58 protein-coding genes and 1 pseudogene (2 of these 59 only partly in view) are annotated in these 54,605 nt (G+C 63.9%); 22 read left to right on the top strand and 37 right to left on the bottom strand.

What is annotated here, in order from left to right; translation table 11 throughout:
• On the bottom strand, positions 1–32 hold the start of the coding sequence (locus LB513_RS06350) for a sensor domain-containing diguanylate cyclase (RefSeq protein ID WP_224662618.1). It extends 1,165 nt beyond the left edge of the window; 32 of the gene's 1,197 nt are visible here — the first part of the coding sequence; it begins with the start codon at positions 30–32; its stop codon lies off the left edge, out of view.
• Positions 33–200: 168 nt separating this feature from the next.
• On the opposite strand from LB513_RS06350, the gene LB513_RS06345 reads away from it, so the two are divergent.
• Entirely contained in the window at positions 201–515 is a 315-nt protein-coding gene (locus tag LB513_RS06345) for a hypothetical protein (protein WP_224662617.1), read from the top strand.
• 42 nt (positions 516–557) lie between these two features.
• Here LB513_RS06345 and leuC read toward each other — a convergent pair whose 3' ends face one another.
• The 7 genes from leuC to rplS all read right to left on the bottom strand — a co-directional run bounded on the left by leuC (position 558) and on the right by rplS (position 6,926).
• A complete protein-coding gene (gene leuC / locus LB513_RS06340) occupies positions 558–1,967 on the bottom strand; it encodes a 3-isopropylmalate dehydratase large subunit (protein ID WP_224662616.1) in 1,410 nt (469 codons plus the stop codon).
• A 526-nt stretch (positions 1,968–2,493) separates the two neighbouring features.
• Entirely contained in the window at positions 2,494–3,129 is a 636-nt protein-coding gene (locus LB513_RS06335; protein ID WP_224662615.1) for a class I SAM-dependent DNA methyltransferase, read from the bottom strand.
• Positions 3,130–3,183: 54 nt separating this feature from the next.
• Positions 3,184–3,996: an amino acid ABC transporter permease gene (locus LB513_RS06330; protein WP_224662614.1), complete on the bottom strand. Its 813-nt coding sequence runs from the start codon at positions 3,994–3,996 to the stop codon at positions 3,184–3,186.
• Between the two features lie 304 nt (positions 3,997–4,300).
• Complete coding sequence (locus tag LB513_RS06325; RefSeq protein WP_224662613.1) at positions 4,301–5,098, bottom strand: basic amino acid ABC transporter substrate-binding protein; 798 nt, start codon at positions 5,096–5,098, stop codon at positions 4,301–4,303.
• A 145-nt stretch (positions 5,099–5,243) separates the two neighbouring features.
• Positions 5,244–5,804: a MarR family winged helix-turn-helix transcriptional regulator gene (locus LB513_RS06320; RefSeq protein WP_224662612.1), complete on the bottom strand. Its 561-nt coding sequence runs from the start codon at positions 5,802–5,804 to the stop codon at positions 5,244–5,246.
• Positions 5,801–6,214 carry an organic hydroperoxide resistance protein gene (locus LB513_RS06315; RefSeq protein WP_318011175.1) on the bottom strand — a complete coding sequence of 138 codons (414 nt, stop codon included), beginning with the start codon at positions 6,212–6,214 and terminating at the stop codon, positions 5,801–5,803. Before LB513_RS06315 ends, LB513_RS06320 begins: the two co-directional genes overlap by 4 nt.
• A 157-nt stretch (positions 6,215–6,371) precedes the next feature.
• Positions 6,372–6,926, bottom strand: a complete 555-nt coding sequence (gene rplS, locus LB513_RS06310) for a 50S ribosomal protein L19 (protein ID WP_224662610.1) — start codon at positions 6,924–6,926, stop codon at positions 6,372–6,374.
• Positions 6,927–7,251: 325 nt separating this feature from the next.
• Between rplS and LB513_RS06305 the strand changes: the two genes are divergently transcribed.
• The gene (locus LB513_RS06305) at positions 7,252–8,004 is read left to right on the top strand and encodes a sulfite exporter TauE/SafE family protein (protein WP_224662609.1); all 753 of its coding nucleotides are present in this window, start codon (positions 7,252–7,254) and stop codon (positions 8,002–8,004) included.
• Here the strand turns inward: LB513_RS06305 and LB513_RS06300 are convergent.
• Genes LB513_RS06300 through rimM form a run of 3 tightly spaced genes read right to left on the bottom strand, consistent with a single transcriptional unit; the run spans position 7,986 to position 9,749 of the window.
• Complete coding sequence (locus tag LB513_RS06300; protein WP_224662608.1) at positions 7,986–8,459, bottom strand: DUF4279 domain-containing protein; 474 nt, start codon at positions 8,457–8,459, stop codon at positions 7,986–7,988. The two genes, LB513_RS06305 and LB513_RS06300, sit on opposite strands and share 19 nt — an antisense overlap.
• Entirely contained in the window at positions 8,452–9,153 is a 702-nt protein-coding gene (gene trmD / locus LB513_RS06295; protein ID WP_224662607.1) for a tRNA (guanosine(37)-N1)-methyltransferase TrmD, read from the bottom strand. Before trmD ends, LB513_RS06300 begins: the two co-directional genes overlap by 8 nt.
• Positions 9,150–9,749, bottom strand: a complete 600-nt coding sequence (rimM, locus tag LB513_RS06290) for a ribosome maturation factor RimM (RefSeq protein ID WP_224662606.1) — start codon at positions 9,747–9,749, stop codon at positions 9,150–9,152. Before rimM ends, trmD begins: the two co-directional genes overlap by 4 nt.
• A gap of 137 nt (positions 9,750–9,886) precedes the next feature.
• Between rimM and LB513_RS06285 the strand changes: the two genes are divergently transcribed.
• Both LB513_RS06285 and LB513_RS06280 read left to right on the top strand, forming a co-directional pair.
• Complete coding sequence (locus LB513_RS06285) at positions 9,887–10,825, top strand: tyrosine recombinase XerC (protein ID WP_224662605.1); 939 nt, start codon at positions 9,887–9,889, stop codon at positions 10,823–10,825.
• Between the two features lie 122 nt (positions 10,826–10,947).
• Positions 10,948–12,015 carry a TraB/GumN family protein gene (locus tag LB513_RS06280; protein WP_224662604.1) on the top strand — a complete coding sequence of 356 codons (1,068 nt, stop codon included), beginning with the start codon at positions 10,948–10,950 and terminating at the stop codon, positions 12,013–12,015.
• Positions 12,016–12,621: 606 nt separating this feature from the next.
• On the opposite strand, the gene lpdA is transcribed toward LB513_RS06280, so the two are convergent.
• The 13 genes from lpdA to LB513_RS06215 all read right to left on the bottom strand — a co-directional run bounded on the left by lpdA (position 12,622) and on the right by LB513_RS06215 (position 26,701).
• Positions 12,622–14,028 carry a dihydrolipoyl dehydrogenase gene (lpdA, locus tag LB513_RS06275; protein ID WP_224662603.1) on the bottom strand — a complete coding sequence of 469 codons (1,407 nt, stop codon included), beginning with the start codon at positions 14,026–14,028 and terminating at the stop codon, positions 12,622–12,624.
• A 23-nt stretch (positions 14,029–14,051) separates the two neighbouring features.
• Positions 14,052–14,807 carry an SDR family oxidoreductase gene (locus tag LB513_RS06270; RefSeq protein WP_224662602.1) on the bottom strand — a complete coding sequence of 252 codons (756 nt, stop codon included), beginning with the start codon at positions 14,805–14,807 and terminating at the stop codon, positions 14,052–14,054.
• Positions 14,804–15,304, bottom strand: a complete 501-nt coding sequence (locus LB513_RS06265) for a hypothetical protein (protein WP_224662601.1) — start codon at positions 15,302–15,304, stop codon at positions 14,804–14,806. Before LB513_RS06265 ends, LB513_RS06270 begins: the two co-directional genes overlap by 4 nt.
• Before the next feature lie 21 nt (positions 15,305–15,325).
• Positions 15,326–16,027, bottom strand: a complete 702-nt coding sequence (locus LB513_RS06260) for a DUF4241 domain-containing protein (RefSeq protein ID WP_224662887.1) — start codon at positions 16,025–16,027, stop codon at positions 15,326–15,328.
• A gap of 73 nt (positions 16,028–16,100) precedes the next feature.
• A complete protein-coding gene (odhB, locus tag LB513_RS06255) occupies positions 16,101–17,423 on the bottom strand; it encodes a 2-oxoglutarate dehydrogenase complex dihydrolipoyllysine-residue succinyltransferase (protein ID WP_224662600.1) in 1,323 nt (440 codons plus the stop codon).
• A 61-nt stretch (positions 17,424–17,484) separates the two neighbouring features.
• Positions 17,485–20,472 (bottom strand): 2-oxoglutarate dehydrogenase E1 component, encoded by a 2,988-nt coding sequence (locus tag LB513_RS06250; RefSeq protein WP_224662599.1) that lies wholly within the window; start codon positions 20,470–20,472, stop codon positions 17,485–17,487.
• A gap of 128 nt (positions 20,473–20,600) precedes the next feature.
• Positions 20,601–21,503: a succinate--CoA ligase subunit alpha gene (gene sucD, locus LB513_RS06245; protein WP_224662598.1), complete on the bottom strand. Its 903-nt coding sequence runs from the start codon at positions 21,501–21,503 to the stop codon at positions 20,601–20,603.
• A 12-nt stretch (positions 21,504–21,515) separates the two neighbouring features.
• Positions 21,516–22,013: a DUF1579 family protein gene (locus LB513_RS06240; RefSeq protein ID WP_224662597.1), complete on the bottom strand. Its 498-nt coding sequence runs from the start codon at positions 22,011–22,013 to the stop codon at positions 21,516–21,518.
• Between the two features lie 2 nt (positions 22,014–22,015).
• Positions 22,016–22,387: a cupin domain-containing protein gene (locus LB513_RS06235; protein ID WP_224662596.1), complete on the bottom strand. Its 372-nt coding sequence runs from the start codon at positions 22,385–22,387 to the stop codon at positions 22,016–22,018.
• Positions 22,388–22,391: 4 nt separating this feature from the next.
• A complete protein-coding gene (gene sucC / locus LB513_RS06230) occupies positions 22,392–23,585 on the bottom strand; it encodes an ADP-forming succinate--CoA ligase subunit beta (protein WP_224662595.1) in 1,194 nt (397 codons plus the stop codon).
• A 16-nt stretch (positions 23,586–23,601) separates the two neighbouring features.
• Positions 23,602–24,570 carry a malate dehydrogenase gene (gene mdh, locus LB513_RS06225; protein WP_224662594.1) on the bottom strand — a complete coding sequence of 323 codons (969 nt, stop codon included), beginning with the start codon at positions 24,568–24,570 and terminating at the stop codon, positions 23,602–23,604.
• A gap of 304 nt (positions 24,571–24,874) precedes the next feature.
• Positions 24,875–26,074 carry a cell division protein ZapE gene (gene zapE / locus LB513_RS06220; RefSeq protein WP_224662593.1) on the bottom strand — a complete coding sequence of 400 codons (1,200 nt, stop codon included), beginning with the start codon at positions 26,072–26,074 and terminating at the stop codon, positions 24,875–24,877.
• An 87-nt stretch (positions 26,075–26,161) separates the two neighbouring features.
• Positions 26,162–26,701, bottom strand: coding sequence for a protease inhibitor Inh/omp19 family protein (locus LB513_RS06215; protein ID WP_224662592.1), 540 nt, complete (start codon positions 26,699–26,701; stop codon positions 26,162–26,164).
• Positions 26,702–26,980: 279 nt separating this feature from the next.
• On the opposite strand from LB513_RS06215, the gene LB513_RS06210 reads away from it, so the two are divergent.
• The 8 genes from LB513_RS06210 (at position 26,981) to LB513_RS06175 (ending at position 34,300) form a co-directional block, all read left to right on the top strand.
• The gene (locus tag LB513_RS06210; protein WP_224662591.1) at positions 26,981–28,000 is read left to right on the top strand and encodes an MBL fold metallo-hydrolase; all 1,020 of its coding nucleotides are present in this window, start codon (positions 26,981–26,983) and stop codon (positions 27,998–28,000) included.
• An 84-nt stretch (positions 28,001–28,084) separates the two neighbouring features.
• Positions 28,085–28,246: a DUF1328 family protein gene (locus LB513_RS06205; RefSeq protein ID WP_082525393.1), complete on the top strand. Its 162-nt coding sequence runs from the start codon at positions 28,085–28,087 to the stop codon at positions 28,244–28,246.
• Positions 28,247–28,317: 71 nt separating this feature from the next.
• Entirely contained in the window at positions 28,318–29,202 is an 885-nt protein-coding gene (dapF, locus tag LB513_RS06200) for a diaminopimelate epimerase (protein ID WP_224662590.1), read from the top strand.
• A complete protein-coding gene (mtaB, locus tag LB513_RS06195; RefSeq protein ID WP_224662589.1) occupies positions 29,202–30,533 on the top strand; it encodes a tRNA (N(6)-L-threonylcarbamoyladenosine(37)-C(2))-methylthiotransferase MtaB in 1,332 nt (443 codons plus the stop codon). Before dapF ends, mtaB begins: the two co-directional genes overlap by 1 nt.
• Before the next feature lie 12 nt (positions 30,534–30,545).
• A complete protein-coding gene (ftsY, locus tag LB513_RS06190) occupies positions 30,546–32,345 on the top strand; it encodes a signal recognition particle-docking protein FtsY (protein ID WP_224662588.1) in 1,800 nt (599 codons plus the stop codon).
• A 4-nt stretch (positions 32,346–32,349) separates the two neighbouring features.
• Positions 32,350–33,024 (top strand): septation protein A, encoded by a 675-nt coding sequence (locus LB513_RS06185; protein ID WP_224662587.1) that lies wholly within the window; start codon positions 32,350–32,352, stop codon positions 33,022–33,024.
• 70 nt (positions 33,025–33,094) lie between these two features.
• Positions 33,095–33,715, top strand: coding sequence for a pyridoxamine 5'-phosphate oxidase family protein (locus LB513_RS06180; protein ID WP_224662586.1), 621 nt, complete (start codon positions 33,095–33,097; stop codon positions 33,713–33,715).
• Between the two features lie 36 nt (positions 33,716–33,751).
• Complete coding sequence (locus tag LB513_RS06175; protein WP_224662585.1) at positions 33,752–34,300, top strand: NADPH-dependent FMN reductase; 549 nt, start codon at positions 33,752–33,754, stop codon at positions 34,298–34,300.
• Positions 34,301–34,397: 97 nt separating this feature from the next.
• Here LB513_RS06175 and LB513_RS06170 read toward each other — a convergent pair whose 3' ends face one another.
• Both LB513_RS06170 and LB513_RS06165 read right to left on the bottom strand, forming a co-directional pair.
• Positions 34,398–34,604, bottom strand: coding sequence for a tautomerase family protein (locus tag LB513_RS06170; RefSeq protein ID WP_013528835.1), 207 nt, complete (start codon positions 34,602–34,604; stop codon positions 34,398–34,400).
• Between the two features lie 153 nt (positions 34,605–34,757).
• Positions 34,758–35,678 (bottom strand): SMP-30/gluconolactonase/LRE family protein, encoded by a 921-nt coding sequence (locus tag LB513_RS06165; RefSeq protein WP_224662584.1) that lies wholly within the window; start codon positions 35,676–35,678, stop codon positions 34,758–34,760.
• Between the two features lie 289 nt (positions 35,679–35,967).
• Between LB513_RS06165 and LB513_RS06160 the strand changes: the two genes are divergently transcribed.
• Positions 35,968–36,129, top strand: coding sequence for a hypothetical protein (locus LB513_RS06160; protein WP_224662583.1), 162 nt, complete (start codon positions 35,968–35,970; stop codon positions 36,127–36,129).
• A gap of 168 nt (positions 36,130–36,297) precedes the next feature.
• Here the strand turns inward: LB513_RS06160 and LB513_RS06155 are convergent, their stop codons facing one another.
• The 4 genes from LB513_RS06155 to ccmA form a co-directional block, all read right to left on the bottom strand.
• On the bottom strand, positions 36,298–36,879 hold the full coding sequence (locus LB513_RS06155) for a DsbE family thiol:disulfide interchange protein (protein ID WP_224662582.1): 582 nt from the start codon (positions 36,877–36,879) through the stop codon (positions 36,298–36,300).
• Positions 36,876–37,049, bottom strand: coding sequence for a heme exporter protein CcmD (gene ccmD / locus LB513_RS06150; protein WP_224662581.1), 174 nt, complete (start codon positions 37,047–37,049; stop codon positions 36,876–36,878). Before ccmD ends, LB513_RS06155 begins: the two co-directional genes overlap by 4 nt.
• Positions 37,050–37,221: 172 nt before the next feature.
• Positions 37,222–37,887 (bottom strand): heme exporter protein CcmB, encoded by a 666-nt coding sequence (ccmB, locus tag LB513_RS06145; RefSeq protein WP_224662886.1) that lies wholly within the window; start codon positions 37,885–37,887, stop codon positions 37,222–37,224.
• A gap of 193 nt (positions 37,888–38,080) precedes the next feature.
• Positions 38,081–38,689: a heme ABC exporter ATP-binding protein CcmA gene (ccmA, locus tag LB513_RS06140; protein ID WP_224662580.1), complete on the bottom strand. Its 609-nt coding sequence runs from the start codon at positions 38,687–38,689 to the stop codon at positions 38,081–38,083.
• Positions 38,690–38,973: 284 nt separating this feature from the next.
• Here ccmA and acnA point away from each other — a divergent pair, with 284 nt between their 5' ends.
• Positions 38,974–41,664, top strand: a complete 2,691-nt coding sequence (gene acnA, locus LB513_RS06135) for an aconitate hydratase AcnA (RefSeq protein WP_224662579.1) — start codon at positions 38,974–38,976, stop codon at positions 41,662–41,664.
• Positions 41,665–41,746: 82 nt separating this feature from the next.
• On the opposite strand, the gene LB513_RS06130 is transcribed toward acnA, so the two are convergent.
• Positions 41,747–42,424 (bottom strand): ceramidase domain-containing protein, encoded by a 678-nt coding sequence (locus LB513_RS06130; RefSeq protein WP_224662578.1) that lies wholly within the window; start codon positions 42,422–42,424, stop codon positions 41,747–41,749.
• A gap of 177 nt (positions 42,425–42,601) precedes the next feature.
• On the opposite strand from LB513_RS06130, the gene LB513_RS06125 reads away from it, so the two are divergent.
• Together LB513_RS06125 and LB513_RS06120 are read left to right on the top strand one after the other, a co-directional pair.
• Positions 42,602–43,387 carry a DUF1223 domain-containing protein gene (locus tag LB513_RS06125; RefSeq protein WP_224662577.1) on the top strand — a complete coding sequence of 262 codons (786 nt, stop codon included), beginning with the start codon at positions 42,602–42,604 and terminating at the stop codon, positions 43,385–43,387.
• 417 nt (positions 43,388–43,804) lie between these two features.
• Complete coding sequence (locus LB513_RS06120) at positions 43,805–44,191, top strand: DUF2794 domain-containing protein (protein WP_224662576.1); 387 nt, start codon at positions 43,805–43,807, stop codon at positions 44,189–44,191.
• A 126-nt stretch (positions 44,192–44,317) separates the two neighbouring features.
• Here LB513_RS06120 and LB513_RS06115 read toward each other — a convergent pair whose 3' ends face one another.
• The 4 genes from LB513_RS06115 to LB513_RS06100 all read right to left on the bottom strand — a co-directional run bounded on the left by LB513_RS06115 (position 44,318) and on the right by LB513_RS06100 (position 49,268).
• Entirely contained in the window at positions 44,318–44,896 is a 579-nt protein-coding gene (locus LB513_RS06115) for a GNAT family N-acetyltransferase (RefSeq protein WP_224662575.1), read from the bottom strand.
• A gap of 111 nt (positions 44,897–45,007) precedes the next feature.
• On the bottom strand, positions 45,008–45,781 hold the full coding sequence (locus LB513_RS06110) for a Bax inhibitor-1/YccA family protein (RefSeq protein WP_224662574.1): 774 nt from the start codon (positions 45,779–45,781) through the stop codon (positions 45,008–45,010).
• 242 nt (positions 45,782–46,023) lie between these two features.
• Positions 46,024–48,573 (bottom strand): ABC transporter permease, encoded by a 2,550-nt coding sequence (locus LB513_RS06105; RefSeq protein ID WP_224662573.1) that lies wholly within the window; start codon positions 48,571–48,573, stop codon positions 46,024–46,026.
• The gene (locus LB513_RS06100) at positions 48,573–49,268 is read right to left on the bottom strand and encodes an ABC transporter ATP-binding protein (RefSeq protein WP_224662572.1); all 696 of its coding nucleotides are present in this window, start codon (positions 49,266–49,268) and stop codon (positions 48,573–48,575) included. Before LB513_RS06100 ends, LB513_RS06105 begins: the two co-directional genes overlap by 1 nt.
• An 86-nt stretch (positions 49,269–49,354) precedes the next feature.
• On the opposite strand from LB513_RS06100, the gene LB513_RS06095 reads away from it, so the two are divergent.
• Entirely contained in the window at positions 49,355–49,999 is a 645-nt protein-coding gene (locus LB513_RS06095; protein WP_224662571.1) for an arylesterase, read from the top strand.
• 149 nt (positions 50,000–50,148) lie between these two features.
• Complete coding sequence (thpR, locus tag LB513_RS06090) at positions 50,149–50,745, top strand: RNA 2',3'-cyclic phosphodiesterase (RefSeq protein ID WP_224662570.1); 597 nt, start codon at positions 50,149–50,151, stop codon at positions 50,743–50,745.
• Here thpR and LB513_RS06085 read toward each other — a convergent pair.
• Positions 50,649–51,185 (bottom strand): annotated as a pseudogene (locus LB513_RS06085) (low molecular weight protein-tyrosine-phosphatase). The gene thpR and the pseudogene LB513_RS06085 overlap by 97 nt on opposite strands.
• Before the next feature lie 80 nt (positions 51,186–51,265).
• Here LB513_RS06085 and LB513_RS06080 point away from each other — a divergent pair.
• The 3 genes from LB513_RS06080 (at position 51,266) to LB513_RS06070 (ending at position 52,835) form a co-directional block, all read left to right on the top strand.
• A complete protein-coding gene (locus tag LB513_RS06080) occupies positions 51,266–51,562 on the top strand; it encodes a 4a-hydroxytetrahydrobiopterin dehydratase (RefSeq protein ID WP_224662569.1) in 297 nt (98 codons plus the stop codon).
• A 132-nt stretch (positions 51,563–51,694) separates the two neighbouring features.
• Complete coding sequence (locus tag LB513_RS06075) at positions 51,695–52,057, top strand: YkvA family protein (protein ID WP_224662568.1); 363 nt, start codon at positions 51,695–51,697, stop codon at positions 52,055–52,057.
• 274 nt (positions 52,058–52,331) lie between these two features.
• Complete coding sequence (locus tag LB513_RS06070) at positions 52,332–52,835, top strand: invasion associated locus B family protein (RefSeq protein WP_224662567.1); 504 nt, start codon at positions 52,332–52,334, stop codon at positions 52,833–52,835.
• A gap of 50 nt (positions 52,836–52,885) precedes the next feature.
• Here LB513_RS06070 and LB513_RS06065 read toward each other — a convergent pair whose 3' ends face one another.
• Complete coding sequence (locus LB513_RS06065) at positions 52,886–54,235, bottom strand: chloride channel protein (protein WP_224662566.1); 1,350 nt, start codon at positions 54,233–54,235, stop codon at positions 52,886–52,888.
• A gap of 191 nt (positions 54,236–54,426) precedes the next feature.
• On the opposite strand from LB513_RS06065, the gene rlmN reads away from it, so the two are divergent.
• Positions 54,427–54,605, top strand: partial view of a 23S rRNA (adenine(2503)-C(2))-methyltransferase RlmN gene (gene rlmN, locus LB513_RS06060; RefSeq protein ID WP_224662565.1) — the 5' portion only. The gene runs 1,054 nt beyond the window's last position; 179 of the gene's 1,233 nt are visible here — the first part of the coding sequence; its start codon is at positions 54,427–54,429; the stop codon falls past the right edge of the window.

The following is a 54,605-nucleotide window of genomic DNA, read 5'->3' as shown; positions in this document are numbered from 1 at the left end:
TTGAGCAGCGCTATGAACAGATCAGTGTCCAAAGGACTTTTGACTTCCCCTCCCATACCCCGGTGAACACCTTATCGGACAAGCCCCAACAAGCAGTTAAGCGCTAGCGAATATTTCAAAGCCGCAGCCTCTGAAAGCCGACGCGAGGAACATGCAATCGCAGTCCGCGTTTTGCCCCTAAGCAATCAAGGAGAGCAATTATGGCCGAAACGATCACGCTGACCGATCACGACGCTATCCGGTCATGGGCCGCCGCACGCGCGGGATTTCCTGCAATAGTCGACGTGTCGCCTGAATCGGGGACGCAAGCCATGCTGCGGCTCGTCTTTGACCAGCAAGCCTACCAGGATCAGGATCAGGCGGCGGACAGGCCGCCCAATGCGGGCGGCTATGAACTGGTCGAATGGGACGAATGGTTCAAGCTGTTCGACGAACGCCAGATGGCGCTCGTGGTTGCCGAGGATCAGCCCGGCCTTCGTGAGAATTTCCACGAATTGATCCGCCGCGCTGACTGACGCCAGGAAGCCCCGACCGCGAGGCGGTCGGGGCCAGGATCGCTATTTCCACTCGCGAATGTCGACGAAGTGGCCGGCGATCGCCGCCGCCGCCGCCATCGCAGGTGACACCAGATGGGTGCGGCCCTTGAAGCCTTGCCGTCCCTCGAAATTGCGGTTCGAGGTCGAGGCGCAGCGCTCATGCGGCTTTAGCCGGTCGTCGTTCATGGCAAGGCACATCGAGCAGCCCGGCTCGCGCCAGTCGAAACCGGCGGCGATGAAGATCTTGTCGAGACCCTCTGCCTCGGCCTGTTCCTTGACCAGGCCGGAACCCGGCACAATCATCGCGTCGACATGGGGGCTGACCGTCTTGCCCTCGACCACCTTGGCGACGGCGCGCAGATCCTCGATGCGGCCATTCGTGCAGGAGCCGATGAACACCCTGTCGAGCGCGATATCGGTGATCCTGGTCCCGGGCGTCAGGCCCATATAGTCCAGCGCGCGCTGCTTGGAGGTGCGCTTGTTCTCGTCGCTGATCTCGTCCGGGTTCGGCACGATGCCCTGTACCGAGACGACATCCTCGGGCGAGGAGCCCCAGGAGACGATCGGCGGCAGCTTGGCGGCGTCGAGCACGATCACCTTGTCGAAATGCGCGCCCTCATCGGACTGCAGCGTCTTCCAGTATTCCAGTGCCGCATCCCAGGCCGCACCCTTCGGCGCGCGCGGCTTGTCCTTGACATAGGCGAAGGTCGTCTCATCAGCGGCGATGAGGCCGGCGCGCGCGCCTCCCTCGATCGACATGTTGCAGATCGTCATGCGGCCTTCCATCGACAGCGCGCGGATCGCCTCGCCGGCATATTCGATGACATAGCCGGTGCCGCCGGCAGTGCCGATCTCGCCGATGATGGCCAGGATGATGTCCTTGGCGGTGACGCCTTCCGGCAGCTTGCCGTCGACACGCACCAGCATGTTCTTGGCCTTGCGCTGGATGAGCGTCTGCGTCGCCAGCACATGCTCGACCTCCGAAGTGCCGATGCCATGCGCCAGCGCGCCGAAAGCGCCATGCGTCGAGGTGTGGCTGTCGCCGCAGACGATGGTCATGCCGGGCAGCGTGAAACCCTGCTCCGGACCGATGATGTGGACGATGCCCTGGCGGATATCCTTCTCGGAATAATATTCGATGCCGAAATCCCGGGCGTTCGTCGCCAGCGCTTCGACCTGGATCCGGCTTTCCTCGTTCTTGATGCCGAACTTGCGCTCGGGCGAGGTCGAGACGTTGTGGTCGACCACGGCCAATGTCTTTTCCGGGTGCCTGACCTTGCGGCCACTCATGCGCAGGCCTTCGAAAGCCTGCGGGCTGGTCACTTCATGGACCAGGTGCCGGTCGATGTAGAGCAGGCAGGTGCCGTCATCCTGGCGGTCGACGACATGGTCGTCGAAAATCTTGTCGTAGAGGGTGCGCGGTGCGCTCATGTGCGTAAATCCGTCGATATGAGAATTGGGGAGAGCTGATGCCGCGAGCCTGCGGCCGGCCGGCAGATCAGCGAAGTCGGCTGGTCAGCGCGCCGCTGACGCGCGCGGAAAAGCGCGACGGCAGGCGTTTCCTGTCCTGCAGCACGAACCCCTTATAGGCCGGATCGCCAAATAGCTCTTCCATGGCGTGGCTCATATCAATGTTTTGGGTTCTCGGCAATTGCGGTGGCGCGGTGTGTGGCCTTCCCTTCTTCGCCGTCACTTCCACCCCTCTGGCGGTGGAAGCCCTAGCGCTTTTCCTCTCCCCCGTCGATCGGGCGAGAGGTGTCGAGCGAAGCTCGACGGAGTGGGGTCGACCTAGCGCGACCGTTGTTGTTTCGAACGGCCAATGCCTCGAGTTGATCGGGCTCCATAGCGAGTAATCAGCGGCGGCGCATTTGAGGATCGCCTTCCCCCAATCCGTCGCTGCTTCGCAGCGCCACCTTTCCCCCATCCGGAGGGAAAGGAAGGGCGCCAAGGTCGTCCCTCACAGCACCTCGAACACAAACGTCTTCACCAGCGCATCGGGCTCGGCGATCGCGTAGCATCGGAACCAGGGGCTCTGCTCGACAGAACGCCATTTCCCTGCGGCTTGCAGCTCATCGAACACGGCTTGGAAGCCACCGCTTTCGAACACCCGGTCGCGCACGGTGAAAATCGCGTGGCCGCCCTTCCTGGTGATGCGCACAAGCTCATTGAGGCCGGATGCCGGGGCGTGGCTGATGGTGAATACGCCGGTCGAGAGGAAGGCGCGGAAATGGCCGTCCGGCCATGGCAGCGGGCCGCCGAGCATCGCCTGCTTCAGCTGGTTGTAGGCGTTGCGGCTGCCGGCGATCTTCAGCATGTCCTCTGACAGGTCGAGCCCCGCAATGTCGATATAGCCCAGCGCCTTCAGCGATGGCCCCGACAGGCCGGTGCCGCAGCCTGCGTCGAGCAGCGGGCCTTCGCCCGCCGGCACATGGCGCGCAACCCAGGCGGTGATTAGGAACGGCAGGAGATAGCCGAGCGCGGCAGTCTCGCCGTCATAGGTCGCGGCCCAGGCGGCATAGGCCCCTTCGAGGGTTTCGGGCGTCCCCGCGCCATAGACCGATTCCAGCGCGGCGTGGGCTTTATCGACAATCATGGGAGCTCCTCGACCAGATGTATCAGGGATCGTAGCCATGTCCTCGCCCAAAGACTATTGCCCGTGCTGGCGGCGCAAGTGCCGCTCCAGAGCCCTGAGCGCCAGCGACAGGCCCACCGTCAGGATCAGGTAGATATAGGCTGTTATCGAATAGGTCTCGAAGAACCGGAACGAGCCGGCGGCATAGACCTTGCCCATCTGCGTGATGTCGGCGACGCCCAGCACCGAGACCAGCGAGGAATCCTTGACCAGGGCGACGAAATCATTGCCGAGCGGCGGCAGGATGGTGCGGATCGCCTGCGGGAACACGATCAGCCGGAAGCGCTGCGCCCGCGTCAGCCCAAGCGCCTTGGCCGCTTCGATCTGCCCGGTCTCGACCGACTGGATGCCGGCGCGGAAAACCTCGGAGATGAAGGCCGAATAGCCGATGGTCAGCGCCATGATAGCGCGCCACAGGAGCGACACGTCGCGCACCAGCAGCTCGCCAAGCAAGCCGGCGCTTTGCAAGGGAGCGGTCAGCGCGTTCCAGCCGGCGACGAAGGCCGGCGCACCGGCAAAGGCGATCCAGAACAACAGCACCAGGATCGGCACGCCGCGGATGATCTCGACATAGAAGCGGGCAATCTGGCGTATCAGCCGCGAGCCCGACATCCCCATCAGCGCGATCCCGAGACCGATGCCCGACGCCAGGGCAAAGGAGATGACGGTGACGAAGACGGTGATGCCGATGCCCTTGGCGACCGTGGCGAAGACCTGGGCATAGAGATTGCTAGTGGCGATAAAGATGGCGGCCGCGACGGCAAGGACGACGGCCACGACGAGCCACCAGGGGAGGTCAGGTTTGGAGGTGGATCTGGTGGCGGGCATCAGTTGCCAACGCTGCCGAATAGATGCCTTCGCAAGAGCTGCTGATCTCCCCACTTGCGGGGGAGATGTCCGGCAGGACAGAGGGGGGTGCTGTCCCGCCGGCCTATCAACTGACTACGATCACAGCCTCTGATCGGATTCGATTCGAAGAGGCGTGAAATCGAAACCTCGCGATCCTTCACACCCCCCTCTGCCCTGCCGGGCATCTCCCCCGCAAGGGGGGAGATCGGACGCGGCGACGGCTTTCGCCAATTGCCGACGTTGAAAGAAAGGCGGCGCATACGCACCATTCTCAATAATGCGCCTACTGCCCCATCTTGTAGTCGAGGAACCACTTCTTGTTGAGCGCCTCCAGCGTCCCGTCCGCCTTCAACGCAGCGATGGCCGCGTTGACCGGCTTCACCAGGTCCGAGCCCTTCGGAAAGATGAAGCCGAAATCCTCGGTGCCGAGCGGGCCGCCGATCAGCTTCAGTTTGCCCTCGGATGCGTCGACATAGCCCTTGCCCGCTGTGCCGTCGGTCAGCACCACGTCGACGTCGCCGGACTTCAGCGCCTGGACCGTGGCGCCGAACGTCTCGAACAGCTTGATGCGCGGGTTCTGCTCGTTGCCGTCGAGCACGCTGTAGACGGCGGTGTAGAACGGCGTGGTGCCGGCCTGCGCGCCGATCAGCCCGTCCTTGAAGTCAGCGAAGGTCTTGGCGTCGGTGAACCGGCTTTCGTCGCCGCGCACCAGCATGAACTGTTCCGAGCGCATGTAGGGATCGGAGAAATCCACCTTCTGCTTGCGCTCATCCTTGATCGTGATGCCGGTCATGCCGATATTGTACTGATTGTCGGAAACCGCCTGGATCATCGCGTCCCAGGACGTGTTCTGGTATTCGACGCTGAAATTCAGCCGCTTGGCGATTTCATTCATCGCGTCATATTCCCAGCCGATCTGCTTGCCCGTCTTGGCATCGATGAACTGCAGCGGCGGATAGGCATTCTCCGTCACCACCACGACCTTCTTGCCGCCGAGATCAGGCAGCGCCTGCGCAAAGGCGACGGCAGGCGCGAGCACCAGGGCAAGCAAGCCTGCCAGCAGCAGTTTCGATTTGGTCATGACACTCCCCGAATTGAATGGCCCGGCAAAAGCCAGGCTTGCAGAACGATCAGGTCCCGACTTTAACCTCCAACCGGCGCCTTGCAAGACAGCCCGCATTCCTGCCCGGCCCGAAAGTGGATTCGAATACTCGCGGGCAGCATGGTCAGGAGACGTGCGTGCCGCCGCCTGGGCTCGAGCCCGCGGCTGAGCCCCCCGCATCCGACGGTCGATCTTGCGCCGTGGCGTTGCGCAGCCCTGCGACAAGGCGGGTGAGGGTTGCATGCAGGGCGGTCAATTCACCAGGCTCCAGCGGCACGCTGCACGCAAGCGCGGCTGACACGTCCTTCACCCGACGGCGCAGTGCGAGGCCCTTGGCCGTCGGCTCGACAAGCACACGGCGCTCGTCGGCTGCGTCTCGCCTTCGGGTGACGAGCCCGCCCCCCTCCAGCCGCTTCAGCAGCGGCGTCAGCGTCGCTGAGTCAAGTCCCAACGCTTCGCCAAGTGCGCCAACCGTGCTTGGCGCGCGCTCCCATAGCGCCAGCATCGCCAGATATTGCGGATAGGTCAGGCCGAGCGGATCGAGCAAGGGCCGGTAGAGCTTCGTCATCAGCCCGCTTGCCGAATAAAGCGCGAAGCACAATTGCTGGTCGAGGCGGGGCAGGTCAAAAGCCCCGGCGGGCGCCGGCGGGACATCCTTGCCTGTAGCTTTGATTTTTGCCGTCATGCCGCCTTTACCGAAAGCGCCACCTCGATATTGCCCTTGACCGCATTGGAATAGGGGCAGACGTGGTGCGCCGCCGATACAAGCGCTTCCGCCGCGGCTTGATCAAGGCCTTTCGTTTCCACGGCGAGCGCGACGCCGAGCTTGAAGCCCTCACCGTTAGGAAGCAGGCTGACGGTGGAGCTGATTGCGGCGTCCTCGAGCGGCAGCTTCTGTTTGCGTGCGACGAACCGCACGGCGCTTTCGAAGCAGGCGGCGTAGCCGACCGCGAACAGCTGTTCGGGATTGGTGGCGCCACCCGGCCCGCCCAGTTCTTTCGGCATCGCCAGATCGACCCTGAGCAGGCCGTCGCTGGTCTCGCCATGGCCGGCGCGGCCACCGGTCACGTGAGCTTGCGCGGTGTATAGTGCCATTTCCATATCTCCATTTTATTTGTACACGATTATTTAGTGTACGATACAATGGAAAGTCAATCCTCCGAGCGTGTTTTCAAGCCCGATCCGGTCACGGTAGGGTGAAACGAAAAAAGGCGGCCGAAGCCGCCTTTTTCAGAACTCGTTCGTCGAAAACTTATTCGGCGGGGGTCGCCTCGGCAGCCTCGGCGGCCTTGGCCGCTTCGGCTTCGGCGGCTGCCTTCTTCTCGGCCGCTTCCTGCGCTGCCTTCTCGGCGGCCAGCGCCTGCGCGGCGGCGACCTTCTCGGCCTCGATACGGGCCTTCTCGGCGTTCAGCGCGTCGCGCTCCTCATCGTTGAGCTTGCGGGCGCGCACGCCGGTATTCTCGGAAATGCGAGCCGACTTGCCGCGGCGATCGCGCAGGTAATACAGCTTGGCGCGACGCACCTTGCCGCGACGCACGATCTCGACGCCCTCGACCATCGGCGAGTAGACCGGGAACACGCGCTCGACGCCTTCGCCGTAGGAGATCTTGCGGACGGTGAAGCTCTCCTGGAAGCCGGCGCCGGAGCGGGCGATGACGACGCCTTCATAGGCCTGGACGCGGGTGCGGGTGCCTTCGGTCACACGGACCTGGACGCGCACCGTATCGCCGGGCTGGAATTCGGGAAGCTTGCGCTTGGCTTCGATCTTGGCGGCCTGTTCGGCCTCGAGCTGACGGAGAATATCCATCTCAGTAGTCCACTTCTTGTTCTTCCGACAGTCAGAGCGCCCTACGCTCGCCTTGCAGTTCCAATGACCGCTCGGTTATGTCCTTGGTCTCCGAGACATATTTGCCTCCAAGACATCGGACAGGGGCGACTACACCGTCATTGTTGACGGGTCCGGGAGATTGTTCTTCCGGTACGGGCGGGCACATACAGCTATTTCAGCGCTTTGTCACGCCTTGGCCCTGTCTTTTTTGCTCGCATGCGACCACGCAATTGTCCAGCGCGGGGTTGCGCCGACCGCTCAAGCTTCCTAATCCGGGAGCAGCACACTTGTCCGGCGGCTCACAATGTCTTTTTTCGACGCCATCTTGCTCTTCCTCGCGGGCTTTCTGTCGGGTGCGGTCAACGCCGTGGCCGGCGGCGGCACGTTCATCACCTTCGGCGCCATGACGCTGGCAGGCCTGCCGCCGATCGTCGCCAATGCGACCTCATCGGTGACGCAGTTTCCCGGCTACATCACCTCGACGCTGGCCTACTGGGCCGACATCAAGCATTTCTGGCGCGGCGCGCTGCTGCTCTGCCTGATCTCGGCCTTGGGCGCGCTGGCCGGCGCTCTCATCCTGCTCGGGCTGTCCAACCCGTCGTTTCGCGCTCTGGTGCCGTGGCTGCTGCTGGGGGCAACGGCGCTCTTCGCGGCCGGGCCATGGCTGAAGCCGACGCCCAAACCTGGGCACGAAGCCGCTGTCGGGTCGCTGGCCGGCTCGCTGGCGCAGTTCGTCACCGCCATCTATGGCGGTTTCTTCGGCGCCGGCATGGGCGTCATGATGCTGGCGACGCTTGGCCTCACCCAGGCCGGCGACTATCACCGCCTCAATGCGCTGAAGAACATGCTGGCCGTGGTCATCGCCGCCGTCGCCATCCTGGTCTTCGTCTCCGGCGGCGTCGTCGCCTGGCCACAGGCCATCGTCATGATCCCCGGCGGCGCGCTCGGCGGCTATGCCGGCGTCTGGATTGCCAAGCGCGTGCCGCAAAACGCCGTGCGCGGCTTCGTCATCGCCGTCGGCCTGTTCCTGGCGTTTTACTACTTCGCCAAGGGTTGAGCCGTATCAGCTTGGATCCGATCATCATCGCCGGCGTCTGTCTCTGGCAATTCGTAGTAGATATTGAGCTCAAGTTTGATGCCGCGCTCACCTAACATTTGCAGCGTCTGTGGGGACAACGCCAAACCTTGATTTCCTTCGTCGAGCCAAACGCCGCAGAACATGTCGACCTCAAACCGCCGGCTGAGATCGGCCCAGACCGCAAAGTCTTCAGTAAGTGTCTGCAGTATACCTACGATCTGCTGATCGAGTTGATCGCCTTCTTGGTACGCCGAAGATAACCTCCAGAGCCCTTTCAGCGCTGTGCGCGTTGCTCGGTTTGGGCGATATGTATGAAAGTCGCCTTTGCGAACCGCGTAGCTCGGGTGTCCAGCTAAGAGTCCTGTTAGCTCGTCGGGATCGAGATCGTCGCCGAAGAATCTTAGCGATGCCGAGCTCCGGGCAATCTCAGCCATTCTCGGTCCGCTCGTTCTCGAGGAGATCCGGTCGCCTCTCCTTCGTCAGCGCCTCGGACTGCTCCCGTCGCCAGGCCGCGATCTTCTTGTGATTGCCTGACGTCAGTACCTCCGGAATCTCGCGGCCCTCGAACTCCTGCGGCCGAGTGTAATGCGGATGTTCGAGCAGGCCGTTCTCGAAGCTCTCTTCCTCGCCGGACACCGCATTGCCCATCACGCCAGGCAACAGCCGCACCACGGCATCGAGCAACACCAGCGCCGCCGGCTCGCCGCCCGAGAGGATGAAATCGCCGATCGAGACTTCCTCTAGTTCCCGCGCGTCGATCACCCGCTGGTCGACGCCTTCGAACCGGCCGCACAGAATGACGGCGCCCGGCCCGGCGGCGAGGTCGCGCACGCGCGCCTGCGTCAACGGCCTGCCGCGCGGGCTCATCAGCAGGCGCGGCCGCGCATCGCCCGGCGGCGAGGCATGGTCGATGGCCCTGGCCAGCACATCGGCGCGCATCACCATGCCGGCGCCGCCGCCGGCCGGCGTGTCATCCACGGTGCGGTGCCTATCGGTGGCGAAGTCGCGGATCTGGATCGCGTCCAGCGACCATGTGCCAGCCTCGAGCGCGCGGCCCGCCAGCGACAGGCCGAGCGCGCCGGGAAACATTTCGGGGTAGAGCGTCAGCACCGAGGCTTTGAACGTCACCGGTTGCCCCCGGCGTCACGCGGTCCGCGCGGCCTGCCCTTCGGGTCGAAATCCTCGTCGCGCGGCGCGTCCCCGTCCTCATCCTCGACAAGCCCGGCCGCCACCGGATCGACGCGCACGAAGCCGTCGGCGATCGACACCTGCGGCACGGCGGCCTGGGTGAACGGGATCAGCACGCCCTTGCGGCTGCCGAGCGTCACGTCGAGAATGTCGCCGCCGCCGAAATTGTGCACGGCCACCACCTTGCCCAGCACCGCGCCGGTATCGTCGCGGACCTCGAGGCCGACCAGGTCGGCATGGTAGAATTCGTCCTCCTCGGCATCGTCAGGAAGCATCGAACGGTCGACGAACAGCTCGGTGCCGGCGAGCGCTTCGGCGGCATTGCGGTCGCCGATGCCCTTGAAACGCACGACGACGACCGTGTTTGCGGGCCTAATGTCGACGATCTGGAAGGCGCGGCCATCCCGGGCATAGAGCGGGCCGTAGTCGGCAAGCGCCATCGGCTCGCCGGTGAAGGTCTTGACCCTGAGTTCTCCCTTGATGCCGTGAGCGGCACCGATCAGGGCCATCTGGACAGGGTTCTGGGGCTTGCTCATGGCGGCATATCCTTTGAAGCCTGCTGTAGCCCCCACCCTGCGTCATTTCAATGATGGCGCGGCGTCATTTCGATGCCGGCTCTTCACCGCTTGCTAACCCGGCCACACGACAATAAGGGCGAACCGGAACGGACGCCATGCAGGAATTCCTCATCCCGGCAAAGCCGGATCTCCAGGCGGCGCGTGAAAGCTGGCTGAAAATGCTGGCGCGCGAACGGCGGCTGTCGCCGGCGACCGTCGAGGCCTATGAGCGAGACACCCGCCAGTTCCTGCATTTCCTGACCGGCCATTGCGGCGGCGCGCCCGGTATCGCCGACATCGCGAACCTGCGCCCGGCCGATTTGCGTGGCTTCCTCGCCGCCCGCCGCAACGCCGGCGTCGGCGCCCGCACGCTTGGGCGGGGCCTTGCCGGCATCCGCTCGCTGCTGCGATTCCTCGAGCGGCGCGGCCTCGCCAATGCCGCCGGCGCCGCTGCGCTACGGGCGCCGCGCCAGCCGAAATCGCTGCCCAAGCCGCTGACGGCAAGTGACGCCAGGCACGTCGTGTCCATCGAAGGTCAGTTGGCGGAGGAACCCTGGATCGCCGCCCGCAACGCCGCCGTGCTGACGCTGCTCTACGGCTCGGGGCTGCGCATTTCCGAGGCGCTCGGCCTCGCCGGCGCCGACCTGGCCTCGGAAAGCGACAGCGTGCTGCGCGTCACCGGCAAGGGCGGCAAGACGCGGCTGGTGCCGGTACTGCCGGTCGCGCTGCGCGCGATCGCCGAATACCGCCGGCTTTGCCCGTATCATCTCGACCCCAAGGGCCTGCTGTTTCGCGGCGCGCGCGGCGGCCCGCTCAACCCGGCCGTCATCCAGCGCGACATGGCCAAGCTGCGCTCGGCGCTCAACCTGCCTGCCACCGCGACGCCGCACGCGCTACGCCATTCCTTCGCCACGCATCTGCTCGGCCGCGGCGGCGACCTGCGCACCATCCAGGAGCTGCTTGGCCATGCCAGCCTGTCGACGACACAGATCTACACCGGTGTCGATACGGCAAGGCTGCTCGAAATCTACGAATCCGCGCATCCGAGGGCTTAGCCGCGGCAGAGGGCGACGCGCACGGGACCTGGCGGCACCTCGCCCGGCGCAGCGGTTTGGTCGAAGACAATTTCCACCCGCGGTTAACCGTTTCGCCGCCTTTTGCGCCTACGAAAGGTGCCATGAAACGCGTCATTGCCATCGCCGACCGCGCAGCGTCCCTTTCGCTGAAGCTGCTTGTCGCGCTCAATGTCCTGTTTTTCCTGTCCTTCCTCGCCATGCTGCTGGTTGCGACAAGCCGGGCGCATGCCGAAATCCCGGCCTGCACCGGCACCGACATGCTGTCGGCCCTGCGCGACGCAGATCCCGCGGCATACCGAAAGGCCGAGGCGGCTGCCGCGGCCACGCCCAACGGCAAGGGCCTGTTGTGGAAGCTCGAAAAGCCGGGCGAGACGCCATCCTACCTGTTCGGCACCATGCACATGACCGACCCGCGCGTCACGACGCTGCCACCTGCGGCGCGAAAGGCCTATGACGCTGCCGGCACGATCGTCATCGAAACCACCGAGGTGCTCGACGAGCAGAAGATGATGGCGGCCCTGTTCAAGGAACCGGACCTGATGATGTTCACCGACGGCACGACACTGTCGTCGCTGCTGTCTGCTGATGACGCCGCAGCCGTGAACAAGGCGCTCGATTCGCGCGGCATCCCCCCGGCCACCGTCGCCAAGATGAAGCCGTGGATGCTGTCGGCGATGATTGCGCTGCCTGCCTGCGAGCTTGCCCGCAAGGCGGGCGGCGCTCCGGTGCTCGACGTCAAGCTCGCCGAGGATGCCAAGGCTTCCGGCAAATCGGTCGAAGGCCTGGAAACCGTCGCCGACCAGCTCCGCGCCATGGCCTCTCTGCCGCTCGCCTTTCACATGAAAGGTCTCGTTGACACGCTGAAACTGGGCGACAAGGTCAACGACATCAACGAGACCATGATCGTGCTTTACCAGCGTGGCGATACCGGCATGTTCTGGCCGCTGTTTCGGGCGGCGATGCCCGCAGAACAGGACGACCCCGCCGGCTACGCGGCATTCGAAGAGGCCATGATCACCAGCCGAAACAAGGTGATGGTGGACCATGCCGCGCCGATTCTCGCCAAGGGAAATGCCTTCATCGCGGTCGGCGCCCTCCACCTTCCCGGTGCCAACGGGCTGGTCGAAGATTTCCGCAAAGCCGGGTATACTGTCACCGCCATCAACTGAGTCGCATGGTGGCGGAGGCCGGGCGCCGTGTTTTCGGCGTTTTCCTCCGCCGACGTGAAACCCATTCGGCAATAGCGCGTTGATGGCTGTTGATTGATGTTTTTCATCCACGGAGGACACTTTTATGGCGAACGCACCGAATCCAAACGACCCGTTCAATCCTGTCCCGCCGACCGGGACCGAGCCACGCGTCGATCGCACCACGGTTGTCCAGTCGAGAGGCGGCGGCAGTGGCTGGCTGATTGCACTGGTCGTCGTCATTCTGGCGATTGTCGCATATTATGTTTTTGGTAGAAACGCCGAGGCTCCAGCACCGGCCGAGCCGCCTGCGGCCAGCACGCCGGCTCCGGCACCCGCCGCGCCTGCTCCGGCTGACGCGATGAAGCCGGCCGAGCCTGCTCCGGCGGCTCCGGCGCCTGCCGAACCGGCGCCTGCTCCAGCTCCAGCTCCAGCTCCAGCTCCGGCTCCGGCTCCAGCCGCGCCGGCGAACTGATCGGCCTGACATGAATAGGAACGGCCCGCTGAAAAGCGGGCCGTTTTGTTTCGAGCTTCGTTACGACGCTTCGGGCGTCCCTCGCCGTAGCACAACGAACGTCGATCTGGTTTCTAGATATGGATTGCCTTGAAGAAGGTGGCCAACGCCGCTTCCTTCACCGCCTCCGACATCGTCGGATGCGCATGGGTGGTGCGCGCCAGATCCTCCGACGAGCCGCCGAACTCCATCAGCACCGCCGCCTCGTGGATCATTTCGCCGGCGCCATGGCCGACGATGTGGACACCCAGAACCCGATCGCTCGCTTTGTCGGCCAGGATCTTCACAAACCCGTCCGTGTGCAGCATGGCTCGCGCGCGGCCATTGGCGCTGAACGGGAATTTCCCAGCCTTGTAGTCGATGCCGGCCGCCTTGAGGTCTTCCTCGGTCTTGCCGATCGAGGCAATTTCCGGGCTGGTGTAGACGACGCTCGGAATGACGCCATAGTTCACGTGGCCGGCCTGGCCGGCAATGGTTTCCGCCACCGCCACGCCTTCATCCTCTGCCTTGTGCGCCAGCATCGGCCCGGCGATGACATCGCCGATGGCGTAGATGCCATCGACATTGGTCCTGAGATGGTCGTCCGTCTTGACGCGGCCGCGCTCGTCGACCTCGACCCCGGCTTCCTTCAGCCCGAGACTGTCGGAATAGGCGCGCCGCCCAGTGGCGATCAGCACGGCGTCGGCCTCGATGGTCTCGGCGGCGCCGCCCTTGACCGGTTCGAAGGTCACCACAGCCCCCATCTTGGCCTTGGCGACTGCTGTCACCTTGGCACCAAGCTTGAACTCGAACCCCTGCTTCGAAAGCAGCCGCTGGAACTGTTTGGAGACCTCGCCGTCCATGCCGCCGAGGATGGTGTCGAGGAACTCGACCACCGTTACCCTGGCGCCCAGCCTGGCCCAGACCGAGCCGAGTTCGAGCCCGATGACGCCGCCGCCGACCACCACCAGATGACCCGGCACCTTGTCCAGCGACAGCGCGCCGGTCGACGACATGATGATTTTCTCATCCAGCTCGACCTTGACGCCGGGAATGCCGGCGACATCAGAACCGGTGGCGATGACGATGTTCCTGGTCTCGATCTCTTCGACCTTCCCGTCCTCGCCGGTCACCGACACCTTGCCGGCGGAGACCACCTTGCCGGTGCCATGGAAACTATCGATCTTGTTCTTCTTGAACAGGAAGGCGACGCCATTGACGTTGGACGCCACGGTCGCATCCTTGTGCGCCATCATCTTCGTCAGGTTCAGTTTCGGCGGCGATATCTCGACGCCCAGCGTATCGAAGGAATGGCCGGCCTCGGCGAACATCTCGGAAGCATGAAGCAGCGCCTTGGAGGGGATGCAGCCTATGTTGAGGCAGGTGCCGCCGAAGGTCGCGTTCTTTTCGACCACCGCCGTCTTCAAGCCAAGCTGCACCGCCTTGATGGCGCAGACATAGCCGCCCGGTCCCGATCCGATGATAACGACATCATACGCCATGATACTGTCCTTTTTGTCGGCCCTCAGCGGCCGCCGCTCACATTCAGGATCGCGCCCGTTATATAGGAAGCCGCGTCCGACAGAAGATAGAGAACCGCGCTGGCGACCTCTTCCGAAGTGCCCGCCCGTTTCATCGGCAGCAGATCGCGCATCCGCTCTACACGGTCGGGCTGGCCGCCCGAGGCGTGGATCTCGGTTTCGGTGATGCCGGGGCTGACCGCGTTGACGCGGATGCCTTCGCTCACCACCTCGCGCGCCAACCCGATGGTCAGCGTGTCGATCGCACCCTTGGACGCCGCGTAGTCGACATATTCGCCCGGGGCGCCGAGCCTCGCCGCAGCCGACGACAGGTTGACGATGGCGCCGCCTTTGCCGCCATGGCGGGTCGACATGCGCTTCACTGCCTCGCGGGCGCAGAGGAACGAGCCGGTGACGTTGACGCGCATCATGCGTTCCAGCCGAGCCACATCCATCTCGTCGACGCGCGACTTGACGTCGACGATGCCGGCATTGTTGACGAAGGCATCGAGCCGGCCGAAGACGCGGTCGACGGCGCCGAACATCGCCAATATATCGGCCTCGACGCCGACATCGCCCCGCACGGCAAACGCCTGGCCGCCGCCGGCCTTGATCTCGTCCACCACCGCGTCGGCAGCTGCCTGGTTGGAGACATAGTTGACCGCCACGCTGTAGCCGGCCTTCGCGCCGAGCCGGCAGGTCGCGGCGCCGATGCCGCGGCTGCCGCCGGTGACCAGCAGCACCTTCTGCGTCGCGCTCATTCCTGGCAGCCCTTCATGGTGAATATATCAGGCGGCACTTTCGAAAAGCCATTGCCGCCATGCGCGGCCGACATTTCGAGCGACGGCCCGAGATTGGGAAAGAGCAGGCTTTGCGGTGCCTGTGCGCCTTCGGCCGGCAGCAGTCCGACAACCCCCTTGTCATCGGCGCTATAGACGACGCCTTCCCACAAAGTGCAGGCGGCGAGCTCCTGGCCGGTGGCGTCGCCGGTCGGACATTTGTACATCAGCGACCCATGCGGCCGCGCGGTCGGGCCATCGGTCCACATGGCGATCCCGTCTAGCACCACATTGTTGTCGAGTATCAGCCGGAAGCTGTTGGTGACGGCGGCCGAGGTGCCGGTCGGTGAAAAATCGATCTCGCTGCCGCTCGTGGCATCGCCATAGACGGCAAGCTCGATCGGACAGGCGGCTTGGGCAGCGGCGCCTGTGCCCGCTACGGTCAGCAATCCAGCGAGACATCGAATGGCGGGCGACATTGCGCTTTGCATCGCCCCGACCTAGTGGCTCCCGCGGCCATCGGCGTTTTCCAAAACGCCAAAATCGGTCAGCAGCAACAGCGGCTCACCCGCAGCGTCCAGCCCCCAGAAAGATGGGTAGATGCCATCGCCCCAGCCGCTCCAGAACATCGCGATGTTTAGCGGATTTCCGGTAACCGGATGATGCATGGCGAACCTGTCCTGATTGGGCGCGAATTGGGCCGCCAGCACGTCATCATAGTAATTCTGGTCGGCCTTCAGCTTGTCCTGCTCGGCCGACATCAGCGCCATCGCCGTTTTGTCCATGAACGAGCCGAGGCCGGCATCGACGGGATAGCCAAAGGCCTCCTCGCCCTTCAAGGTTGATACATCCTGACCGGGCAAGGTCGCCAGTTCCCAGCGAACCGGTGTGCCTGGCCGGAAGCGCAGCACTGCTCCGGCAACACGGCCTTGCGCCTCAAGCAGCGAAACCGGATAGTGCCCCGGTTTGACCTTCCGGCTCAACGCTGGCCAATCGGTTCCGGTAGTCAGCGGATCGCAGGCGATGATTTCGCCGGTGGGCAATACGAGCTCTCCGATCGGCGTGACGGTGATTTGCCGCTCAACCAGTTCGGCATCACTCAGGGCGAAAACGCCAAGATTGCTGCTCGCCTGCGAAGGATCCCATTGGGCTGCTATCGACAATGACGGGACGACAGACGCGGCCAGACCAACAGACCGCATCAGGCCGCCGGCTCGCCTACCCAGCCTGAACCCGAACCTTTCCAGCCAACCGCTCATTGCGGATCAGCTCCGATCACAGATCGAGCACCAGCCGTTCCGGATCCTCCAGGCTCTCCTTGACGCGCACCAGGAAGGTCACGGCTTCCTTGCCGTCGACGATGCGGTGATCGTAGCTGAGCGCCAGATACATCATCGGCCGGATCACGATCTGGCCGCCGACGACCACCGGTCGCTCCTGGATCTTGTGCATGCCGAGGATGCCCGACTGCGGCGCGTTGAGGATCGGCGTCGACATCAGGGAGCCATAGACGCCGCCATTGGAAATGGTGAACGTGCCGCCCTGCATGTCCGCCACCGACAGCTTGCCGTCGCGCGCGGCGATGCCCAGCCGGCCGATCTCCTTCTCGATCTCGGCGATTCCCATCTGGTCGGCGTTGCGCACGACCGGCACGACCAGGCCCTTTTCGGTGCCGACGGCGACGCCGATATGGGCGTAGTTCTTGAAGATGATGTCGGTGCCGTCGATCTCGGCATTGACCGAGGGGATCTCCTTCAAGGCGTGGGTAACAGCCTTGGTGAAGAAGCCCATGAAGCCGAGCTTGACCCCGTGCTTCTTCTCGAACACGTCCTTGTATTTGGTCCTGAGCGCCATCACCGCCGACATGTCGACCTCGTTGAAGGTCGTCAGCATGGCTGCGGTCGACTGCGCTTCCTTGAGCCGGCGCGCGATGGTCTGGCGCAGCTTGGTCATGCGCACGCGTTCCTCGCGCGATGCATCGTCACCGGAAGATGGCGCACGCGCGGCAACCGGTGCGGCAGCCGGCGCAGGGGCGGGAGCAGACTTCGGCGTCTCGGCCGGCTGCGACGGCGCGTCCTTGGAAATGGCGTCGAGCACGTCGCCCTTGAGCACCTGGCCGCGCTTGCCGGAGCCGGACACCTGGTCCACCGACAGATTGTTCTCCGCGATCAGTTTGGCGGCGGCGGGCGCCGGCGGCATCGAGCGCGGCTCGACCGGACCGGCGTCGCCGGCGATCTTGGCGGTTTCGGCCGCGGCCTGCTTGCCGGTCTGCGCTGCTTCAGGGCTCGACGCCTGCGACACAGCCTGCGGTTTGGCCTCCTGCTTCGACGTCTCCTGCTTGGGCGCTGGAGCGGCATCCCCACCAGCGGAGATCGAGCCGAGAAGCGCGCCGACGCCGACCGTCTCGCCCTCCTTAGCGGTGATTTCGCTGAGCGTACCGGCAGCGGCGGCAGGCACCTCTATCGTCACCTTGTCGGTCTCGAGCTCGACCAGGGGCTCGTCGGCGGCAATGGCGTCGCCGACCTTCTTGAACCATTTGCCGATGGTCGCCTCGGTGACGGATTCGCCCAGAGTGGGAACGCGGATTTCGGTAGCCATTGTGCCTGTCCGTTTCTGTCGGTTCTGTTCTATTCGCCCAATCTATTCGCCCAAGTCTCGTCTATTCACCAAGCGCGTCTTCGAGCAGGGCGGCAAGCTGGGCAAGATGCTTCGACATCAGGCCGGTCGCCGGCGAGGCGGCGGCCGGGCGTCCGGTGTAGCGGACCCTCTGATGCTTGGCGTCGATATGCGCCAGCACCCATTCCAGATACGGGTCGATGAACGACCACGCACCCATGTTCTTGGGTTCTTCCTGGCACCAGACCATCTCGGCATTGCGGAACCGCGACAATTCCGTGATCAGCGCCTTGGCCGGGAACGGATAGAGCTGTTCGACGCGCAGCAGGTAGATATCGTTGATGCCGCGCTTCTCGCGCTCTTCGTAGAGGTCGTAATAAACCTTGCCCGAGCACAACACGACGCGCCGGATCTTGGAATCCTTGACCAGCTTGATCGCCTGGCCGGAGAGCAGCTGCGCGTCGTCCCACAAGAGCCGGTGGAACGAGCTTTCGCCCGACATTTCCGGCAGCGTCGATACCGCCCGCTTGTGGCGCAGCAACGACTTCGGCGTCATCAGGATCAGCGGCTTGCGGAAGTCGCGCTTCAGCTGCCGACGCAGGATGTGGAAATAGTTCGCCGGAGTGGTGCAGTTGGCGACCTGCATATTGTCTTCGGCGCAGAGCTGCAGGAAGCGCTCGAGGCGGGCCGAGGAATGTTCCGGACCTTGGCCCTCATAGCCATGCGGCAGCAGGCAGACGAGGCCCGACATTCTGAGCCACTTGCGTTCGCCCGACGAGATGAACTGGTCGAACACGACCTGGGCGCCGTTTGCGAAGTCGCCGAACTGCGCTTCCCACAGCGTCAGCGCCTTGGGTTCGGCGAGGCTGTAGCCATATTCGAAGCCGAGCACCGCCTCTTCCGACAGCATCGAGTTGATGACTTCATAGCCGGCCTGGGCGGCGGACAGATTGTTGAGCGGGATGTAACGGGTCTCGTCACGCTGGTCGTAGAGCACGGAATGCCGCTGCGAGAAGGTGCCGCGCTCGGAATCCTGCCCCGACAGGCGGATCGGGTTACCGTCGAGCAGGATCGCGCCGAACGCCAGCGCCTCGGCCGTCGACCAGTCGATGCCTTCGCCGGACTCGATCGCCTGGCGGCGGTTCTCGAGGAAGCGGATGATCGTCTTGTGCGCCTCGAAATCCTTCGGCACCTCGGTGAGCTTCTTGCCGATTTCCTTGAGCGTCTTGACCGGCACGGCGGTCTTGCCGCGCCGCTGTTCGTCCTGGTTGTCGGCCGTGCGAAGGCCGGACCACGCGCCATCAAGCCAATCTGCCTTGTTGGGCTTGTAGTGCTGGCCGACCTCCCATTCCGATTCCAGATGCGCCCGCCAGTCGGCCTTGAGCTTGTCGAGATCGGCCTGGCTGATATGCCCCTCGGCAATCAGCCGCTCGCCATAGATCTGCACCGTCGTCTTGTGAGTGCGGATGTTGCGGTACATGATCGGCTGGGTGAAAGCCGGTTCGTCGCCCTCATTATGGCCGAAGCGGCGGTAGCAGAACATGTCGACCACGACCGGCTTGTGGAACTTCATGCGGAATTCGATCGCCACCTTGGTGGCGTGGACGACAGCTTCCGGATCGTCGCCATTGACGTGGAAAATCGGCGCCTCGATCATCTTGGCGACGTCGGACGGATAGGGCGACGAACGCGAGAAGCGCGGATTGGTCGTGAAGCCGATCTGGTTGTTGATGATGAAATGGACCGTGCCGGCGACGCGGTGGCCGCGCAGGCCCGACAGGCCGAGGATTTCGGCGATCACGCCCTGGCCGGCGAAGGCGGCGTCGCCATGCAGCAACAGCGGCAGCACCTTGGCGCGCTCCTCCAGCGGCACGATCTCCTCGCGGCTGCGGCCGAACAGATGATCCTGCTTGGCGCGCGCCTTGCCCATTACCACCGGATCGACGATCTCCAGATGCGAAGGATTGGCGGTCAGCGACAGATGCACCTTGTTGCCGTCGAATTCACGGTCTGACGAAGCACCGAGATGGTACTTGACGTCGCCGGAGCCCTCGACTTCGTCGGGTGCAGCCGACCCGCCCTTGAACTCGTGAAAGATGGCGCGGTGCGGCTTGGCCATGACCTGCGACAGCACGTTCAGCCGGCCGCGATGCGCCATGCCGAGCACAATCTCCTTCAGGCCGAGTTGGCCGCCGCGCTTGATGATCTGCTCGAGCGCCGGGATCAGGGCCTCGCTGCCGTCGAGGCCGAAACGCTTGGTACCCTTGTACTTGACATCGATGAACTGCTCGAAGCCTTCCGCCTCGACCAGCTTCTGCAGGATCGCCTTCTTGCCGGTCGCGGTGAACGAGATCTCCTTGTCGACGCCCTCGATGCGCGCCTGGATCCAGGCCTTCTCTTCGGGGTCGGAAATATGCATGAACTCGACGCCGAGCGTCGAGCAATAGGTACGGGTAAGGATCTCCAGCATCTGCCGGATCGTGCCGAATTCGAGCCCGAGCACATTGTCGAGGAAGATCGGCCGGTCATAGTCGGCCGATGTGAAACCGTAATTCTCCGGCGACAGCTCGTTGTAATCCTCCAGCGGCTTGGCGATGCCGAGCGGGTCGAGATTGGCGTGCAGATGGCCGCGCATGCGGTAGGCGCGGATCATCATGATGGCCCGCACCGAATCGCGCGTCGCCTGATGCACATCGGCATCGGACAGCGCGACACCATTGGTGACGGCCTTGTCCTTGACCTTCTTTTCCAGATGCTTCTCGACGATGCCCCAATTGCCGTCGAGCGCCGACACGAGTTCGCCATTGGCCTGCAGCGGCCAGGAGGGCCTGGCCCAGGAGGCGCCCTTGGCGTTCTTGCGCACATCGCCGGCATCGTCCTTCAGCCCGGCAAAGACGTCCTGCCACTCGGGATCGACCGATTCCGGATCGTCCTCATAGGCGGCGTAGAGCGCGTCGATATAGTCGGCATTGCCGCCATAGAGGAACGAGGTGAGCGAAAACTGATCGTTGGCCTGATCTTGTCGTGCCATTTTTTTCTGCGGAGCGCCTGCTCCGTCTCCTTAGTTGGAGGGGAGTAAGGGAGTAAGGTCAGCAGGGAAGTAGGGCATCTTGGCCGCGTCTCTTCCCTACTCCCGTACTCCGTTACTCCCCTATTCCCTTAACCTTTGATCGCTTCGACCAGGGTCGTGCCCAGCCGGGCCGGCGATGGTGAAACCTTGATGCCTGCCGATTCCATCGCCGCGATCTTGTCTTCCGCGCCGCCCTTGCCGCCGGAGATCACCGCGCCCGCATGACCCATTGTGCGGCCGGCAGGCGCCGTGCGGCCGGCGATGAAGCCGGCCATCGGCTTTTTGCGGCCGCGCTTGGCTTCGTCCTTGAGGAACTGCGCCGCGTCTTCCTCGGCCGAACCGCCGATCTCGCCAATCATGATGATCGACTTGGTCTCGTCGTCGGCCAGGAACATCTCCAGGACGTCGATGAACTCGGTGCCCTTGACCGGGTCGCCGCCAATGCCGACGGCGGTGGTCTGGCCGAGGCCGACATTGGTTGTCTGGAACACTGCCTCATAGGTAAGTGTTCCGGAGCGCGAAACAACGCCGACCGAACCCTTGCGGAAGATGTTTCCGGGCATGATGCCGATCTTGCACTCATTGGGCGTGAGTACGCCCGGGCAGTTCGGGCCGATCAGCCGTGAGGTCGAGCGGTCCAGCCGCGCCTTGACCTTGATCATGTCCATCACCGGGATACCTTCGGTGATGCAGATGATCAGCGGGATCTCGGCTTCGATCGCCTCCAGTATCGCTTCGGCGGCGCCCGCCGGCGGCACGTAGACGACGGACGCATTGGCGCCGGTCTTTTCCTTGCCCTCGGCGACCGTGGCGAAGATCGGCAGGTTCTCGCCCTTCGAGCCGGTCCAAATCTCGCCGCCCTTCTTGGGGTGGATGCCGCCGACCATCTGAGTGCCATGATAGGCCAGCGCCTGTTCGGTGTGGAACGTGCCGGTCTTGCCGGTCAGGCCCTGCACCAGCACCTTGGTGTTCTTGTCGACGAGAATGGACATCGGAGCCCTTTTCTAAAAGCCGTTGATGGGGGAAGGCGAGACGCGTCTGTAGACGCCGCTCACCATGTCTTGCCATGCATCGCTGCCGGCGGGTTTGAAATACAATCGCATGCGATAGGTGTCGGCATCGTCAAAATTATAGATCACGCGCGCCGAACCGCGCGGTGATGACCGCTCGAGATCGAGCTCGCTGCCGCTCCACGTGCCGGTGGCGGGCGACCCCGGCACGAAGCCCATCGAATCGAACTGGTGCATGGTGACGACACCGTTGGTCTGGTCAAAACCAAAGACGCTGTGCGCGCCGAACGAGATCGTCCCATCGCGGCGCTGGCGATAGCGCTGCACCACGAACAGGCCACCGAACTGTGCCTCGCTCAGCACTTCGGAAGTCGCCGTGCCGCCATCGGCCCATTGCGTGGCAGCCACCTCTTCCTCGCCGCGCCACGCGCCGACCAGCGCCTGCAGGCGCTGGTGATCGGGCGAGAGCGAAGAAAAGGACGCTGCGTTCATCGTCAGAGCCGCTTCAGCTCGGTGACGGTAAGCTCGCTCTTGGCGTTGCCGGTATTAAGCGTCGTCGCGGGCTCGAACATCAGAACCACTGGCTCCAAGGTGAGCGAGCGCGGCCGGTGCTCGACGCCCTTCGGCACCACGATGAAATCGCCCTCGCCAAGCTCGACAGGACCGTCGCGGAAATCGATGGCGATGCGCCCGCGCAACACCAGGAACGCCTCGTCCTCATGCTCATGCGCATGCCAGTCGAATGTCTCGCCGAACTTGGCGACCTTCGCCTGGCTGTCATTCACGTCGCCGGCAATATGCGGATCGAAGACCTTGCGGATCTTCTGATCCGCCGCCTCGACCAGATTTATCTTGCGGGGAGGCATCCGCTCAGCCCTTCACCGCCGCCACAATCTTCTTGGCTGCATCGTCGAGATCGTCGGCCGACACCACGTTCAGGCCGCTGTCGTTGATGATCTTCTTGCCGAGTTCGGCATTGGTGCCTTCCAGGCGCACCACCAGCGGCACCGTCAAGCCGACTTCCTTGACCGCAGCGATCACGCCCTCGGCGATGACATCGCATTTCATGATGCCGCCGAAGATGTTGATCAGGATGCCCTTAACCGCCGGATCCTTGGTGATGATCTTGAACGCCGCCGTCACCTTCTCCTTCGACGCGCCGCCGCCGACATCGAGGAAGTTGGCCGGCTCGGCGCCATAGAGCTTGATGATGTCCATCGTCGCCATGGCGAGGCCGGCGCCATTGACCATGCAGCCGATATTGCCGTCGAGCGCGACATAGGCGAGGTCGTATTTGGACGCCTCGATCTCCTTCTCGTCCTCTTCGCTGGTATCGCGAAGTTCGAGCACGTCAGGGTGGCGGAACAGCGCGTTGTTGTCGAACGATACCTTGGCGTCGAGCACGCGCAGCCGGCCGTTTTTCATCACGATCAGCGGGTTGACCTCGAGCAGGCTCATGTCCTTTTCGACAAAGGCCTTATAGAGGATCGGGAACAGCGTTTCGCCATCCTTGGCCGCGTCGCCGTCGAGCTTGAGCGCCGCGTTGAGCTTACTGACGTCATCCGCCGTCACGCCCTTCTCCGGGTCGATGGCGACGGTGATGATCTTTTCCGGCGTGTCATGCGCGACCGCCTCGATGTCCATGCCGCCTTCGGTCGACATCACGAAGGCAACGCGGCCAACCGTCCGGTCGACCAGGATGGACAGATAGAGCTCACGGTCGATGTCGGCGCCGTCCTCGATATAAAGGCGGTTCACCTGCTTGCCGGCCGGGCCGGTCTGTTTGGTCACCAGCGTGTGGCCGAGCATCTCGTTGGCATTGGAAACGACCTCGGCGACGGATTTCGCCAGCCGCACCCCGCCCTTGGCCTCCGGGCCGAGTTCGCTGAACTTGCCCTTGCCGCGGCCGCCGGCATGGATCTGGCTCTTCACCACGTAGAGAGGTCCCGGCAGCGCCTTGGCGGCGGCCTCCGCCTCGTCGGCCTTGAACACCGGCACGCCCTCGGCCACCGGCGCACCGAACGTCTTCAGCAGCGCCTTGCCCTGATACTCATGGATGTTCATCTGGATGTGCTCCGGTTTACTTCGAGGCCAGTTGCGGCGCGATCTTCACGCAGGCCTCGGTGAGGCCCTGCACCGTCGCCACCGAACTGTCGAACATCTTCTGCTCGGCCTTGTTGAGGTCGATCTCGATGATACGCTCGACACCGCCGGCGCCGATGACCACGGGAACCCCGACATAGGTGTTCTTGACGCCATATTGCCCCGACAGGAACGCCGCGCAGGGCAGCACGCGCTTCTTGTCCTTGAGATAGGCTTCGGCCATCGAGATCGCCGAGGCGGCCGGCGCATAATAGGCCGAGCCGGTCTTGAGCAGGCCGACGATCTCGGCGCCGCCGTCGCGGGTGCGCTGCACGATCTGGTCGAGCTTTTCCTTCGAGGTCCAGCCCATCTTGACCAGGTCCGGCAGCGGAATGCCGGACACCGTCGAATAGCGGATCATCGGCACCATGGAATCGCCATGGCCGCCGAGCACGAAAGCCGTGACGTCCTCGACCGAGACCTTGAATTCATCAGCCAGAAAATAACGGAAGCGCGCACTGTCGAGCACGCCAGCCATGCCGACGACATGGCTCTTCGGCAGTCCGGAGAACTTCTGCAGCGCCCATACCATGGCATCGAGCGGATTGGTGATGCAGATGACGAAGGCCTTGGGTGCGTATTTCTTCAGGCCGGCGCCGACCTGTTCCATGACCTTCAGATTGATGCCGAGCAGATCGTCGCGGCTCATGCCCGGCTTGCGCGGCACGCCGGCGGTGACGATGCAGACGTCGGCGCCCTCGATGCCGGCATAGTCGTTGACGCCGGTGAGGCGGCTGTCGAAGCCGTCGACAGGCGACGACTGCGCGATGTCGAGACCCTTGCCTTGCGGAATGCCCTCCGCAATGTCGAACAGCACCACGTCGCCGAGGTCCTTGAGGCCGATCATATGGGCGAGCGTGCCGCCGATCATGCCGGAGCCGATGAGCGCTATCTTGTTGCGTGCCATGTGAGGATGCTTTCCCTTTGTCTGTGACCGCGTCCAAATCCTGGGACTTGATGACGGGCTTAGAGGAGGCCTGAATGCCGCGGGGGAACCGCGAGTTTTCGCCGCACCCAATAGCCTTGGCGTGACGCAAATTCAAACGAATATTTTGGGGCCAACAAATTCAATCGGTTAGACCTCATGGGATTTACGTAAACGTCAATATTGTTGAGCCGACTTCCGGAATTTTTTGAGCTAGGGCGCAACCGTACGACGTAAAGTGCCTGATGACATGCTTGTGAACTGCATGATGCACGAGCGCCCGCGGCTATGCCCACGCCTGGCTCTCGTCAGGAGTTGCTTTGCCCGCCCGTCGCCGTTCCCAGTCTTCAAGCCAGTCGCGGCTCTGCATCTCGATGAGGCGAGATGCGGTGCGTTCAAACTCGAAGACCTCGACGCCGCGCTTGGCCGCGTAAAGGCCTTGCGGCGGGGCGTCGGCGCTCACCACCAGGCGGACGTGATGATCATAGAGCGTATCGATCAACAGGATGAAGCGCTTGGCCTCGTTGCGCTTGCCTTCGCCCAGCACCGGCACGTGATCGATGAAGATGGTCGAAAAACGCGCGGCAATCGCCAGGTAATCACGTGCTCCGAGAGGCTTTTCGCACAAATCTGCAAAGGAGAAACGCGCCGCGTCGGCGGCGGCGGCCGGCACCGCCACTTGCCGGCCCTTGATCGTAAGCGTTGTCGCGGCTGTCGGCTCGCCGCGCGTCATGGCCTGCCAAGCTTGGTCGAGCGCCTCGTCGGCCGCCGCGTCGGCCGGCGTGACATAAACGGGCGTGCGGGCGAGCTTTTCCAGCCGGTAATCCTTGTCGCTGTCGAGCGAGAGCACCTGGGCGTGCCGTTCGAGGATGGCGACGAACGGCAGGAAAAGCTGGCGATTGAGCCCGTCTCGATAGAGATCCTGGGGCGCGACGTTCGAGGTAGCGACGAGCACCACGCCGCTGGAAAACAGCGCCGAGAACAGCCGCGACAGGATCATCGCGTCGGCGATGTCGGTGACGGAGAATTCGTCGAAACACAGCACCCAGGCCTGCTCGGCAAGCGCCTTGGCCACCGGCGGGATCGGATCGTCCTCCTTGACCGTGCCCTCCCTTCGCGCCTGCCGGTGCTTCTGGATACGGTCCTGAACGTCGGCCATGAAGTCGTTGAAATGCACACGGCGCTTGCGCCGGACCGGCAGCAGCTCGAAGAACATGTCCATCAGCATGGTCTTGCCGCGACCGACACCGCCATGGATGTAGAGGCCTCTGACGGGCTCCTTCGTCTCCCGGTTGCGGGCAAACAGCCAGCCGAGCGCGCTGGACTTGTGCGCCAGACGCTTCGCCGAGATCTCCGATGTCAGCCGGTCGAGCGCGGCGGCGATCCGTTCCTGCGCCGGATCGCGTTCGATGGCACCGGTCGCCACCAGGTGATCGTAGCGCTGCCTGACGGTCGCATGGGTCTGGAGGCCGTCACGCAGATGCATCGGTCACGTCATTGTGGAGCACCTCCGGGCGGAAAATTTCATAGATGTTTTCCGACGGGACGCGCGAAAGACAAAAAGCAGGATCGATCACCTAGTCAGTGAAATCGCCTGGCCATTCGTCGTCTGGCCATCGAATTTCGAGCCGCCCGAGGAATAAAGCCGTGCCAGCGCGTCGCCATTCGCGTCATAGAGGGTCAGTTGCTTGCCGGCGACGTTCCACGACTTGATGCCGTCCATCGGTGGTGGGCAATGCAGCGGCCCGGCGCGGAAGCCGGCGCCAAATTTGGTCTGCGGCGTCGCCACCTTGCAGCTCTGTCCGCCAACGCTGGCGTTCCACACGCCGGCAACGCTTCCAGCATTCACATCCGATGCGCCCGCGGGCGCCGAGCCGTCCGGCGGCAGGGATGCAACCTGCGTGTTCGCCGGGGCCGTCGGGAATTTCGACGGATCCGTGGCGCCTGGCGATGCCGGGGGCGGCAACTGGTTCGACGATACTTGGCCGGCCGGGGCGGCCTGCAACGGCGCAGGCTGCTGGTCGTCCATCGACGAGAACCTCGAGGTCGTGCAGCCGCTCACAAGGAGAGCCGCCAGCGATACGGCCACCAGGCCGCTTCTAGAAAAGATCATTCCAACCTCCGTCGGATCCGGCTGGGGGGATGCCGTCCGCGCAATCTCGCCTTCACCAAGATGGAGAAGGTGGCGAAATTTCAACCCGATATGGTTAAAATAGGGTTTGCGTCGAGAAATGTTGCAGATTTATCGCTATCTAGGGCCCCGAAATCGGGCTTCGAACTCTTAATTCCAGGTGACCCGCGCCGATCAGCCCGTGTCGCATCGACTCCTGAAAGCTTGGAACAGACCGCCCGGCGCCTTATGTCAGGGAGAGAAACTCCCGGGAGCCGCGCATTGGCCGCGAAAAAGAAAGCCGCCAATCGATATTACAACGGCCCGCCCAGCGATCATTTCGACGGCGCCTTGTTCTTCAATCCCGGCGGCCAGATGCCGGCGCGCTTCATCGATCTGCTGAAATGGCAGTTCGCGGGCCAGCGCTCCAAATGGCCAACTACTAGCCCAAGCCCCTTTGCGCCGGCAAAGCCTGCCCGGATTGTCCAGGGTTCCGGCCTGACCGTGACCATGGTCGGCCATTCCTCGCTGCTGATCCAGACCGCCGGCCTGAATATCCTTACCGATCCTGTTTGGTCGCAACGCGTGTCGCCGGTTTCCTTCATCGGCCCTAGACGCATCAACCTGCCGGGCATCGCTTTCGACGACCTGCCGCCGATCGATCTCGTGCTGGTCAGCCACAATCATTATGACCACCTCGATCTCGCCACGCTGAGACGGCTGAAGGCCGATCATGACCCTCTGTTGATCACGGCGCTCGGCAATGATGCGATTATCGGCGGCGCGATCCCCGGCATGCGAGTGGCCGCGCGTGACTGGGGCGAGACGATCGGGATCGGCAATGATGTCTGCGTCCACGTCGAGCCGGCGCACCACTGGTCGGCGCGCGGCGCCGGCGATCGACGCATGGCGCTGTGGGCCGGGTTCGTCGTCGAAACGCCGGGCGGGAAGGTCTATTTCGCGGGCGACACGGGGTTTCACGACGGCATCAACTATCGGCTGCTGGCAAAGAAGCACGGCGGCTTCCGCTTCGCCATCCTGCCGATCGGCGCCTACGAGCCACGCTGGTTCATGGCGCCGCAGCACCAGAACCCGCAAGAGGCGGTGCAAGGCATGCTCCTATCCAACAGCGCCTTCGCGGCTGGTTGTCACTGGGGCACTTTCCAGCTTACCGACGAACCGGTCGCCGAGCCTGCGGAAAAGCTGGGCCAGGCGCTCGACGCCGAGGGGATTGCGCGCGAGCGCTTTCGCCCGATGCTGCCCGGCGAGGTCTGGGAGGTTCCGGAAATGACCGCACCCTGACGGCAAGCGGCCCATGCCGCGGGAACCCCGGGCGCGCCATTCGCGTTTCCATGCGTTTCAAAATCTCGGTTCGCGAGGCACCCCATGCTCAAATGGATCATCATTCTCCTGATCGTCGCCGCGGCAGCGAGCCTGCTCGGCATGCCGGCACTGGCCGGAGCAGCTGCGACCGGCGCGCGCATCCTCATCGGCATCGTGTTGGTGATCTTCCTGCTTGTCGTCCTGGGCATCTTCGCCGTCACGTAAGGCAGCCTCGCACTGGTAATTCCCGGCCGTTTCCGCCATATAGCGCCAACGGACACGGAATTTTCGGAGCGATGGCAAGCACTGCCCCTTTCGCCAAGATGAACGGCATCGGCAACGAGATCCTCGTCGCCGATATGCGTGGCCGTGCCGACCGGGTGACGCCGGACGCGGCCATTGCGCTGAACGCCGACGCCGCGACCAGCTTCGACCAGATCATGGCCATCCACGACGCCAGGACGCCGGGTACCGCCTTTTTCATCGACATCGTCAATTCCGACGGATCGAGGGCACAGGCTTGCGGCAATGGCATGCGTTGCGTCGTCCAGGCTCTGGCCGCCGAGACCGGGCAGAAGGCCTTCACCTTCGAGACGGTCGCCGGCATTCTCAACGCGCGCGAACATGCCGACGGTTCGATCTCGGTTGACATGGGCAAGCCGCGTTTCGGCTGGCAGGACATCCCGCTGGCCGAGGAATTCCACGACACAAGCAGGATCGAGTTGCAGATCGGCCCGATCGACGCGCCGGTGCTGCATTCGCCCTCGGTCGTCTCTATGGGCAATCCCCATGCGATCTTCTGGGTCGACCGCGATGTCTGGTCCTACGAACTCGACCGGTTCGGCCCGCTGCTCGAGAACCACCCGATCTTTCCGGAGCGCGCCAACATCACCATCGCCCAGGTCACGTCTCCACAGAGCATCGTGGTTCGCACCTGGGAGCGCGGCGCCGGCCTGACCAAGGCCTGCGGGTCCGCCGCCTGTGCCACGGTGGTCGCGGCTGCCCGCATCGGGCTGACCGGCCGCAGCGCCAGCCTGCTGACCCCGGGCGGCGGCACGCTGCATGTCGAATGGCGCGACGACGACCACGTGATCCTGACCGGCGCCGCCGAATGGGAATTCTCAGGCAGCTTCGATCCCTCGACCGGTGACTGGGCTCGCGACACCGAGAGCGCGGCTTGATGTCGGCTGCTCTGTCCGAGAGCTCTTTGCGCGAGGCTGCGCCTTCCGATCGCATCGAAGTGGTGACCTTCGGCTGCCGGCTGAACACCTATGAATCCGAAGTGATGAAGCGCCAGGCCGAAACCGCCGGCCTCGGCGCTCTCGAGGACGGCGCGGTGATCTTCAACACTTGCGCCGTTACCGGCGAGGCGGTGCGCCAGGCCCGGCAGGCGATCCGCCGCGCTCGCCGCGACAAGCCGCGGGCGCGCATCATCGTCACGGGCTGCGCGGCGCAGACCGAGCCGGAAAAATTCGCCTCGATGGACGAGGTCGATCTCGTCCTCGGCAATGAAGAAAAATTGACGGCGCAGGCCTATCGCGCAATGCCCGATTTCGGCGTCAACGACACGGAAAAGGCCCGCGTCAACGACATTTTTTCGGTGCGCGAGACCGCTGGCCACATGGTCGACGCCATCGAGGGCCACGCCCGCGCCTTCGTGCAGGTGCAGAATGGCTGCGACCATCGCTGCACCTTCTGCATCATTCCTTATGGGCGCGGCAATTCGCGCTCGGTGCCGATGGGCGCGGTGGTCGAGCAGGTCAAGCGCCTGGCCGGCAATGGCTATTGCGAGATCGTGCTGACAGGTGTCGACATGACCGGCTTCGGTGCCGACCTGCCGGGCTCGCCCAGGCTGGGCAGGCTGGTGAAGACGATCCTCAAACAGGTTCCTGATGTCAGGCGGCTGCGGCTGTCGTCGATCGATTCGATCGAGGCCGACGACGATCTGCTCGACGCCATCGCCAACGAGCCGCGTCTGATGCCGCATCTGCATCTGTCGCTGCAGTCGGGCGACGACATGATCCTCAAGCGTATGAAGCGAAGGCACAGCCGGGACCAGTCGATCCGTTTCTGCGAGGATGTGCGCAGGCTGCGTCCCGGCATGGTTTTCGGCGCCGACATCATCGCCGGCTTCCCGACCGAGACCGAAGAGATGTTCGGCAATTCGCTCGACATCGTCGAACAGTGCGGCCTCACCCACCTCCACGTCTTCCCGTTCAGTCCGCGCGAGGGCACGCCTGCCGCGCGCATGCCGCAGCTTTCCCGCGAAATGGTCAAGCAGCGCGCGGCCCGCTTGCGCGCCGCCGGGCAAGCCGCGTATCGCCGGCATTTGTCGTCACTTACCGGGACGCGCCAGTCGCTCCTGATCGAGCGCGGCGGTATGGGCCGCACCGAAGGGTTCACGCTTGCCGCTCTGGCCACCGGCGTCCCCGGGCAAATCCTCGAGGCACACATCAGCGGCCATGACGGCGCCCGGCTGATCGCGGCACCGCTTGCCGCTCACGCCGCCTGAGAAAAGCAAAGCATGGCTGGTTTTTTCAAGAAGATATTTTCGTTCGGCAAGACCGAGACTGCCGATGAGCGGGTCGATGAGACCGCTCCGCTGCCGCCGATCAAATGGGAACAGCTCCAGGCGCTGAAGCCGGCCGCCGATCAGGTCGTTCCGGAGTTTCTGAAGCGTGATGAGCCGCTGCCCGATGAGGTCGTGCCGGTTGTAGCGCTGCAGCCGTTACCGACGCCTGTTGGGGAAACACCCCCCGAGCCCGGTCCGGACATCCCGCCGGCGCCGCAACCGACTGTTCCGTCCGAGCCGGAACCGCTGCAGCCGCCAGCACCGGAAGAGCAGCCGGCGCCCCCGCCAATGGCCCCGGAGCCGCCGACACCTGAAGAGATTCCGCTCCCCCCGGCCGCCCCGGAACCTGCTCCCGAACCGCAGCCGCAGGAAGTCCCTGCTCCGGCGCCGGCCGAGCCTGAGATTGCGCCGCAGCCGGAACGACAGCCTGAACCGGCGCCGATAGAAGTGCCGTCGCCCCCAGCCGAGATCCCGGCCGACACACCGCTTGAAGTGCCGTCACCGATCGAGACTTCAGTACCGACAGCTCCAGAAACCGGCCCCGTCCCTCATCCGCCTGCCGGCACCTTCTCTCCGTTTAGAGACGAACGCGAGGCCGCGGCACCCCCCGCCGGGCCAGCCACCGTGGCGCCTCAGCCTCCCGCCGCCGAAATTGCGCCCCTCATCCGCCAGCCGGCGCCGGTCGAAGCACAGCCGGTCATTGCCGAGATCGCGCCGGAGCCGCAATCCATCCCGCAGCCGGCACTGGTGCCAAGATCCGCTCCTGGCAAGGTGACCGTCACCAAGAAGGTCGAGCAGAAGGCCGAGCCCGTAAAGGCGGCCGAGCCTGCGGCCAGACGCTCCTGGTTCCAGCGCATGCGGGACGGCCTGTCGCGTTCTTCCAGGGAGCTCACCGGCAACATCGCCGGCGTCTTCACCAAGCGTAAGCTGGACGAGGAGACGCTGCAGGACCTGGAAGATGTGCTTATCCGCGCCGATCTCGGCATGGAGACCGCGCTGCGCATCACCGATGCCCTGGCGGCCAGCCGCTATGGCAAGGATGTCTCCGACACCGACGTACGCAGCGTCATGGCGGCCGAAGTGGAGAAGGTGCTGGGCCATGTGGCCATGCCGCTGGAGCTCGACCTGTCGCACAAGCCGCATGTCATCCTGGTCGTCGGCGTCAACGGCACCGGCAAGACCACGACCATCGGCAAGCTGGCGGCCAAGCTGACCGATGGCGGCCTGTCGGTGATGCTGGCCGCCGGCGACACCTTCCGCGCCGCGGCGATCGAACAGCTGAAGATCTGGGGCGAGCGCACAAAATCGCCGGTCATCGCCTCCAGGATCGGCGCCGATGCGGCCGGCCTCGCCTACGACGCCTTCGAACGTGCGAAGGAAGCCGGTTCCGACGTGCTGATCATCGATACCGCCGGCCGGCTGCAGAACAAGACCGAGCTGATGGCGGAGCTCGAGAAGGTCGTCCGCGTGCTGGGCAAGCTCGACCCGGAGGCGCCGCACACAGTGCTGCAGACTGTCGACGCCACGACCGGCCAGAATGCGCTCAACCAGGTCGAGATCTTCCGCAACATCGCCGGCGTCAACGGCTTGGTGATGACCAAGCTGGACGGTACGGCGCGCGGCGGTATTCTTGTGGCGATTGCGGCAAAGCACAAACTGCCGGTCTATTTCATCGGCGTCGGCGAACAGGTCGACGATCTCGAACCTTTCTCGGCAAGCGAATTCGCCAGGGCGATCGCGGGAGTTGCGTGAATCCATGAACCCACCAATCCTCGAACGCGACCCGTCCGATCCGCAGAAGGAGAAGAAGGAGGGCGTCAATCCGGTGCTCAAGCTGGTTCTGGAGCTTGGCCCCCTGCTGGTGTTCTTCTTCGCCAATGCGCGTGGCGCGTGGCTTGTGCAGAAATTCCCTGCTCTGGGCCAATTCGGCGGCCCGATCTTCGTCGCCACCGGCCTATTCATGGCTGCGACGGCAATCGCGCTGCTCGCCTCCTGGCTTCTCATCCGCACCTTGCCGATCATGCCGATGGTGTCGGGCGTCGTCGTCTTCATTTTCGGCGCCCTGACGCTCTATCTGCAGGACGACATCTTCATCAAGATGAAGCCGACCATCGTCAACACGCTGTTCGGCGGCGTGCTGCTCGGCGGCCTCTACTTCGGCAAATCGCTGCTCGGCTATGTCTTCGATTCCGCCTTTCGCCTCGACGCCGAAGGCTGGCGCAAGCTGACCTTTCGCTGGGGTCTGTTCTTCCTGTTCCTGGCCCTTGCCAATGAAGTCGTTTGGCGGAATTTTTCCACCGATGCCTGGGTTACTTTCAAGGTCTGGGGGATCATGCCGATTACGCTTGTGTTCACCTTCAGCCAGATGCCCCTGATCCTGCGGCATTCGCTCGATGAAAGCGCAGCGAAGGAAGACAAGGTCGGCAAGTAGAGACTTCGGTCGTCCGGGAAGCGCGAGAGTTCCCGGCGCAATCGCTTCGAAACAACGGGGACAAATCGTCATGGAGTTCGTTACCACGCGTGAACAGCTGCGGACGATTTACAAGACGCCGCGGCCGACCGACGGCTCCATCCGCAAGGAGTTGAAGGCGCTCGACGGCCATTGCCGATCCTTCATCGGCAAGAGCCCTTTCGTGCTGATCGGCTCCTCCGACGCCGCCGGCAATGCCGACGTGACCCCGAAAGGCGACAGGCCGGGCTTCACCGCCGTGCTCGACGACCAGACGATCGCCATCCCCGACCGGCCCGGCAACAACAGGCTGGATACGCTGGAAAACATCATCGTCAACCCCTCCGTCGGTCTGCTCTTCCTCATCCCCGGCATGAACGAGACGCTGCGCGTCAATGGCGACGCCCGCATCACGACCCACGCAGGTTTGCGCGAGCGCCTTGCCGTCGACGGCCGCGCGCCGCAAAGCGTCGTCGTGGTCACCGTCAAGGCGGCCTACATGCACTGCGCCAAGGCCTTCATGCGCTCCGACCTGTGGAAGCCTGAGACCTGGTATGACCGCGCGACCCTGCCGACGCTCGGCCAGATCATGCGCGATCAGCTGGCGCTGCCTGAGTCCGCGGAGGCGACCGACCGCTGGCTGGACGGCGAATACAAGCAGACGATGTGGTAGGTTCGCGGCGACGATTCGTCCCGGTTGATCCTTCCCTTGCTGAACATCCTCGCAATTTCCGGCAGCCTGCGCGCGGCCTCCACCAATTCCGCCCTGGTCTCGGCACTGGCCCGCAATGCGCCGACCGGCTGCCGGGTCGCCGTCCATGACGGGCTCGCAAGATTGCCGATCTTCAACCCGGACGACGAGGGCGACCGGACGCCCGACGAAGCGTCACGTCTTATCGAAGCCGTTTCTCGAGCCGATGGCGTGATTGTCTCCTGCCCGGAATACGCCCATGGCGTTCCAGGCGGGCTGAAGAACGCGCTCGACTGGCTGGTGTCGCGCGACGCCGCCATCGACAAGCCGGCCATGCTTGCGCATGCCTCGCCACGCTCGCTATACGCACGCGCCGCCCTGGCCGAGATCATGCGGACGATGTCGTTCGCGCTCTATGAACGCGCGGCGCTGGAAATCCCGCTGCTGGGCAAGAAGCCGCCTGAGGTGGAAATGATCCTGGGGGACGAGGCGAACCAGCGGGCGATGCGGGAAGCCGTGCAGGGCTTTATGGATTTTATCCGCGCAAGCGCAGCTTCGTCATCCTAGGGCGGAGCAAAGAGCGAAGCGAAGCGACGCAGACCCTAGGATCTCCTCAAGCCAGAGGATGACGAAGGGAAGGGGAGCGCCCCCAAAGGCAGCCAACCTACCCCTTCCGCAGCGTCTCGACGTCGGTTTTGCCGACATACCAGTCGCGGGCGTTGACCTCTTCGAAAACCACCCAGACATCGTCATTGCTCAGCCCGGTGGCGTCCATGATGGCCGCCGTGACTTTCTTGGCGATATCAGCCTTCTTGCCGGCCGGGTCGGCGGCGATCACTTCCTTGACGATGCGGATGTTGACGAATGGCATGGTGTCCTCCCTTTGGATAATGTCTGATACTGCCGGCAGACGGCTTCGAAATGCGCTCCGGCGGACGCAGCGATCGCGCCGCCGGCAGCCTTGGCGCCACGGGCGTGCGGAGAAGCGCCATCAAGACCCGCCAGAGAAAAGTCTCCAGCCGCTTCAATAGGTTTTGGCGCCGTTGACCATCAGTCGCACCATGTAGAGCGATGTCGTGCCGGCGATATAGAGGCAATTCAGCTTGTTGCCGCCGAACACGCAATTGGCGGTGACCTCGGGCACCTTGACCTTGCCGATCAGCGTGCCGTCCGGATCGTAGCAATGAATACCGTCGGCCGCGCTCGTCCAGATGCGGCCGTCCTCGTCGAGCCTGAAGCCGTCGAAGAGGCCGGCCGTGCAGTCGGCGAAGACCTTGTCACCGGACACCTTCTTGCCGCCCTTGCCGACATTGAACACCCGCATATGCGCAGGATTCTTGTCGCCATGCGTGCGGCCCGTGTCGACGACATAGAGCTTGCTCTCGTCGAGCGAGAAAGCCAGCCCGTTCGGCCGCACCATATCGGTGATCACGGCCTCGACGTCGCCGGTGCCGGGATCGACCCGGTAGACATTGCAGGCGCCGATTTCGCTTTCGGCCTTGTCGCCCTCATAGTCGGTGTCGATGCCGTAGCTCGGATCGGTGAACCAGATCGAGCCGTCGGATTTTACCACCGCGTCATTGGGCGAGTTCAGCCGCTTACCCTTCCATGTCGAGGCGATTGTTGTGATGGAGCCGTCATATTCGGTGCGGCTGACGCGGCGGCCTGAATGCTCGCACGTGATCAGCCGGCCCTGCCGGTCAACCGTGTTGCCGTTGGAATTGCCTGACGGCTGGCGGAACACGCTGACGCTGCCGTCCGTCTCATCATAGCGCAGCATGCGGTTATTCGGGATGTCCGACCAGACAAGGTAGCGGCCGGCAGCGAACCAGGCCGGGCCTTCCGCCCAGCGGCAACCGGTGAACAGCTTTTCCACCTGCGCATTGCCGTTGAAAAGCCGCGCGAAGCGCGGATCGAGAATTTCATAATAGTCTGCAGCCGCCATGCATTTCCTCCCGGCATCACGTGACGACGGATCAAGCCAGCCCGCGGCCGATCTGGCAAGATGGGCCTTAGCGATTTGTATGACAAAATCGAGAGGAAGCAGCATACGCCAGGTCCGGCACGGCCACGGCCCGGAGCGACGCATCTTAGCACTCGCTTAACCTGCTATGCGCTGCGCGCAATGGTGCATTGCAACATCTTCTTTTTGCAACGCACCAATACTATGTCATGTTTCGTAGCGAGGAGGAACAACCGGCCGCCGGAAGCGGCTCAAGAATAGGGAACTCAAGATGTTCAATATAGTGAATCGCGCTCGCCAGAGCATTGCCAAGCGCAGGCACTACAACCGCCTCGTCGCCGAAGTCGACAGCTTCTCCAGCCGCGATCTGGCCGACATGCGGGCCGACCGCTCGGAAATGCTCTATCAGATCCACAAGCAGATCTACGGCTGAGCCAACTGGGGTCCTGCCCTCACGCAGGACTGCCAGAGCAGAATCGCAAATGCAATTCGCAAGTCCGACCTTTCCCCTCGGGGATTGAACCGGTCAACGCAGGGCATCGCTTCTCCCCCCCAACGGGGAGAAGTCGACCCCCCGGCGGACGGCTGTCGGGGCCAACGCTTAACCGGGCGCGGCCAGCGCCTTTTCAATCTGTGGCAGCAGCAGCGTCTGCACGGCCTCCGCCGTCAGCGGGCCGACATGCTTGAAGGCGATCTTGCCGTCCTTGCCGATGACGAAGGTCTCCGGCACGCCATAGACCCCCCAGTCGATCGCCGTGCTGCCGGCTTCGTCGACGCCGATGGCCTGGAAAGGGTTGCCCAAGTCGCCAAGGAAGCGGCGGGCGTTTTCCGCCCGGTCCTTGTAGTTCAGCGCCGCCATGACGAAGCGCTTGTCCTGCGCCAGTGCCAGCAGCACCGGGTGCTCTTCCCGGCACGGCGCGCACCACGACGCAAAGACATTGACCAGCGTCACCTTGCCGGCGAAGGTTTTCGAATCGAGCCCCGGCAGGTTTGACCCTTGGAGCGCCGGCAGCTTGGTCGGCGGCGCGGGCTGCCCGATCAGCGCCGACGGCACCTCCGAGACATCGCGTCCCGACAACAGCTGCGACAGGAACAGGCCGGCAAGGCCGAGGAAGATCAGCAACGGCAGCAGCACGAACAGGCGGCGACCGGCCGGCGGCGGTGTTTCAGTCTCGCTGCTCATCGCTTCTCCGCGCCCGCCTTGTCGGAGCGCCTTCGCACGCCGGCTGCTTCGAGTTCCGCGAGATCGCGCTTGCGGGCCCGCTGGTCGAGCAGGATCCAGCCGATCAGCCCGGCCAGGGCAATGGCGGTGATGCCATAGGCGGCGGTGACGTAGAGGTCATGCGCGCTCATGCAGCCGACCTCGCAGCGCCGGCGTGTAATCCGATCATTTTACTCGGATAGACCATGCTCTCCCTTAACCGCGCGCCGCCGGCTTCGCAATCTGCCGCCGCGCCGCAGCTTCGAACATAGGCGGTCGCCGCACCGCGGCCTTTGATGTCACGCAAACCCTGACTGGCGTCACTCAGTCCGTTCCATGCCGCAGGGCCAGCGCCGCCGCCACCGGTCCCACCACCGCAAGAAACAGCGTGAGCGCGGCGAGGATGAGGAAGGGCTGCAGGAAGGGGTCGGGATCGGCCGTTGCACCGTAGCTTGCCGACACCCCGAAAATCAGAACCGGGATGGTCAGAGGCAGGACCAGGACGGAGATCAACAGCCCGCCGCGCGGCAACGCCACAGCCACGGCGGCACCCGCGGCGCCGATGAAGGTGATGGCCGGCGTGCCGACCAGAAGCGTGAGCGCCGTTGCGCCGATGGCGAGCGGTTCCATGTTCATGAACAGGCCGAGCAGCGGCGCCGCAATCACCAGCGGCAGCACGCTTCCTGCCCAATGCGCCAGGCATTTCACCAGCACCGTCAGCGCCAGCATGTGACGGTCATTGCCGAGCACCAGAAGGTCAAGTGAACCGTCCTCGCGGTCGGCCTGGAAAAGCCGGTCGAGCCCGAGCAGACAGGACAGCAGCGCTCCGATCCACAGAATGGCCGGGCCGATGCGGGCCAAAAGCTTCAAATCCGGCCCGACCCCGAACGGAATGGTGGCGATCACGGCGAGAAAGAAGATGATCCCGGTCAAGGCGCCGCCGCCGGCGCGGATGTTGAGACGAATGTCGCGCAGGAAAAGGGCTACCATGATCTGAGACGCCTTTGCCAAGGCGCCCCCCTCTGGCCTGCCGGCCATCTCCCCCTCAAGGGGGGAGATTGGCAGACCATGCCTCCCGCCAGTCCTCGAACGGTGGTGATTGGCGAAAGTCGGGACGACATCTGATCTCCCCCCTTGAGGGGGAGATGTCCGGCAGGAAAGAGGGGGGTGCCTCGCACCGACATCAATGGCCTACCCTCATCGCCAATTCCTTCGCCCCCGCGATTCCCAGCGGCAGATGCGTCGCCGCCAGGATCATTCCACCCCCTTCACAATAGCGCGTCATCAGCGCGGAAAACCGCGCCTCCGAAGCCTTGTCCAACCCCGATGTCGGCTCGTCCAGCAGCCACAGCGGCCGCTGGCTGACCAAGAGCTTGGCAATCGCTGCCCTTCGCCTTTGCCCCGTCGAGAGATAGCCGAATGGCAGATGGCCGATGCCACCGAGCCCGACCGTATCCAGTGCCTCGTCGACGCTGGACAGACCCGGGCCGGAAAAATCCCGCCAGAAGCGCAGATTTTCGGTCACGCTCAGCGCCGTCTTCATTGCATTGAGGTGGCCGAGATAATGGCAGGCCGCCGCGACGGTCGGAAAATCTTCGCCACCGCCCTCGATCAAGAGGCGGCCTTGGGCCGCCGGCAAAAGGCCGGCGACAACCCGCAGCAGCGTCGATTTGCCCGAACCGTTCCGCCCGGTGACAATCAATGCCTGGCCTTGCGCAAGCGCGAAGTCGACGCCGGAAAAAACCGGCTCGCCGCCCCGTTCGCCGCCCAGATTTTCCGCGATCAGCCGCATCCTTGCCTGCCCCGAAAACAATTCGTCGCGGCGGCTGCCGCATCGCACAAATTTGCTTTTCGACTGTCTAGAACTATTCCAGAAAATTCTCTATATGCGGTGCATCCGTGCCAGCGGTCGGCACGGGAACAGAATTTGCGCCGAACCAGCGCACGCGCCGCCTTGAACGGCTCGGGTTGCTCGGGAACGGATAGCGGAAATGGCCGTACCCGCACCTTTGCGCGTGATTGCATGCCATCGGCGTCCGTTCCCTTTCAGGCTGAACAGACAAGAATGGATCGCACGTGTCAAAATCCCTCGATAGTTTCAACTGCCGTCGCACGCTGACCGCGAACGGCACGGAATATATTTATTTCGATCTCATAGAGGCCGAGAAGAACGGCCTCACGGGCATTGCCCAGCTCCCCTATTCGATGAAAGTGCTGCTGGAGAACCTGCTGCGCAATGAGGACGGCCGCTCCGTCACCAAGGAGTCGATCCAGGCTGTCGCCGGCTGGCTGACCGACAAGGGAACCGCAGGCGTCGAGATCGCCTATCGCCCGGCCCGCGTGCTGATGCAGGATTTCACCGGCGTTCCGGCCGTCGTCGACCTCGCCGCCATGCGCGATGCCATGGCCTCGCTCGGTGGCGATCCGCAGAAGATCAACCCGCTTGTGCCGGTCGACCTCGTCATCGACCATTCCGTCATCGTCGACGAATTCGGCACGCCAATGGCCTTCGCGCGCAATGTGGAGCTCGAATACGAGCGCAATGAGGAACGCTACAAATTCCTCAAATGGGGCCAGCAGGCCTTCCGCAACTTCCGCGTCGTGCCTCCCGGCACCGGCATCTGCCACCAGGTCAACCTCGAATATCTCGGCCAGGTGGTATGGACCAACACCGAGGATGGTGAAATCACCGCCTATCCCGATACCTGCGTCGGCACCGATTCGCACACCACCATGATCAATGGGCTCGGCGTGCTCGGCTGGGGCGTCGGCGGCATCGAGGCCGAGGCCGCCATGCTCGGCCAGCCTGTCTCCATGCTGTTGCCGGAAGTCATCGGCTTCCGCCTGACCGGCAGGCTGAAGGAAGGCGTCACCGCCACCGACCTCGTCCTCACTGTCACCCAGATGCTGCGCAAGAAGGGCGTCGTCGGCAAGTTCGTCGAGTTCTTCGGGCCCGGCCTTTCCAACATGACGCTGGCCGACCGTGCCACCATCGGCAACATGGCGCCCGAATATGGCGCCACCTGCGGCTTCTTCCCGGTCGACGGCGAGACCATCCGCTACCTCACAATGTCTGGCCGCAGCGAGGACCGCATCGCGCTTGTCGAGGCCTACGCCAAGGCGCAGGGCCTGTGGCGGGACGCCGGCTCGGCCGACCCGGTCTTCAGCGATCTGCTCGAGCTCGAGCTCGGCAGTGTCGTGCCGTCGATGGCCGGTCCGAAGCGCCCGGAAGGCCGCGTCGCGCTGGAGGGCATCCCCGAAGGCTTCGCCAAGGCGATGGACACGGAGTACAAAAAGGCTGCCGAAGCCGACAAGCGCTACGCCGTGGAAGGCACCTCGCACGATCTCGGCCATGGCGACGTCGTTATCGCCGCCATCACCTCCTGCACCAACACATCGAACCCGAGCGTTCTGATCGGGGCGGGCCTGCTTGCCCGCAACGCCAACCGCCTCGGCCTCAAGCAGAAGCCCTGGGTGAAGACTTCGCTGGCTCCGGGAAGCCAGGTGGTCGCCGAATATCTGGAGAAATCCGGCCTGCAGAAGGAGCTCGACCAGATCGGCTTCAACCTGGTCGGCTTCGGCTGCACCACCTGCATCGGCAATTCGGGGCCGCTGCCGGCGCCGATCTCGAAGACCATTAACGACAAGGGCCTGATCGCCGCGGCGGTTCTCTCCGGCAACCGCAATTTCGAGGGCCGCGTATCCCCCGACGTGCAGGCGAACTATCTTGCCTCGCCGCCGCTGGTCGTCGCCCATGCGTTGGCCGGGACCGTCACCAGGGACCTGACCACCGAGCCCCTCGGCGACGACAAGGACGGCAACCCGGTCTATCTCAGGGATATCTGGCCGAGCTCCGCCGAGATCCAGGAGTTCATCGAGAAGAACGTCACCCGCGAGCTGTTCGCGCGCAAATACGCCAATGTCTTCAAGGGCGATGAACATTGGCAGAAGGTGCAGGCACCGGAGGGCCAGACCTACGCCTGGGACGACAATTCGACCTATGTGCAGAACCCGCCCTATTTCGCCGGCATGACAGCGGGCTTCGGCAAGATCGAAGATATCAAGGGCGCGCGCGTGCTCGGCCTGTTCGGCGACAAGATCACCACCGACCACATCTCGCCGGCGGGCTCGATCAAGGCCGCCTCGCCGGCTGGCAAGTACCTGACCGACCACGGCGTCGGCGTCGCCGACTTCAACCAGTACGGCACGCGGCGCGGCAACCATGAGGTGATGATGCGCGGCACCTTCGCCAACATCCGCATCCGCAACCATATGCTGGGCGAGAACGGCCGCGAGGGCGGCTACACCATCCACTACCCGTCGAAGGAAGAGGAATCGATCTACGACGCGGCGATGGAGTACAGGAAGGAAGGCGTGCCGCTGGTCATCTTCGCCGGCGTCGAATACGGCAACGGCTCGTCGCGGGACTGGGCAGCCAAGGGTACCAATCTTCTTGGGGTGCGCGCCGTCATCGCGCAGTCCTTCGAACGCATCCATCGCTCGAACCTGGTCGGCATGGGGGTCATCCCCTTCGTCTTCCAGGAAGGCATGTCATGGGCCTCGCTCAATCTGAAGGGCGACGAACTGGTCGAAATCGACGGCCTGAGCACCATCAAGCCACGCCAGACGATGACCGCCAGGATCACTTATGGCGACGGCACGGTGAAGAACGTGCCGATCGTGTGCCGCATCGATACGCTGGACGAGCTCGACTACTTCAAGAACGGCGGCATACTGCAATACGTGCTGCGCGATCTCGCTGCCTAGCAGCAGCCATGAATAGGCTTGGGCATAGGCAGTAGGGAAGCGGACACCTACTGCCTACTGCCTACTGCCTACTGCCTACTGCCTACTGCCTACTGCCGACTTTCGGCGCCCCGAACCGCGCCGCCGCCGCCAGCAGCACGGCCAGCATCAGCCCGTTGAAGATGTGCCACAGGAAATGCGTGCCGAGCGGAAAGCCGGCGCAGACCAGCGGGTCGATCATCCGGCAAATGACGGACACGACGAAGATCGCCGAGCCGACCAAATTATACCAGCCGGCGCGATTCCCGCTCGCCGCCACCCATGCGCCGAAGAAGGCAAGCGCCAGGAATGGCGGCAGATAGCCCGTGGTGCCGTTCGAAGCCTGGCGCAGCCAGTCCGGTACGGCAAACGTGATAAGGCCTGCGACTGCGTAGAAGAGTATGAAGACGGCGATCGCCTTGCCCCATCCCATGCCGAGGAACCGGCGCAGGTTGAACAGCGTATAGGCAAGCGTAAAGCCGGCGATAGGCAGGACGTCGGCCCACACGGTCCCCCTGGTGGCAAAGGTGTGGAAGATCGTCGACCCGATGCCGATGGCCACCACCCACCAGGCGAGCACCTCCGCGAAGGTGCCTGTCCTGTGACGCCGAACTTCACGCACCCCCCACAAGCCTGCGGCAATAAAAGCAAGGTTGGTCAAAGCATTGGTTGGCTCTGCCCAAAGTCCGGGACCGATTCTTTCGCAATAAAGATCGACCGGGGTCAGGAGAGTTTGCCACATGGTGATGATGCCGCCGCCGAATCGAACCAGTGTGTGAAATGCAGTGGCTTCACCTATTGCCGCTCAGCCTGTCGTTGCAACGGAAAAATTTCACCGCAACGTGACTTCCCGTTGACTTCGGGTTCTGCCACATATTTTAGCAACCAGAACAAAGCCGGCGCCACCGGCGGGGATCGGATGACCATGGGCTCGCGAAAATCATTGTGGCTGGCGGCCCTTGTGCTGGCCCTGCCGGCGTTTGCCGGTGCCGGCCATGCCGACAACGCCGGCGGGGTCGAGAAGGAAAAGCCCGGCATCGACCGGCCGCTGGGCGTGGTCGAACTGTTTACGAGCCAGGGCTGCAGCTCCTGTCCGCCGGCCGATGCGTACTTCGCCGAGCTTGCCGGCAAGGAGGACATCGTCGCGCTTGCCTACCATGTCGACTATTGGGACTATCTCGGCTGGCAGGACACGCTGGGCCGCAAGGAAAATACCGAGCGGCAATACGACTATATGCGCGCCTTCGGCAGCCGCTCCGTCTACACGCCACAGGCCGTCATCAACGGCCGCGTGCATGTCAACGGCGCCAAGCGCGGCGAGGTCGATGGCGCGCTCGCCCGCATGTCGAGATCGGGCGAAGGCATGCACGTGCCCGTCAAGGTCAGCCGCACCAGCGACCGCGTGATCATCGATGCCGGCGACGCCGGGACCGGCCCGAGCGACGCCCATGTCGTCATCGTCTATTTCGACGCGCCGCGGACGGTCAAGATCGCCCAGGGCGAGAACTCGGGCCGCAGCATGACTTACTGGAACGCCGTCACCGGCATCCAGACCGCCGGCATGTGGCACGGCAAATCGCAGCGCTATGAATTGCCGATGAGCGAGATCATCAAGAAGGGCGGCTGTGCCGTGCTGCTGCAGTCCGTCGGCAAGGACGGCATGCCCGGCCCCATTCTCGGCGCTGCATTCATTCACAAGCCGTAACCTCTCTTGCCCCCCTTGCTTCTGGGGGAAGGAAAAAGGCATGAAAAAACCGACGTCAGCTTGCTTCTGACGTCGGTCATTTAGGTTTTGGGATCGTCGCACCCGATCTTTCCGAGGAAAGACCGAGGTTGGTTCGATCCGACGCAGACCCGTGGGCGGGGGGCTTGGGGTTTACGAGCCGGTGCCGGACCGAACCGTCTCAGGCAACACCGGTAAATTCGTCGGACATTGGGGCATGAGCGCGGGTAAAAAAAGGCGGAAATGTGGCGGGGCATCACCAATTCCAACAGCGCGATTCACAAATGTGACTGGACGTTGCGGAAACGGCGCGTCGCTGCCCTCGCCTTGCGGCCCTTGCAATTGGACAGCGAACGCGCCAACTTTAATCGGCACGGATTGATTTCGAAGGATCGGGGCATGACCGATGACAGCGGCGGCACGGGCGATGGAGACGCATCCGCAATACTGATCCCGCTGCACGAGGCGAGACGCGAGCGTCTCGACCAGCCGGTGCGGTTCGATCGGCGCGAACTCGACCAGATCCTCAGGCTCTACGGGCGCATGGTCGCTGCCAATGAATGGCGTGACTACGCCATCGATCACCTCAGCGACAGGGCCGTGTTTTCCGTCTTCCGCCGCACCAGCGAAGTGCCTCTGTTTCAGATCGTCAAGGACCCCAAACTGGCACGCAAACAGGGCGCGTTCGCCGTGATCGCGGCCGGCGGCCGCATTCTCAAACGTGGCCAGGAACTCGGCCGCGTGCTCGGCGTCTTCGACAGCAAGCTGAAGCTCGTCGAGGCGTGATTGGGGAACGGATTAGGGTAATGACGAATTGAAGAATTGAGGAATTGAGGAATTGAGGAATTGAAGAACCGAGGAGCCGGGTGACGTCACAGCGCCAATTCTCAATTCTTCAATTCTCCATTTTCCTCAATCCCCTTTCCGGGTACCGAGGAATCTCCGTTCCGGCAGCGACTTGGGATCAGGCGGCACGCTCGCTCCGCCATTCAGCGGCAGCTGCATGAAGACCGTGTCCAGCCAGCGTCCGTGCTTGTAGCCGGAGCCCTCGAGGCGGCCGGAATGGCGGAAGCCGAGCTTTTCGTGCAGCCTCACCGAGGGGCTGTCCGGCCGGCCATCGCCAATAACCGCGACAATCTGGCGAAAGCCCGCTGCTTCGACGGCATCGATCAGTCGTCGCATCAGCTTTAGGCCGACCCCCATGCCCTGCGCCTCGGGGGCGACATAGACGGAATCCTCGACGATGAACCGATAGGCCGGGCGGGGCCGGAAGGCCCCGGCATAGGCGTAGCCAAGCACCGTGCCGTCCTGTTCGGCAACCAGATAGGGAAAGCCCCCTTCAATCAGGCCGTCGAAGCGCGCACCCATCTCATCGCGGCTCGGCGGGTCGAGCTCATAGCTGGCCGTTCCACGGCTCACCGCGTCGGCGTAGATCTGCGTGATCCTGTCGAGATCGGCCGCAGTCGCCGGCCGTATGATGATGGTGTTCATTGTCCTGCATGCCGCTGTGGGAGGCCCCGAGATAACATCAAACGCACCGGCAAAAGAAAAGGGCGGCCATTGGGCCGCCCTTGCGAAGTGCTTGATCCAATCACCGAATGCTTAGCGGCGGTCGCCCATGAACTGCAGAAGGAACATGAACAGGTTGATGAAGTCGAGATAAAGCCGCAGCGCGCCCATGATGGCCTTGCGGCCGGCGACATCGGAAGCGTCACCCTCGAAATACATCTCCTTGATCTTCTGCGTGTCGTAGGCGGTCAGGCCGGCGAAGATCAGCACGCCGATCGCCGAGACGGCGAAGGACAGCGCCGAAGACTGCAGGAAGATGTTGATCACCGTCGCGATGATCAGCCCGAACAGGCCCATGATCAGGAACGAGCCCATCGCGGTCAGATCACGCTTCGTCGTGTAGCCGTACAGCGACAGCGCGCCGAAGCCGGCCGCGGTGGCGAAGAAGGTCTGCGATATGCTGGCGGTCGTGTAGATCAGGAAGATCGACGACAGCGACAGGCCTACGAGGCCGGCATAGACCCAGAATGTGGTCTGCGCCGCCGAGACGCTCATCGACTGCACGCGGAACGACAGGAACATTACAGCGGCCAGTGGCGCGAGCATCACCACCCATCGAAGCGGCGAACCAAAGATCGCGTAGCCGAACGAAGTCAGCATTTCGCCGCTCGGCAGCGTCGCGACAGCCGAAGCCGGGTCGGTCGTGGTGGCCAGCATGATCGTGCCGACGGCCGCAAGGCCGGTGATGAGGAGGCCAAGCCCCATCAAATTGTAAACCTTGACCATGTAGGCGCGCAGGCCCTGGTCGATGTCGACGGCGGCGCCGGGCACGGCGCGCGTCTGGAAGTTGCGAATGGGTTCAACCATGGAAGTCCTCTATTGCTTCTGCCCCGTCCGGTGTCAGGGCCTGTTCGGACTTTCATCCTTGAGGCCCAGGCGCCGCTGGAGGGGCTCCAGCATGCCTGCCGCAAAATATGATGGTTATTCGCGGCAAGAACAAGTGCATGACCGGGTGTAATGCTTGGTGAGGCACCGAAAAGCCCGCGTTTTCCGCCCACCCGGGCCTTATATTACGCCGAATTAACCTGATGCCGACCTCGCAGGCCGCTTTACAGGTTGCGCAGCACCGGCGCGGCCTTCTGGCCGAGCACGCGCCAGGTGCCGGCAAGGCCGATGCCAACCGTGATCACCAGCGCGAACACGACGGTCGCCACGGCCACCTCGGGCATGAAGTGATAGGGCAGCGTCATAATGCGTGCGACGACGAACCAGCCCGCGGCGCCACCGGCGGCAAGCGCGAAGATCGCGGTGGCGAGCCCGATCAGCGCGTATTCCAGCGAAAAGGCGGCGATCAGCGTGCGGCGCGTCGCCCCCAGCGTCTTCAGCACAACGGCGTCGTGAATGCGCGCCCGGTTGCCGGCCGCCAGCGCGCCCGCCAGCACCAGCACCGACGCGATCAGCGCCACACCGGCGGCAGCCCGGATCGCTGTGCCGAGCTGACCGACCAGTCGGTTGACGACATCGAGCGCGTCCTTGACGCGGACAGTCGTCACCGCCGGGAAAGCCCGGGTGACGGCGTTCAGCACGCGCGCATCATCCGCCGTCGACGCACCCTTCTCGGTCAGCGTCGCCATCCAGCCATGCGGCGCGCCTGCGAATGTGTTGGGCGAGAACACCATGACGAAGTTGATGCCCATCGTCTCCCATTCGACCTTGCGGAAATTTGCGATCCTGGCCGTCACATTGCGGCCGAGCACATTGACGGTGATCGTATCGCCGAGCTTCAGCCCGATCTGTTTGCCTTCCTGGTCAGAAAATGAGACCAGCGGCTCGCCGACATAGGCTTCCGGCCACCAGGAACCTTCGGTCAGCGTCGCGTTTTCCGGCTGCCTGGCGTCGTAAGTCAGGCCGCGATCGCCTTTCAGCACCCATGCGCCCTCCGCCGGCACCTTGACCTTGTCGACATCGACACCGTTCAAGGCCATCACCCGGCCACGCAGCATCGGCACCTTGGCCAGCGTTCCCAGCGGCGCCTCCTTGCCGACGAGGCTCGCGAACGCATCGACATCCCCGCCCTGTATATCGACGAAGAAGAAGTTCGGTGCGCGCTCCGGCAGGTTGCCGGCAATCTGTCGGCGCAAATTGCCGTCGATCAGCGCCAGCGTCACCAGGAGTGTCAGCCCGAGCCCCAGCGACAGCACGACCGACGGCGTCAGCGCTCCAGGCCGGTGAATGTTGCCGATGGCCAGCCTGAGCGCCACGAACCGCACGCGAGGGCTCCTCCTTGCCGCCCATTGCACCAGCGCGCCGACAAGGCGCAGCACCAGGAAGGCAAGGATGGTGGCGCCGACAAAGATCGAAGCGATGCGCTGGTCGCCCGAAAACAGGATCGCCAGCGCTGCCAGGATCAGCGCGATGCCGACGGCCGAGGCGACATAGACAAGGCGTGGAAGGCCGCTTCCCTCCAGTCCCATCTCACGAAACAATGCCGTGGCCGGCACGTCGCGGGCGCGCCCGAGTGGCAGCAGCGCGAAGGCCAGCGTTACCAGCAGGCCGAACAGCGCCGCCATGCCGAGGGCACCGGGATAGAAACCGCCTTGCGCCGGCACCGGAATGACTGATTGCAGCGCCGCGCTCGCCGCGAAAGGCATCAGCGCTCCGAGCGCCACGCCCAGCACGATGCCGAGAGCGGCGATGATCAGGATCTGCACCAGATAGACCGTGAATACGAAGCCGCCTGAGGCGCCCAGGCTCTTGAAGGTGGCGATGACGCCGCGCTTGCCGTCGAGATAGGCGCGCACCGCATTGGCGACGCCGACGCCCCCGACCACCAAGGCCGTCAGCCCGACCAGCGTCAGGAATTGCGAGAACCGTTCGATATTGGACGAAAGCGCCGGCGCCGCGTTGCTCCGGGTGCGGATCGACCAGCCGGCCTCGGGAAAATCCTTGGCCGCCTGGTCCTGGATCGCCTTCAGCCGTGCCTCGTCGGCATCGGCAGGCAGGCGGATCTTGTAGGCATTCTCGACCAGACTACCCGGCTGGATCAGCCCGGCCGCCGCCAGCGCCTCGTTCGAGATCATCAGCCTTGGCGCGAAACCGAACCCGTCGGACACCGCATCGGGTTCCGTGACCAGCCTGGCGCGCAGTTCAAATTTGGCGGTGCCAAGCTTCAGCCTGTCGCCGAGCTTGAGATGCAGCCGTTCGAACAGGAGGTCGGGTGCCGCCGCGCCAAAGACGCCGGACTTCTCGCCGAACAGTTGTTGTTTCGACAGCGCCGGCGCGGTCTCCAGGGCTCCGTAAAGCGGATAGAAGTCGTCCACGGCTTTGGCCTCGACCAGCGCCTGGTCCGTTCCATCGGCAAGCCGCGCCATGGAGCGCATGCTGGTGCTGTGCGAGAGCACGCCCAGCCCGCCAAGGAAGCCCAGCTCGGCCGGGCTAGCGTCGCGCTGGTTGATCTGGAAGCGAAGGTCGCCGCCAAGCAGGGTCTGACCCTGGTCGGCGACGCCGGCGTTGATCGATCGCGCCACCGAGTTGACGCCGCCGATCGCAGCGACGCCGAGCGCGATGCAAGCCAGAAAGATCAGGAAGCCGGAAAGCCCGCCACGCATCTCGCGCAACGAGAAGCGAACCGCGAGCCGCATTGTGCGCCCTGACGCCATCAGGCCGTTTCCCTGGCGGCCAGCGGCGCTTCGATCCGGCCGGAACGCATCGCGATCTGGCGGGTGCAACGCGCCGCGAGCGCCGGATCGTGCGTGACAAGCACCAGCGTCATGCCGCGCTCGGCGGCCTTGGCGAACAGCAGGTCGGCGACCTGGCGCCCGGTCGCCTGGTCGAGATTGCCCGTCGGCTCGTCGGCGATGAGGATTCGGGGGGACGGCGCCAGCGCCCTGGCGATCGCCACGCGCTGCTGCTCGCCGCCCGACAGTTGCCCGGGATAATGCGTGACGCGTTCGCTGAGGCCGACCGCCGTCAGCTCGCGTGAGGCCACCCCGAACGGATCGGCATGACCGGCCAGTTCAAGCGGTACGGCGACATTTTCCAGAGCCGTCATGTTCGGAATGAGGTGGAAGGACTGGAACACGATGCCAATGTTTCGGCCTCGAAACGAAGCCATCTGGTCCTCGCTTTTGCCATTGAGCAACTCGCCGGCAATACGGACCGTTCCCGAATCGACCTTTTCCAGCCCGGCCAGGACCATTAGCAATGTCGACTTCCCGGACCCCGAGGGGCCAACGATGCCGGTGGCCTCGCCGGACGCCACGTCGAGGCTGACATCCTTTAGAACATGAACGGATGACGCGCCCTGGCCGAGCGTCAGCGATACGTCTTTCAGCGCGATGACGGCTTCTGTCACGATCAAGTCGTCCTATATGAGGGGAAGCCGCTGCCTTGGCGGAGGCCATCGCCGGAAGAATTCCTTCGTCATATGGGGCTCGCCGCATGTCTTTCAAACGCCGCGTTGTCGCGGGTATCCTTCTCATCCTTGCCTTGTGTGGTGCCATGTCCTCGTCACGTGCGGAGCCTTTCAAGATCGTCGGCTTCGGCGACAGCCTTATGGCGGGTTATGGATTAGGCCCCGGAGAAGGTTTTACCGACAAGTTGCAGGCGGCACTGCGAGCCAAGGGTCATGATGTGACCGTCGCCAACGCAGGCGTTTCCGGCGACACCACCAGCGGCGGCCTGGCGCGGCTCGACTGGTCGGTGCCGGATGGGACGCAATTGGTCATTCTCGAACTCGGCGCCAACGACATGCTTCGCGGCGTATCGCCCGACATCGCCCGCAAAAACCTGGATGCGATGCTCGGAAAGCTGAAACAGCGGAAGATTCCCGTGCTACTCGCCGGCATGCTGGCCGCCCCAAATCTCGGCGTCGAGTACAAAACCGCCTTCGACGGCATGTTCCCGGATCTGGCAGCGAAATATGGCGTCCCGCTTTACCCGTTCTTCCTCGACGGCGTTGTCGGCCAACCCGGCCTGCGGCTCAACGATGGCCTGCATCCGAGCGCCAAGGGCATCGACAGGATGGTCGAGCGCATCCTCCCCACCGTCGAGAAAGCGATCGCGGCGGTGCCGGGCGGTGCTTGACCACGGGCAAGATGATGGTGCCGTCGTTCGAAACGCACCGGTCGGCCGCCGATCCACCAAACACGGCTACGGCCAACAAACCCCTTGCTCCGCCCGCCGTTAGGTGATTCGCTAGGGGTATAGTTCGATTCGAGGAAGGGAGGCTCATCATGCCGCGTCTTTTCACCGCCCTCGAAATTCCGCGTGACGCCGCCCTTTCGCTGTCCCTGCTGCGGGGCGGCCTGCCGGGAGCCCGCTGGATCGACGTCGAGAATTATCACCTGACACTGCGCTTCATCGGCGATGTTCCGGGCCACGTGGCCGATGAGATCGCCAATGCGCTCGACCGCGTCAGTCGCCCCTCCTTCTCGCTGGCGCTATCGGGTGTCGGGGCCTTCGGACAGAAGAAGCCGCATGCGGTATGGGCCGGCGCATCCGCCTCGCCCGATCTGGCAGCGCTCCAGGGCGAGATCGAGCGCATCTGCCAGCGGCTCGGCATTCCTGCCGATCCACGCAAATTCATGCCCCATGTGACGCTGGCGCGCCTGCGCAATACCAGCCCGCTTGACGTCGCCCAATATCTGTCGGGGCGCGGCAATTTCTCGACGCTGCCGTTCCGCGTCGGCCGCTTCGTCCTGATGTCGTCGCGCGATTCGGTCGGCGGCGGCCCCTATATCGTCGAGGAAGCCTGGCCGCTCTCCGGCTCCGACAGCCGAGCCTCAAGCCGCTTCGCCAGCGCTTCCGACGCATCGCGGATCATGCGGTAGACCGAGGCGAACGCTTCCTGCCCGTAATAATAGGGATCGGGGACGTCGCGCTTCCGCCCCTCGGCGAACTCCAGATACAGATGGATCCGGTCACGCATCGTGGATGGCGCAAGCGCCTTCAGATCCGCGACATTCGATCGATCCATGCCGAGAATGAGGTCAAAACGGGAAAAGTCCGCCAGCGTGACCCTTCGTGCCCGCTACGCGGCGATGTCCACGCCGTGACCCACCGCGACAGAGACCGAGCGCGGGTCGGGAGCGGACCCGACCTCCCATCCGCTGGTCGCGGCCGAATCGAGGAGCATGGAGCGGCCGCGCCGCGTCCAGACGTCGCGAAACACGCCTTCGGCCAGTGGCGACCGGCAGATGTTGCCGAGGCAGACGAAAAGAATGGAATTGATCGGCTTCGCGCTCGTCGAGCCGGAACTGGTCTTGCGCATGTCGCTATCCAAAACTGCCACGCGCCCCCGCGTTCGATGCATTATGGTGATCAGCCTGTCGGATAGCACGGGAGATCGAAATGACGAGAGAGAAACTGGACAGGCCGGCCGCCGAAGCGGCGCTGGCCGGGCTCGACGGCTGGACATTGGCGCAGGACGCCGCCTCCATCGGCCGCACCTTCACCTTCAGAAATTTTTCCGAGGCCTTCGCCTTCATGACGCGGGTCGCCATGGCGGCCGAAAAGATGGATCATCATCCCGAATGGTCGAACGTCTACAAGACCGTCGACGTTACGCTGACCACCCATGATGTCGGCGGCGTCACCGCGCTCGACATCGAACTGGCGAAAAAGATGAACCGCTTTGCCGGTGGCTGATCCCTCGTATTTGATCGCGAGGCGGTACAGGTGCCAAATCGGCGCCGGCATCTTGCAGCGCGGTTCGGGTTTCCCCACATTTTCGTCGGCGGGCATGCGCATGATGCGCATTGGCCCTGCAAGGAGAGGTTGATGGCGCGGCAGTCCGGTTCTGATTTCTTCGGCTTTGGCGGCAAGCTCGGCGACGAGAAGGACGTGCGCGATAAATTCTGGCGCACCGCCAAGAAGGCCGCGCGGCAGATCCCCTACATGGAAGAGGTGGTCGCCGCCTATTACTGCGCCATGGACAAGAACACGCCGCTGCGCGCCAAGGGCATCCTTTTGGCAGCGCTTGGCTATTTCGTGCTGCCGGTTGACGTCATTCCGGACTTCGTCGTCGGGCTTGGCTTCACCGATGACATTGCCGTTCTCACCGCTGCGATCACCGCCGTCAGCGCCCATATCAAGCCGGCCCATCGGAAAGCCGCCAAACAGGCGATAGCCGACAAGGGCTGAGAGTTACAGCCGGTCATCTCCGTCGAATTGCCGGGGTTCGGCGACGTCCGAAAAAGTCAAACTCTTGCCGCTTTCGTGGCCTCCAAGTCGCCGCAGGGACGTCGCGCCACCCGCTCGCAAGGCGGCGGCGCGGGAATGGCGGCGGTTTCCTCGGCTGAACTTCCTTTTCTCTTGGGAAATTCACCGTTTGGTAACCCAGATTAAATCAAAATGAAGCGACGGGCAGGACGCCAAGCCGGCCTGCCTCCGCACCATTTGGAATACGGGAAAAACGATGCGCGGATTGATTGCACTAGTTTCCAGCCTGGTCCTGGTGGCCGCGACAGCGCCCGTGATGGCACAGTCGGCGACCAAGATCGGCCAGCACAATGCGTGGGGCACCTACAGCTACCAGGCATCGGGCGGCAAGGTCTGTTATGTTTTGACCGTGCCGACCGACAAGCAGCCGCCGACGCTCGATCATGGCGACATGTTCTTCTTCGTCAGCCAGCGGCCGGGGCAGCAAGTGTCCTACGAGCCGCAATTCATCGCCGGCTACACATTCCAGGAAGGCTCCAAGGCCACCGTCACCATCGACAAGAAGAGCTTCTCGATGTTCACGCGCGGCAAGTCGGCCTGGGTCGAGAACGCCGCCGAGGAACCGGTCCTGATCGCCGCCATGAAGACCGGCACCGATATGAAGGTGACCGCCAAGTCCGGCCGTGGCAACCCGACCTCCTACGTCTTTTCGCTCAAGGGCATTTCGGCGGCGCTGTCGTCTATCGCCAAGTGCAAATAGACAGGGATTTCCCTGATCGAAAGGCCGAGCGCAGGGCCCGCCTTTTGCCCTCATCCTGATTCCGGCAAGCCCTCAGCCCGGCGTCTTCGGATCGCGTCGGCGATGAAGACGCGCGAAAGGGCGTGATAAAGCGGCTCGTGCGAGATCAGGCGCGCCGTGCCGTAGCCCAGCATCGAGGCCAGCATCAGCGCGATGACATTGTCGTGATTGCCGGTCATTTCCAGGATGATGACGAAGGCCGTCATCGGCGCTTGCACCACGCCGGCAAAGTAGCCGGCCATGCCGAGCAGTGCCGCCGCGCCGGTGCTGGCACCGAAGACGAGGCCGAGCGAACTGCCGAGACCGGCTCCCACCGCCAGGGAGGGCGCGAATATGCCGCCCGGAATGCCGGAGACCATCGACAGCAGACCGGCGAGGAATTTCTCGGCGAAGAAGAACCAGGGCAGCGGCGTGCCTTCCACCGCGCCGCGCGCCTGCGCGTAGCCGGTGCCGAAGGTCAGCCCGCCCGATGCGATGCCGATCCCCGCCACGGCAAGGCCGCAGACAGCGGCCACCAACAGGGCGCGCGCCAGTGGCTGCTGCGTGCGCCAGCGGCGGATCCGCCGCGTCGTCTTCAGCGCCAGAAGCGAGAACAAGGCGCCGAAGCCGCCGCCGATGACCCCGCACGCAATCACCAGTGGCCATTCGGCTGCAAACGAGATCGTATCCTTCGAGACCCCGAAATAGGTGTAGTTGCCGAGCAGCCCGAGCGAGGCCAGGCCGGCCAGGATCACCGCCGTCAGCACCAGGCCGTTGGTGCGGGCCTCGTAGGTTCGGCCCATTTCCTCGATGGCGAAGACGATGCCGGCCAGCGGCGTGTTGAACGCCGCCGCGATGCCCGCCGCCGAGCCTGCCAAGATCAGGCCCCGCGCCTGAGCCATGCCGCCCCAGCGCGCTGCCTGCAGCATCAGCGAAGCGCCGACCTGCACGGTCGGCCCCTCGCGGCCGATGGAAGCGCCGCAGAACAGGCCGACGACGGTGAGGGCGATCTTCCCCGCCGCCAGTCGCAACGACAGAAGGTGGACGCGGTCTTCATCGTCGCGCAAATGGCGCGCTGCGATCGCCTGCGGAATGCCGCTGCCCTGCGAGCCGGGGAAGAAGGCATGGGCAAGCCACGCGGACAGCACGAAACCGAGTGGCGTGACCGCAAGCGGCAGATAGAAGCGCCAGCCCCCACCATTGCCGGTCATGATATGGAACAGCGCCTGCGCCTTGTCGGCCAGCACCGCGAACAGCACGCTGATGATTCCGATCGAGACCGCGCCGGCCCAGAAAACCAGCCGCGGCTGCCACACACGCCGCGAACCCCACATGGCGCGCGTGCGCCGCAACAATGGGTATTTTCGCGATCTGCCGGCCATGTCGGTCCTCTTGGTAGGGAATAGGCAGTAGGTGGTAGTCAGTAAGGGAGTAATGGAGAAGTTGGACCTGCTACTCCCTACTCCCTACTCCCTACTCCCGCATGACTCCGCGCTCAACCTGTGCTATGCGCCGCGCTTCATATCGGGCCGATGGATGAAATCGGCCGCAAACCGCTTATATCAGTGCAGCCATGACCCTTTCCTTCGACCTTGCCATTGAAGGCGTCCGCGATTCTTTGCGCGCCCCTCCCGCGCCCGAGAAGCCGTCGCTGATCGGTCTGACGCGCGCCGAACTCGGCGAGGCGCTGGTCGCCTCGGGTGTCGTGCCCGAGCGGCAGGCGAAGATGCGCGCCCAGCAGCTATGGCACTG

It is taken from the genome of Mesorhizobium sp. ES1-1, assembly GCF_020164785.1.
Classification (GTDB): Bacteria; Pseudomonadota; Alphaproteobacteria; order Rhizobiales; family Rhizobiaceae; genus Mesorhizobium.
Note: the sequence above shows the minus strand (reverse complement) of the source record. Positions and strands in the feature narration are given on the sequence as shown.

What these genes read in the sequence shown, in the direction of transcription:
- thpR (WP_224662570.1), top strand. Translation starts at nt 50,149, where the DNA reads ATGCCGCGTCTTTTCACCGCCCTCGAAATTCCGCGTGACGCCGCCCTT.
- LB513_RS06105 (WP_224662573.1), bottom strand. Translation starts at nt 48,573, where the DNA reads ATGGCGTCAGGGCGCACAATGCGGCTCGCGGTTCGCTTCTCGTTGCGC.
- mtaB (WP_224662589.1), top strand. Translation starts at nt 29,202, where the DNA reads ATGTCGGCTGCTCTGTCCGAGAGCTCTTTGCGCGAGGCTGCGCCTTCC.
- LB513_RS06115 (WP_224662575.1), bottom strand. Translation starts at nt 44,896, where the DNA reads ATGAACACCATCATCATACGGCCGGCGACTGCGGCCGATCTCGACAGG.
- LB513_RS06315 (WP_318011175.1), bottom strand. Translation starts at nt 6,214, where the DNA reads ATGGCACTATACACCGCGCAAGCTCACGTGACCGGTGGCCGCGCCGGC.
- LB513_RS06265 (WP_224662601.1), bottom strand. Translation starts at nt 15,304, where the DNA reads ATGTCGCCCGCCATTCGATGTCTCGCTGGATTGCTGACCGTAGCGGGC.
- LB513_RS06070 (WP_224662567.1), top strand. Translation starts at nt 52,332, where the DNA reads ATGCGCGGATTGATTGCACTAGTTTCCAGCCTGGTCCTGGTGGCCGCG.
- LB513_RS06110 (WP_224662574.1), bottom strand. Translation starts at nt 45,781, where the DNA reads ATGGTTGAACCCATTCGCAACTTCCAGACGCGCGCCGTGCCCGGCGCC.
- odhB (WP_224662600.1), bottom strand. Translation starts at nt 17,423, where the DNA reads ATGGCTACCGAAATCCGCGTTCCCACTCTGGGCGAATCCGTCACCGAG.
- ccmD (WP_224662581.1), bottom strand. Translation starts at nt 37,049, where the DNA reads ATGAGCGCGCATGACCTCTACGTCACCGCCGCCTATGGCATCACCGCC.
- LB513_RS06205 (WP_082525393.1), top strand. Translation starts at nt 28,085, where the DNA reads ATGCTCAAATGGATCATCATTCTCCTGATCGTCGCCGCGGCAGCGAGC.
- LB513_RS06335 (WP_224662615.1), bottom strand. Translation starts at nt 3,129, where the DNA reads ATGATTGTCGATAAAGCCCACGCCGCGCTGGAATCGGTCTATGGCGCG.
- LB513_RS06300 (WP_224662608.1), bottom strand. Translation starts at nt 8,459, where the DNA reads ATGGCTGAGATTGCCCGGAGCTCGGCATCGCTAAGATTCTTCGGCGAC.
- mdh (WP_224662594.1), bottom strand. Translation starts at nt 24,570, where the DNA reads ATGGCACGCAACAAGATAGCGCTCATCGGCTCCGGCATGATCGGCGGC.
- LB513_RS06280 (WP_224662604.1), top strand. Translation starts at nt 10,948, where the DNA reads ATGAAACGCGTCATTGCCATCGCCGACCGCGCAGCGTCCCTTTCGCTG.
- LB513_RS06170 (WP_013528835.1), bottom strand. Translation starts at nt 34,604, where the DNA reads ATGCCATTCGTCAACATCCGCATCGTCAAGGAAGTGATCGCCGCCGAC.
- LB513_RS06215 (WP_224662592.1), bottom strand. Translation starts at nt 26,701, where the DNA reads ATGATCTTTTCTAGAAGCGGCCTGGTGGCCGTATCGCTGGCGGCTCTC.
- LB513_RS06330 (WP_224662614.1), bottom strand. Translation starts at nt 3,996, where the DNA reads ATGCCCGCCACCAGATCCACCTCCAAACCTGACCTCCCCTGGTGGCTC.
- LB513_RS06185 (WP_224662587.1), top strand. Translation starts at nt 32,350, where the DNA reads ATGAACCCACCAATCCTCGAACGCGACCCGTCCGATCCGCAGAAGGAG.
- LB513_RS06065 (WP_224662566.1), bottom strand. Translation starts at nt 54,235, where the DNA reads ATGGCCGGCAGATCGCGAAAATACCCATTGTTGCGGCGCACGCGCGCC.
- LB513_RS06120 (WP_224662576.1), top strand. Translation starts at nt 43,805, where the DNA reads ATGACCGATGACAGCGGCGGCACGGGCGATGGAGACGCATCCGCAATA.
- LB513_RS06125 (WP_224662577.1), top strand. Translation starts at nt 42,602, where the DNA reads ATGACCATGGGCTCGCGAAAATCATTGTGGCTGGCGGCCCTTGTGCTG.
- LB513_RS06250 (WP_224662599.1), bottom strand. Translation starts at nt 20,472, where the DNA reads ATGGCACGACAAGATCAGGCCAACGATCAGTTTTCGCTCACCTCGTTC.
- LB513_RS06155 (WP_224662582.1), bottom strand. Translation starts at nt 36,879, where the DNA reads ATGAGCAGCGAGACTGAAACACCGCCGCCGGCCGGTCGCCGCCTGTTC.
- LB513_RS06285 (WP_224662605.1), top strand. Translation starts at nt 9,887, where the DNA reads ATGCAGGAATTCCTCATCCCGGCAAAGCCGGATCTCCAGGCGGCGCGT.
- rplS (WP_224662610.1), bottom strand. Translation starts at nt 6,926, where the DNA reads ATGGATATTCTCCGTCAGCTCGAGGCCGAACAGGCCGCCAAGATCGAA.
- LB513_RS06130 (WP_224662578.1), bottom strand. Translation starts at nt 42,424, where the DNA reads ATGTGGCAAACTCTCCTGACCCCGGTCGATCTTTATTGCGAAAGAATC.
- LB513_RS06270 (WP_224662602.1), bottom strand. Translation starts at nt 14,807, where the DNA reads ATGAGCGCGACGCAGAAGGTGCTGCTGGTCACCGGCGGCAGCCGCGGC.
- LB513_RS06325 (WP_224662613.1), bottom strand. Translation starts at nt 5,098, where the DNA reads ATGACCAAATCGAAACTGCTGCTGGCAGGCTTGCTTGCCCTGGTGCTC.
- sucD (WP_224662598.1), bottom strand. Translation starts at nt 21,503, where the DNA reads ATGTCCATTCTCGTCGACAAGAACACCAAGGTGCTGGTGCAGGGCCTG.
- ftsY (WP_224662588.1), top strand. Translation starts at nt 30,546, where the DNA reads ATGGCTGGTTTTTTCAAGAAGATATTTTCGTTCGGCAAGACCGAGACT.
- LB513_RS06165 (WP_224662584.1), bottom strand. Translation starts at nt 35,678, where the DNA reads ATGGCGGCTGCAGACTATTATGAAATTCTCGATCCGCGCTTCGCGCGG.
- ccmA (WP_224662580.1), bottom strand. Translation starts at nt 38,689, where the DNA reads ATGCGGCTGATCGCGGAAAATCTGGGCGGCGAACGGGGCGGCGAGCCG.
- LB513_RS06345 (WP_224662617.1), top strand. Translation starts at nt 201, where the DNA reads ATGGCCGAAACGATCACGCTGACCGATCACGACGCTATCCGGTCATGG.
- LB513_RS06180 (WP_224662586.1), top strand. Translation starts at nt 33,095, where the DNA reads ATGGAGTTCGTTACCACGCGTGAACAGCTGCGGACGATTTACAAGACG.
- ccmB (WP_224662886.1), bottom strand. Translation starts at nt 37,887, where the DNA reads ATGGTAGCCCTTTTCCTGCGCGACATTCGTCTCAACATCCGCGCCGGC.
- zapE (WP_224662593.1), bottom strand. Translation starts at nt 26,074, where the DNA reads ATGCATCTGCGTGACGGCCTCCAGACCCATGCGACCGTCAGGCAGCGC.
- sucC (WP_224662595.1), bottom strand. Translation starts at nt 23,585, where the DNA reads ATGAACATCCATGAGTATCAGGGCAAGGCGCTGCTGAAGACGTTCGGT.
- lpdA (WP_224662603.1), bottom strand. Translation starts at nt 14,028, where the DNA reads ATGGCGTATGATGTCGTTATCATCGGATCGGGACCGGGCGGCTATGTC.
- LB513_RS06160 (WP_224662583.1), top strand. Translation starts at nt 35,968, where the DNA reads ATGTTCAATATAGTGAATCGCGCTCGCCAGAGCATTGCCAAGCGCAGG.
- LB513_RS06095 (WP_224662571.1), top strand. Translation starts at nt 49,355, where the DNA reads ATGTCTTTCAAACGCCGCGTTGTCGCGGGTATCCTTCTCATCCTTGCC.
- leuC (WP_224662616.1), bottom strand. Translation starts at nt 1,967, where the DNA reads ATGAGCGCACCGCGCACCCTCTACGACAAGATTTTCGACGACCATGTC.
- LB513_RS06080 (WP_224662569.1), top strand. Translation starts at nt 51,266, where the DNA reads ATGACGAGAGAGAAACTGGACAGGCCGGCCGCCGAAGCGGCGCTGGCC.
- LB513_RS06305 (WP_224662609.1), top strand. Translation starts at nt 7,252, where the DNA reads ATGTCTTTTTTCGACGCCATCTTGCTCTTCCTCGCGGGCTTTCTGTCG.
- LB513_RS06240 (WP_224662597.1), bottom strand. Translation starts at nt 22,013, where the DNA reads ATGAACGCAGCGTCCTTTTCTTCGCTCTCGCCCGATCACCAGCGCCTG.
- LB513_RS06260 (WP_224662887.1), bottom strand. Translation starts at nt 16,027, where the DNA reads ATGCGGTCTGTTGGTCTGGCCGCGTCTGTCGTCCCGTCATTGTCGATA.
- LB513_RS06235 (WP_224662596.1), bottom strand. Translation starts at nt 22,387, where the DNA reads ATGCCTCCCCGCAAGATAAATCTGGTCGAGGCGGCGGATCAGAAGATC.
- rimM (WP_224662606.1), bottom strand. Translation starts at nt 9,749, where the DNA reads ATGAGCAAGCCCCAGAACCCTGTCCAGATGGCCCTGATCGGTGCCGCT.
- LB513_RS06075 (WP_224662568.1), top strand. Translation starts at nt 51,695, where the DNA reads ATGGCGCGGCAGTCCGGTTCTGATTTCTTCGGCTTTGGCGGCAAGCTC.
- dapF (WP_224662590.1), top strand. Translation starts at nt 28,318, where the DNA reads ATGGCAAGCACTGCCCCTTTCGCCAAGATGAACGGCATCGGCAACGAG.
- LB513_RS06320 (WP_224662612.1), bottom strand. Translation starts at nt 5,804, where the DNA reads ATGACGGCAAAAATCAAAGCTACAGGCAAGGATGTCCCGCCGGCGCCC.